Raw genomic sequence first — 57,671 nt, 5'->3', positions numbered from 1 at the left:
CTTTTTACGGCCCATAGTTCGAGATTCCGATTTTATTACAACCATAAAACCGCTCCAGAATAATGCAAACAAGTCAGAATCTCAACATATTTTTTCATTCAGCCATTCTTGTAAAAAATCAGGAGCGCCGGTTTAAAGACGCTCCTGACGATATAACTTATTCTTTCAAACCATAACTATCTTCAATCTATTCGCATCGACCATTGGTAATGTCAGTACATTTGAGCCAATTTTCCGCGATCATTGCGAAATCTTCAAAATCGATATAACAATCGTTATTCAAATCGCCCGTGAGGTACTCGGCACAAATCGTCGTTCCGCCATCAGCAACATACTGCTCGATAATTTTATCCTGCGGCAAACCAATGTTGTGTATTCTAACCTGATCGATAACGCCGGAGAAAAACCTGTTGTCGGTACCCTCGGCGTTGTTGCCGATGTAAACATCAGCATTATTAAAGGCTATCTGTCCCGAAGACGCATAAGAATTTTGCAGCAGTCCATCAACGTACAGAGCGATTCTTGCACCATCGTAAGTACCGGCGATAAAGTGCCACTGATTGTCCGCGACATCTGTAACACCAATCACTTCACGGCCGTAATCCTGCAGGCCATTGCAATAGAAATAAACTGTGTTCGAGTTATCGTTGCGCGTCAATCGCCAAGATGAATCGCCCTTTGTAACAATGGCAGTCCACGGAGTATTACCGCCCGGCCAACCTGCTGTCGGTAATTTAATCCACGCCGAAACTGTAATCTCGTCTCTTAAATCCGCCCATGATGGAGAGTTGTGGTCTTCGACTGCTCCACCACAATTAACATCTTGAGCTAAACTGCTGGTCAACTGCAGAGCACCGCCGACTTTTCCGCCTGTGGGCAGCCATGTTGGAGAATTAACAAGCGTACCATTGTGGCCGCCAATACTATCGGTTGCTGTTGAGCCGGAAGTTTCATTTAACATATAATGCGCTATCAAGCCTGTTTGGCCTGCGGCGAATACTCTGACTTTCACAGTATCTTCATTGCTAACAACTGAATCGCTTGCGGTTAGTTTCAAAACATAATCTCCGGCAGTTGTAAATGTCGCCGTTGGATTTAATGTTGTCGCGTTTGGAGTAAACGTAACCGAGGCCGGGCCGCTGTTGACTGTCCAGAGATAAGTTACCGTGGCAGGCGGATTCGGCAGGCCGTCATCTGTTACGACGGCAGCCATAGAAGCTGTTGCCGAGCCTGATTCGAGCCAGATATTCTGTTTTGTTCCTGCGTCAACAACCGGAGCGGTGTTTGTAAAGAACTGCCACTGACGGCCGGTAGTTGTAATGCTTTCATCAATGCAATCGACACGCCAATAAAATGTCGATGCCGATAATGTTGATAACGCCGGTGAAATCGTCCACGAATTCACGGCCTGATTGCTGACGACTTTCGTCATCGCCGCGATGCTTGTTCCAAACCATACGTCAACGGTAACTGTTCCGGATGAACGCGGAGCAGGTCTTGTCCATTGCAGTTGTGCGGTCGCCGGCGGAACAGATGCGTTAATATCAGGCACCGGGTCATTGGCTGCATAACGCAGTTTTACTGATACGTCATCGGCCAGAATTGTTCCCTGCGCGTCGCCCTCAATTTGAAAAGTACCCCACATTGCACCTGCCGGCGCGGCTGTAGTCGTATAAGTGTACTGCGTCCATGTCGCAACCTGACTTCCGCTTATCAATGTCCCAAACTCATCACTTCCAACCTGATCATCCGCAGAATCAAACCATTTTATGAGAAAATATCCTGTCGGCGTACCCCAGTTTTCGGTCATCGCCCAAGTACTAAATACAAACACCTCATCCGGATTCACTCGTACAATCTGGCCAACATTTTGATATTCGCCAGAAGTCCAAGCTCCGACGGCGTAAAATTTGTCGCCGGTGTGAGGTGTATACGCAATTGATTCTCTTGAAGCACTCTTCCAGCTTGCCCAGCCGCCAACGCCCCACTTGAACCAGTTCGACGGCATCCAGCCTTCCTGCCAAGCACCAGTCTCAGGCGCACCAAGTTCAAAACCGGGATTGACGAGCAATTCAGATTTGGCCGGCAAAGCACAAAGACCAATTACAGCAATAAATACAGATAACAATATTTTTTTCATAAGACACCCTCCTTATTTGAAAATTTATATGTTAGACACCTGATTAGTTTATGTTCAAGAATGAATTCTAATTAGACCACATTCCGGTCGCATCTTTCCAATAACGCATAGGCTGTGTTGGATTGGTGTTTATGAACACCTTATCCTTCTTCATATAATTGCAATGGCCATCATAAAAACCAATAGGTGAACCTTCACTATGTCTGAAAAGCACAGGGCCGACAACGCTCACATTTCCGAGACCATTGTAGTTGGTAGTCGCGTAAGCCTCTCGCTGCTGCTGGCCGAGTTTGTCCCAAGCGGTTTTATAATTCGCCCCCATCCATATTATCCACCAGTCAACCGAATCGGCAAACATCAGTTTATTCGATGCGCTTTTAATTTGCGATTGCTTATGGCCATACGTTGTGCCTTTAGGAATCGAAGTCGGAAAAGAATTCGCGGGAGTCGCGTTCAAGCCCCACCAGTCCTCGGCATTGTAGCCGTAACTTACCAATACATTTTTATCAGATTTCTTATGCAGTTTGGCCATTTCGTCGCTGGGACAATAAAATTTATCGGGTAATTCAATAGCAACGTTATAATTCATATTCATTGTTTCAGAATCTTTTACGCCGGTGATTTTCCTGAATGCAAGATTCGTCAGCCAGATGTACGGATTAATCTGATCCAGCGAGGCAGGCCCTTTTGCGGCTGCGGTGCTGACAAGCGGAACGTACCAGCCATTATTCGAGCCGGCATAAACATCCACTGAAAGCAGTAATGATTTGATATGATTGAGACAAACGACCCGCCTACCCTGCTCTCTGGCTTTGTTCAGAGCGGGCATAAGAACCGCAAGCAATAGAGCGATGATTGAAATAACCACCAAAAGCTCAACGAGTGTAAACGCCGAACTGAATGCCTTCTTTTTCAACATAAGAAACCTTAATGTTAAAAGAAAAATTATTTTACGCCCTGCCGCCGGCTGTTCACAGCGGCAGAGCATACACTATAAAGTTCTATTTTTTACGGAGCAGTAAACCGCCAAGAGCAAGAAGAACCATCGAAATTGGTTCCGGAATCAAAACGGCGTTGTCAAACCAGACAGTACCCTGTCCGTTTGCATTAGCAAATTCGACTTTTACAGACACTGTGCCAACAGGAGCAACTGCTGAAAGTGTAACATTGTGCCAGGGCACAAGAACATCGTATCCTGCTGGGTCGGCAGTAACGGCAATCACACTTGATATTTCGGCAGATGAAGCATCAAGGAAAAACATTTTCATTTCGCCATAAGGTTTCCACCAAGCCTGTGCGCCACTGTCAACCGTCAGCGTGTATTCAACGCCGGCAGTACCCTTGACAACCTGATAAAGTCCTGCACCGGCATTGCTTGAACCGCCGACAGCCATATACCATGTGCCGTCATAACTTGAGGAATCATTCTGATGATTTGCCCAACCGCCGCCCCAAGTCCAAATACTCCAGTCAGCCGGAGCAGCATCGGAATCTGGGGAGTTGAAGTTTCCATTGGTGAGCAGATTTGCATTCGCCAAACCAACCATCGAACACACAGCAAGCAACATTACTATAATTCTCTTTTTCATTTTTTCACTTCCTCCAATTATCCAATTAATTATTTAACCTTCACAAGCCTTTTGGCGTTCCGCAAAAAGGCTTTAACATTTTCTAATGCCGCATTCAAGCACAAACAACCGGTTGCTAAAATATATATTACCTTTCTACCCAAATTTAGTCAAGACTTTTTAACAAAAAATTAAGCGATTAATTACAAACATAAAAGGCTTTTATATTTACTTCTATAACTCGTTATTTTAAAAATAGTTACATTTTTAATTTGCATTATTCCATGAGAACCATTAATCTTAGACCTATAATTTTTTTTGGTTTTCAGGACGAAATTAATATAAAACTTGACACATACAACAGCTTGATTTAACTTTAGCAACCGGTTGTTTGGATATATTTGTAAAAAACGCGAATTTTGGCGTAAAATTGAATGTTTTAAGGCATTTAATGCAACATTTGCTTACTATCCTTATTATAGTCTCGATTGCAGCCTTTGGCGGTTGCTCCAAAACACCCGCCGAACACAAAGGCAGAGTTGTCGTTGATTATTGGGAGATGTGGAGCGGCCAGGAACTGCAAGCGGCTAAACATCTGGTCGATAAATTCAATAATTCACAGGATGAAATTTTTGTCAATCTGCTTAGCGTCAGCGAACTGGAACGCAAACTGCTGATCGCCATCGCAGGCAACGACCCGCCTGATTTGGCAAATCTTCAGGATTCGGCGATTCCCAAACTCGGAGATAAAAACGCAATCGAAGTCATCGATGAGCTTCTGCCGGAAATCGGCGCAAGTCAGCAGGATTACATCGACATCTACTGGAAACTGTGCAGTTATGAAAACAAATTGTACGGTCTGCCAATCGCAGCAACAACACTTGCTCTGCATACGAATGCTGACCTGTTGAAAAATGCCGGCTTCGAGGACGTGCCTCAAACGCTGGAACAATTAGACGAGTACGCAACGAAACTGACAATTAAAAATGGTAACAATTTCGAATCGCTCGGTTTTGTGCCGACGCAGCCGGGCTGGTGGAATTTCGCGTGGGTGTGGTGGTTCGGCGGCGACTGGTATGACGGCAAAAATATAACCGCCAATCGTCCGGAAAATGTCGAAGCGTTCAAGTGGATTCAATCTTATGCGCAAACTTATGGAGCAAGAGCGCTGCAAAATTTCACGAGCGGATTCGGAGCGTTCTCGTGGTCGGACGACCGATTTATGACGGGCAAGCTCGCGATGGTTCTGCAGGGGCCTTGGATGAGCAAATTCATAGACCAGATGTCGCCGGGATTGAACTGGACGGCCGAAGCATTTCCATCGGCAGGCGGAAGACTCAAAGATGTTACGCTGGCTGAATGCAATGTTCTGGTAATCCCAAGAGGCGCCAAACATAAAAAAGAAGCCGCGAAATTTATTGCGTTTATGCAGAAACCTGAAAATCTTCAGTATCTGGCCTTTAAGCAAAATAAATTTGTTCCGTTAAAAATCGCAAACGAAATGGATTATTCCAATCATCCAAATAAAAACATAAAATTATTTGTAAGATTAAGCCAGTCGCCCAACGCTTATGCGACGCCGAGGATTCCGATTTGGCAGGAATACGCGCACGAAATCGACAACGCGTTTCAGTCTGTCTGGCTCGGTAAAAAAACGCCGCAGCAGGCGCTTGATGATGTGCAGAAAAGAGTCGAAGTCAAATGGCAAGAATATCTTGATATGAAAAATAAATTAAATAAAACCAGGTAATTAACTTTGAAGAAAAATACTGAAAACCTGCTCAAGGGACTGCTTTTTATCTCGCCGTGGATAGTCGGATTTTCTGTTTTCCAGATTTATCCAATATACAAGAGCATCTACTACAGCTTCTGTCAGTATGATGTGCTGAACCCGCCGATTTTTGTCGGGCTGAAAAATTACAGCAATCTTTTCCACGACGAAGTGTTTCTAAAATCAATCGTCAGCACAGGCCTCTATACTATTATGGCGATTCCGCTGTCGATGATTGTTTCGCTGTTTTTCGCGATACTTCTGAATCAGAAAATTTTGGGACGCGGCATTTTCAGAACAATTTATTTTCTGCCATCACTGGTACCGATGGTTGCGCTGGCGATACTATGGAAATGGATGTTCAACGGCGAAAACGGTATTCTAAATTATTTCCTCGGTCTATTCGGTATTCCGGGGCCTAACTGGCTCGGCTCGACAATGTGGGCAACGCCTTCGATAGTACTTACGGGAATATGGGGCGTGGGCGGTTCAATCGTTATTTATCTCGCTGCACTGCAGGATGTGCCGAGAAGTCTTTACGAAGCGGCGGAGATTGACGGAGCGGGATGGTTTTCAAAAGTTCGACATATAACGCTGCCAATGATTTCGCCGGTGATTTATTTCAATCTTATCCTCGGCATCATCGGCTGTTTGCAGGTTTTCGCTGTGCCCTATATTATGACATCGGGCGGGCCGGCACGAAGCACCTATTATTACACAATGTATCTGTTTGACAACGCGTTCAGTTTTTTGAAAATGGGATACGCCGGCGCAATGGCGGTTCTACTGTTTATAATAATTCTGGCAGTTACCTTTATCGTAACCAAAATGACGGCGAGCAAAGTTTACTATGCTGAAAAATAATTCCATAAAACCTGTATCACACAAGAAACAAAAAATTGTTTCTTCGATATCGACACATACGATATTGATAATCGGCGCAATAGCGTTTATGTTCCCGCTTGTCTGGATGCTTTCGACTGCGCTCAAGCCGCTGGCGGAGACAACAAAAATTCCGCCGACAATCATGCCTTCCAAATTTATGTGGAGCAATTACAAAGAGGCGACAACAGCGATTCCGTTTTGGAAATACGCGAAAAACACTCTGATTGTCTGCGTTCTTACTGTTATCGGCACTCTCGTTTCGTCAACGCTGGTGGCTTACGGATTCGCGAGGATTCAGTGGAAAGGCAGAGATGTGCTGTTTTACTGCGTGCTGGCGACAATGATGATTCCGTTTCCGGTTATAATGGCGCCGCTGTTTGTGGTATTCGGCAAGCTCGGCTGGATTGGAAGTTTGAAACCATTGTGGATTCCATCGTTCGGCGCAGCGGCATTTAACATCTTTCTGATGAGACAATTTTTCCGCACAATTCCGACTGAATTAACCGAGGCCGCGAAAATCGACGGATGCAGCGAGCTTGGAATTTTAATTCGCGTAATTTTGCCTTTGTCAAAACCTATCCTGCTGGTAGTCGCGCTGTTTCAGTTTATCGCATCGTGGAATGATTTTCTTGGGCCGCTGGTTTATTTGACTCGTGAAGATACATATACACTTGCACTGGGGCTGCAATTTTTCCAGAGTCAGCACGGCGGGACATACTGGAATTATCTTATGGCGGCGTCAAGTCTGATTGTGCTGCCGATAATCATTATTTATTTCTTCGCGCAAAAAGCGTTCATCGAGGGCATTTCACTTACAGGCTTAAAAGGATAAACAGCGTTAATTGTGGAATTGAACCGGCGTTTGTTCTGCGAGAAGTTTTGTTTCGTCGCCTGTGGTCATCCATACCTGAACAGATGCGTTTGACTGATTCGGCCAAATAAATGTCGCAACAGATTTGGCGGGCAGCGTGTAAATTAAATATTGGCCGTTCCAGACAATTTTCAAATTGTGCGCCGATGTGTCCGTATTGACCGCCATACATACTCGCGTGCCATCGGGATTAGTGAACGCAACATTTTTAATTCCTGAACCAACCGAAGCAGTTGAAGATATTCTGTACGCGCCGGGCCGAACAAATTTGCTTACCTGTCCGAGACTATAATACTGCGGACGCGGCATAACTTCGCCGGTCGATGTATTCACAGTAACAACGCCGTAACAGGTATCGCAGCCGCCGGAGATTTTCGGGCCGTTATTCTGGTCGAGCGCAAGATTCCATTTTATAAAAGTTTTCGACCAGTTGCGCAGAACATTGACAATTGTTTCGGAATTATTAATCAGACTATCGGCAAAACCACTATCGTTCCATTCGCCGTCCGACCATTCGGTATAGTAAATATCCTTGCCGGTGTAAACGTAATGTACTGTGCTTTGCGCCGTAACATCTCCGCTGTAACCGTGGAACGCTGTGCCGGCGAGATAGCTTCTTGCAGTAGAATCCGCCAATACCGCAAGCGGATAAGTGGTGTTGTCCCAGTTGTGGTCGTAGCAGAAAATTTTCGTTGTTATCCCGGCGGCGGCAAACTTCGGGCCGACTAATTTAATAAGCCTTATCTGCTCGGCAGCACTCATAGACATTCCGGGATAATCGCCCGGTTCATATAACGGTTCATTTTGCAGAGTAACCGCGTAAATATCGATGCCGAGATTTGCGTACGCCTGGACATATTTCACGAAATAATTCGCGTATGTATTGTAAACATCGTCGCTATCGGTCAGCGAACCGCCGATAAGCGAATTGCTCGTCTTCATCCATCTGGGCGGACTCCATGGACTGCCCATAACCTTGATGTCTGGATTTATCGCCAACACTTCGAGCAGAACAGGAGTTATATAAGTCGTGTCGGCGGCGATTGAGAACTGCTGAAGATTGTAATCGCTCGACGCTGACGCGGGAATCTCATCATAAGTATAATCCGCGCGTCTGCGAAAATCAGATGTTCCCATCGGCTGACGCAGATAACTCAACCCGATACCTGTATTGGAATCAAATAAATCCGTCAGAACTTCCGCACGCTTCTGCGCTGTGAGAGAATAATAAAGCAAATACGCAGATGAATCCGTAAGCGACGCTCCAAAACCGTCGATTTGCTGATATGTTGTCGAATCGGTTATTGTCAGCGTCAGCCCCTCATCGGCAGGTTCATAAAAATTAAGCCATTCATCGGCGAATATTTTCAAATCCTCAACGCTGACAAAATTATCGCCGGTCAAATCAACATTACTATCTGTTGTTTCCCATTTTTTCGCGAATGTATTAAAATCACACATATTGACCCAACAGTTATTATCGAAATCGCAATCCTGCGCAACGGCGGCCTGGTCATACATAATCGTTCCGCACGAAGAGCCTTCGAGCATAAACGCGGCGGTAACGGCACCGGCGGGCGATTGAGCGGTAAAACTGTAACGTGACCACGATGTATTTATTGTGCCGTTGAAAAGTTCAAGTCTTTGAATACTGCCGATTTGGGTACCTGATGAATTTTTCCATTGAATAAGCAATGCACCGTTTGGTTTACAATCCGAAGTGCCCCAGTCTTCTGTTCTGGCATCGACACTCAATGTGTAAAAACTGCCGGTACTTATATTGACATTCTGGTACCAGCGAACATATTCGCCGGAATACCAGGCACCGGTATTGACGAAATTGTTTCCGGTTGCGCCGACACTCGCGGCGGTGTTCTTCCACGCTGACCATCCGCCATTCGTAGTTTTATACCAGTAAGTCGGCAGCGTCTGCTCATTCCACGGACTGTTAGTGCCCTGTTCAAAACCGGAGTTCAATAACAGATTGGCATACGAAGCATCTATAAAATAAAAATTGAGTAAGACAGATACCATTATATAAGGTTGGAATGGCTTCAAAAATTTCCCCCAATTTTCTGTAAATCGCTTCATATACCTTTATCTTACAAAAAACCGCCGGCAAAGTCAATTTTTACTTGACTGTAAAACGCATTATTCTATAATAGCAACCGGTTTTTAATAAAGCAACACAAAAATAATAAAATGATGGTTTATTGAGGTAATTGCGTTGATAATAACCAAAAAAGAAAACCGGATGAATAATATAGGGCAAAATTTCATAAAAATAATCCTTACCGCCAAAAACTCGGAATGTCTTTTGTCGGACAACGGCACAGCACAGCTAACCGAAAAAAATATCGGCGAATCGGCTGCCGATTGCATCGAACTTAATACCTCAAAAACATTTCAATTAATCGAAGGTTTCGGCGGCGCATTTACTGAAGCGGGCGCTTATGCGCTTTCGCAAATAAATTGCGAACTGCGGGAAAAAGTTATCAAAGCCTACTTCGACGACAAGGAAGGAATCGGTTACAGTCTTTGCAGAACACATATCAACAGCTGCGATTTCAGCCTCGGCAATTATTCTTTCGACGACACGCCTGACGATTATCAGCTTGAGAATTTCAGTATCGAGCACGACAAAAAACTATTGATACCATTCATAAAAGGCGCGATGCAGGTTTCCAAAAACGGTTTCAAATTATTCGCCTCGCCGTGGAGTCCGCCTGCGTGGATGAAGACAAACGGAAAAATGAACGACGGCGGAAAACTCAAACCGGAATGCAGAAACGCATGGGCACTGTACTTCGCGAGATATATCAAAGCATATATGGAAGCGGGAATTCCAATCTGGGCGGTAACAGTACAGAACGAGCCGGATGCGCATCAGCGATGGGATTCGTGTTTGTATTCCAACAGCGAAGAACGAGATTTTCTGAAATTTTATCTTGGGCCTGCGCTCACAGAGCAGGGATTGCCGCATATTAAGATTATCGTCTGGGATCATAATAAGGATATACTCGTTGACAGGATTTCGACAATTCTGTCCGACCCGCAGGCGGCTAAATTCGTTTGGGGCGTCGGATTTCACTGGTACGCGGGCACATTTTTTGAAAATCTGGCGAAAGTACATCAGTTCTTTCCGGACAAGCATCTTCTTGCTACCGAAGGCTGCCGTGAAGGCGGCATCAAGCCCGGCGAATGGAAAAGCGGAGAAGTTTACGGCCATTCTATTATCGGCGATTTAAATAACTGGTCTGTCGGCTGGGTCGACTGGAATATGGTGCTCGACGAAACGGGTGGGCCTAACCATGCAAACAATTTATGCGATGCGCCTGTTATCGCCGACAAAACCACAAACCAAATACGCTTTAACAGTTCGTATTACTATCTCGGCCATTTCAGCAAATTTATTCGGCCGGGCGCTGTGAGGATTCAATGCGATACAAAGAGCGGCAAACTCGAAGCGACGGCCATTCAAAATCAAAACGGAATTATCGCGGCAGTAGTTATGAACAGGTCGGAAGGAAAAATAGATTTCTGTCTGAAAATTAAAAATCTGTCCGCAAAATTGGTCAGTCCGCCACATTCAATTCAAACGCTTTTGATTAATCAATAGCAAAATCAGGAGGAACAATGAAAAGTAAAATCAAGTACATAACTATCGTACTATTTTTTGCTTCGTTATCATTCGCAGGTCTGCCCGCTCTCAAAGCAAAGGGCACATCAATCACCGACGGCAATAACACCGTAATTCTCAAAGGCACAAATCTTGGCAACTGGCTGATGATGGAAACGTGGATGATGCACCTCTACGACGATAAAATTCACGACCAGTATATGTTCGAGCTGACCTTGCAGCAGCGATTCGGCGAACAGGAGAAAAATCGCCTGATGGATTTGTTCAGAGCGAACTGGATTAACACTCGTGATTTCGAAACAATCAAGTCTTTCAATATGAATTGCGCTCGACTGCCGTTTTATTATCAGCTCCTGGAAGACGATAATAATCCAATGCAGCTAAAAACCGACGCGTTCAAATGGCTCGATTACGCCATCGACTCAGCACAAAAGCATGGAATTTATACAATACTCTGTCTGCACGGAGCGGCAGGATGTCAAAGCAATATGGGACACTGCGGCAGAGATAATTATAACAAATTCTGGTCTGACCCAAATTATTTAAAAAGAACCTGTTGGCTTTGGCAACAGATTGCGCAAAGATATAAAAATCGCGGCTGCGTTGCGGGCTACGATTTGCTGAACGAACCATGGGGAGCGCCGATGCAGAAACAAATCGAGGCGTTCGAAGCGATTTACAAAGCGATACGAAGCATTGACAGCGAACATATAATTTTCATACAGGGACACGAATCCTTAAAAGAGCTCGGAAGTCCGCGGGAACACGGCTGGGAAAATGTCGCGTATTCGCTGCATCGGTATCCGGGAATATTTGACGGCGGACCGCCGACACGCGACAATCAGACGAGATTTCTAAAATCATCTCTTGCGGAAATAAACAATGAAGCAAAAGATTTGAATGTTCCGTTTTTTATGGGCGAGTTTAATGTTGTTTACACCGGAGCGGGCGGAGCGGAAATGATGCGCAGGCATTATGACACATACGCACAATACAACTGGGCCGCGACGATGTGGGCATATAAAATAATCACAGTTCCCGACGAAAAACGCAGAGGCTATTGGGAAATGGTAACAAATAAACTACCGCAGCCATGGATAGACTTCAGAACGGCAGACATAAACGAAATCGAAAAATATTTTGAATTTTTCTCTTCTGATTATGCCTACTATGAGGATTTAGAAAAATATCTCACGCAAAAAGAACCCCTGCCGCCTTTGGCAGACCCGCCTCCGCCTGCAAAACCAATCACATCGGCGTCATTTGCTGATAAACTCATCGGCTGGGACGCAATCGATATTAAAACTTCAATCGCAGGCGGACAGAAAGTTTATTCAGATAAAAAAATCGACCTCTACGGCTGCGGAGCGGATATTTATCTGGCCAACGACCAATGTCGATTCGTGTACAAAAAAATGACTGGCGATTGCGAATTTTCCGCGACTATTGACGAACTTACATTCACGCACATGTTCGCAAAGGCCGGCATTATGATTCGCGACGACTTAACTGACGATTCTGTCTTCTCATTGCTCGCGGCAAGGCCTGCCGGCGAGCTGGAATTTATCAGCAGATTCAACAAAGGCGAATATGTCAAAACACACGGCCATCTGGGACATGATTTTCCGGGCATCAACTTAAAACTCGTGCGCAAAGGAAATGTCATAGAGTCCTATCACTGCAAAGGCAATGAACCGTGGGAAAAATTTATGACTGTTGAATTGCCGCAACTTGGGCAAACTGTTTATGTGGGAATATTCTGTTTGAGCCATGATAATTCACAATTAGCAAAAGCTGCGTTCGACAATATTAAATAAAAAACCCCGCCTTAAAGACGGGGTTTAAATAACAAATTGGATCCCCGCATTCGCGAGGATGACATTTTTAAGCGGCTTTTAGGCCGAGGAAAATTGAAATTCTTGTGATAATGTCCTGACGAGTTTGCGGCAGTTCTCTTGTAAGCCATTTGCCGTTGCCCATCGTAATTATCGACCACGGCGTAATCCACCATAACGCGACGAGCCAAAACAGACCGTAAGCATACGCCCAAAGGGCATCTGAATTTCTGTGGCGAATCGAATAGAAAATAACCGGAACCGTCGAAGCTAAAACCGTGCCCAGCGCGACCTGCGAAATGTAAATCTGCGGGTTCATAAACATCGCACACATAACAGCGCCGATAATCGCCTGCGGAATTATCATAACCAGTATTGACATTATAAAATTAATGATTGCACCATAACGCGAACCTTTGCGGAACTTTTTGAAAATAAATTCACCCATAACAAAAGTTTCACGAACATTACTGCGAGCCCAGCGAAGGAACATTTTGCATAGCTGCTTGTAATCTGTCGGAGCAATCGTGTAAACCATCGAATTGGACTGGTATCTTACATCGTAACCATTCTTCAACACCAAGTTGGTAATCGCGCGGTCTTCGCCAATCGTCGCTGGTTTGCCTAAGAATGTCTGATCACGCCAGGTGTTCAAATCTTTTATAATCGCCTTCTTGCGATATGCGCTCAAAGCGCCGGGCGTACAGAAAACAGAATTTACCATACTCTGGCTTGCGCGGATGAAATCAAAACTGTACGCAAATGAAACTTCGAGCATTTTCGGAATAATGCCGTCTCTGCGGTTTAAAACGCGGACATTGCCGGCAACCGCGCCAACCTGCGGGTCGGCAAACGGACTGACCAGACGACGAAGAGTCTGATGCTCAATAATCGAATCGCTGTCGATTGTTATAATAACCGAACCCTTGCCTGCGCGAACGCCTTCATAAATAGCGTGGCGCTTGCCGCGGTTCTGCGGGAAATTTATCAGTTCAATTCTGCCGTCCGACGTATCGACAGCTATCTGCATCCACTGGAGCGTGTCGTCTTTGCTGCCGTCGTTAACCGCAATAATCTGCATCTTGTCGGCTGGATAATCGCTTTTCAAAACGCTGCGGAGAGTTTTTAAAACACATTTGCCTTCATTGTACGCCGGAACAATTACCGTAATTTTCGGCAGCTTGGCATCGCTAAGTGTCGGAGCGGGTCTGTAACGAAGTACAAGAACCAAACGCCAGATAAAAACAGAAACGCTGACGTACATCAACATTCGTATCGCATTCAGATACATCGCGCCTGAATGTGTGTTTCGCATATCATCGACAAAAGATTTGAATTCCTCCATAGTGAGTATGCCGCTGTAAACAATCGCGGCAACAATCAGCAGAATACAAAACTTCGAGCCTGAATCAACTGACAAAGGCATTCGATAGTCCGCATACGCGCCGCCAAAACGCGGGGAATATACCGCAGCAGAAGATGGAGCTGTAATGTAACTATACAATCTTTTCCCAAAGTTAAACATAATGAAATTCTTTCTCGGCTTGGTTTAACATCCCTGCCGTGATGAACCGTTAGGGCTAACGGTTTGCAAAAGGAAATGTATACTCTTACTTATAAAGTATAACAAAGAGTTCATTATATCAAAGCCAGCCCAATCGAGTCAAAATAAATCCGGAAAGAAAGTCCGATATATAGAAAGATTAAAACATTAAAAGGCCTGTATTTACTTAATATTTCCACAAATAACTCTTTTTAATGTTGCAACAGGCGTTATTTTAGGACGTATTAGTATTGTCGAGAAAGCCTAAATAGACCGTGCAAAATGAAATTGTTTTGATAAAATATAACAGAACAATAGAGATTTTTACTATCAGCTAAGAATATGAGATTTATAAAATTTGTAAAAGAGTTTATAAAACACCCTAAACAGGTAGGGGCAGTTGCTGAAAGCTCGGGCTTTCTGGCACGCACAATGGCAGAACAAATCGGCAGCGCTACCAACGTTGTCGAATTCGGGCCGGGGACAGGGTCTGTGACTAAAGAAATACTGCGGCAGCTTCCAAAACATGGCAAGCTGACCTGTCTTGAAATCAATCCGAAATTCTGCGAAGATTTAAAAAAAATAAACGACCACAGACTGCAAATCGTCAATGATGATGTGCGGAATTACAGCAGAACTATGGAAAATTACGATTGCGTACTGTCGAGTCTGCCGCTGGGAATTTTTGACAAAACACAAAGAGATAAAATCATCGCGATATCAGGCAGAGCGAAAAAATATGTTCAGTTTCAGTATACACCTTTTCTGAAACCAAAACTGAAAAAATATTTTCATGATGTTGAAATAAAATTCGTGCCGTTCAATTTGCCGCCGGCGTTTGTGTATGTTTCAAAAAATCCAAAAGACAAAACACAAAATAAAAAGATGACAAAAAAGACCAACCGGCCGTTTGCTGTAAAAGTCGCAATGCAAATAGGTGTGGTTCTTGCCAACCTCTGGACGTCAAGTTTGAAATAAACAACAGAGATTGCTTCGTCTCCGTGTCGGAGACGGCTAAACAAACAACTAAAAGCGTTTTTCAAAAGCAACACCGGCTACGGGACTATCGTGAAGGTGTGTAGTCATCGGCTGGATTTTAAAATCGCCAATCGCCAATTCCTTGTTCTTGCCTGCAACGGCGTGCCCAACAACATACCCCAAAACACCACCGAATAAAACATCGCTTGCCCAGTGGTCGCCGGATTCCATCATTCTGTAACCGACAAAGCCAGCGCCCATATACGCGGGAATACCGATTTTAGGGCCGTAAAACTCATCCAACACCGCAGCTACCGTAAACGAACTTGACGTGTGGCCGCTGGGCCATGCCCACGATTTGTCGTTTGGAGTGTGGTCGCGAACCGAGGCCTTGAGCGCAAGAGTCGTTGCACCGGTAACACTTAATGCACGCAGCATTATCCAGCTTCGCTGGAGATTCACATCATCCTTTTTATTAGCCGCCATCAAATACCATATACCCGTCGCGGCAAAGTGAGTACCCGGACTGCCGGCAATGTCCGTAAAATTATCCAAAGTTTTGGACATCCTGCCGTTTTCTTCAAAATGGTCTGCGGCGCGGTCGTCTATTCCCGTTTCACGAAACGCGATACTTCCGCCGCCGGCAAGGAGCAACAGCATAAGATTATTTTTATCAAGGAAAGTTTTCTTCGCATCGTCCCAACAAACGCCGACATACGCCTTGGCATCCTGCTTGATAAGGCCGGTGGCAAGAGGCGTTTTGTTGACGTCGTTGACGTCAATCGAAAAGACAGGTAAAGCAAAAACACAAATTAAAAACAAAAATCCAAAAGCTGAAATTCTGCATTTGAAATCCATTTTTTTATTCCCATTCAATTGTGGCCGGAGGTTTAGAACTTATGTCATACACGACACGGTTTATACCTCGCACTTCATTTATAATTCTGCTCGAAATAAGGCCGAGTACATCATATGGTATTCTCGAAAAATCAGCGGTCATAAAGTCTGTTGTATCGACCGAACGAATAGCAATAACATTATCGTAACTCCGCTCATCGCCCATAACGCCAACAGTTGCAACAGGAACCAGAACGGCAAGAGTCTGTGAAACCTTTCTATATAAATCCGCGGCTTTGATTTCGTCAATCAAAATCTCATCGGCGTCACGCAGAACACGAAGTCTGTCTTCTGTGATTTCGCCGATAATTCTCACGGCAAGGCCGGGGCCGGGGAACGGATGCCGCCAAACGATATGTTCCGGCAATCCCAAATATTCACCGACAAGTCTGACTTCATCCTTGAACAAATCACGCAGCGGCTCGACCAATTCAAAGCCAAGCTCTTTCGGCAGGCCGCCGACGTTATGGTGCAATTTTATATTCGCGGCAAGATTGCCATCCTTGCTTCCTGATTCAATCACGTCGGGATAGAGCGTGCCCTGTGCGAGAAATTTCGCATCAGAAATTTTGTTCGCTTCCGATTTGAACGCCTCAATAAATTCGTGGCCGATGATTATGCGTTTTTTCTGCGGGTCTGTTACGCCTTTGAGTTTTGTAAGAAATTGTTTGCTCCAGTCAACGACGTGCAAATCGATATGAAAATGATTTTTAAAAGTATCTTCAACCTGCTGACGTTCGTTTTTGCGAAGCAGACCATTATCCACAAATATACATTTGAGCCTGTCGCCGATTGCCTTGTGAACAATCGCAGCGGTAACAGCAGAATCAACGCCGCCGGAAAGGCCGCAGATTACTGTGCCGGTTTTGGCCTGCTGACGAATTTTCTCAACCATCTGCTCGGTGAAATCCTTCATCTGCCAATCGCCGGTGCATTTGCAAACTCCGTAGAGGAAGTTTTTCATTATCGTATTGCCCTGCGGCGTGTGGCTTACTTCGGGATGGAACTGCAGGCCGTAGAACTTTTTGCCTTTGTTCCTTACCGCGGCATACGGACAGGTATTTGTTTTCGCAAGTATTTCAAAATCCCCGCTCAAACTTTCAGCCTGGTCGCCGTGACTCATCCAAACAGTAGTGCTTTCGCTTATGCCGGAGAACAAATCATTATTGTCTGTTATAGCGATTTGTGCCCTGCCGTATTCTCTGCGGTCGGCTTTGTGAATTTTCGAGCCGAGGGTTTTACAGCCCCACTGCATTCCATAACATATCCCTAAAATCGGGACGCCAAGCTCGAAAATTTTCGCGTCGGTTGTTGGCGCATTCGGTGCATAAACACTTGCCGGGCCGCCAGAGAGAATTATGCCTTTAAGGTTCTCGATTTTCTTAAGCTCGTCAATTTTTACAGACGGCTGTTTGATTACAGAATATACATTATGTTCGCGAACTCGACGTGCAATGAGCTGACCATATTGGCTGCCGAAGTCAATTATAACTATAGTTTCATTTGACATAGATAATTAGAACCACGAATTAACACGAATATACACTAATTTTACCTAATATTTTTTGAACCGCTTCGCGGGACTTTTTTAGTTTTCAATCATATCACGCATAGAATAGTTAGGCGCTTCTTTTGTAATCAGAATGTCGTGCGGATGCGATTCGCTCATGGCCGATGCGCTGACTCTGACAAACTTCGCGTTCTTCCGCAACTGCTCAATCGTCGGAGCTCCGCAATAACCCATTCCCGCTCTCAAACCGCCAACCAACTGATAAACAAAATCACTCAACATTCCGCGATAAGGCACCCTGCCCTCAACGCCTTCCGGCACAAGTTTTTCCTTTTGCGTAACGCCCTTTTGGCCGTATCTGTCGGCAGAACCCTTGACCATCGCACCAAGCGAACCCATTCCGCGATACTCCTTGAACTGTCTGCCTTTGTAAATGACAAGCGTACCCGGACTTTCAGCAAGGCCTGCCAAAAGCGAACCAAGCATAACACTCGAAGCACCGGCGGCAATCGCCTTTGAAATATCGCCGGAAAATCTTATGCCGCCATCGGCTATAATCGGGATTCCGTGCTTGTCGCCGACTTCGGCACAATTCATAATCGCTGAAATCTGCGGCACACCAACGCCGCTGACGATTCGCGTAGTGCAAATCGCACCGGGACCAATGCCGACCTTGATAGCATTAACGCCTGCATCTATTAATTCTCTTGCGGCATCAGCGGTGGCAATGTTGCCTGCGATAACATCTATATTATGGTTTTTCTTAATTTCTTTTACGGTATCGATAACATTTTGCGAATGGCCGTGAGCGGTATCGACGACAATTACGTCAACTTCCGCGCTAATGAGCGCTTCGATTCTTTCAAAATCCTTAACGCCGACTGCGGCACCAACTCTTAATCTGCCTCGGCTGTCTCTGACGGCATTAGGATATTTCTGATAACGGTCGATATCACGCATTGTAATCAGGCCGGCAAGTTCGCCCCTGTCATTGACAAGCAACAGCTTTTCAACCTTATGCTTTTGCAGAATATCTTTTGCCTGTTCGAGTGTTGTATCGGCGGGAGCCTTAACAACATCTTTTGTCATTACATCGTTAATCGTAACACTGTCGTCACGCAGGAATTTCAAATCACGGTGCGTCAGAATGCCGACGAGTTTTTTGCCGTCAATAATCGGAATACCAGAGACATTCTGCTCGGTCATAACCTCGCGAGCCTGTCGGACGGTCTGCTCCGAACTTAAAATAACAGGGTCGAGCACAACGCCGTTTTCGCTTCTCTTGACTTTTATCACTTCCCTGCACTGGGCTTCGACGTTCAGATTCTTGTGGATAATTCCGATTCCGCCCTCCTGTGCCAGCGCGATTGCCAGCGCAGATTCAGTAACGGTGTCCATCGCGGCGGAAACTATCGGGATGTTAATGTTTATATTGTTTGTAAGTCTTGTGGACGTATCGGCTTGTGAAGGCACGAAATCGCTCTTGGCTGGGATGAGCAAACAGTCATCAAAAGTTATACCTTCTGAAACAAATTTATCTTTGTGCATTTCGAGCGCTCCATTTGAAAGAACTGAATAACTTGTAACACTTTAGCCGATTGCGGAAAAATGGGGACTGGCTCAATTAGACGCGGTTTTTAGCGGCTAATTGTGCCTGTCCCTTTTTTTCTGCATACCAACACAACAAAAAGATCACTCGGCTAAAGTGTTACAATAGCTTTAAGTCTGTTAATATAATGACTTTAGGCGGACAGGTCAAAGGTTTTTTAGAGGCCTTTTCGCATTAGCCCTGCCATCATTACAATCCCCTTGCGGGACTATGGCAGGGTTCGTCTCGTCCAAACCGTCCTACCTGTCCTCGGAGTGAAGCGTTGGAACGAAGTGGAAACCCTCGAATCCTTAGGATTTTTGCACATCGAAAGCAAAAATCAGAGAGGGCAGATCCCCAAGCGAAGCGGGGTTAGCGCCGGGTTAATAGTAGTTGTCAGCGATTGGTATTCGTCATGGTTTCTCAAATTTTAAATCTCAAACTTGTCCTCACGAAGGTGGGGATCTGAAATTCGTTCTTTTGCCCAATCGTTAGGGGCGTTTTTTATCCAGTCCAGACCTGACGCCCGGAACGCTTTCATAATCTATATGCACTAAATTTTCGTTTTTTAGTGCATATTTTGTAAATATGCACTGAAACAGGGCATATTACTTTTCACTTTTAACTATTTTTATCTCGTCGTCCGTCAAGCCGTACAATTTATAGACCATCTCATCAATTTGCTTCTCAAGCCCACTCGTATTCGCTTTAGGGTCTTTATTTTTCATCGCCAATATCTCATCTACCAATGCTATAAACGGCTCCTGTTCGTTTCCTGAAATTTTCATTAAAGGTATCTGGGTCAATGGTTCAGCATCCACCTGGAAATTATTTCCTTGTTTCTTGCCTTTATGGTCTAACCAGAATTTTATCAATTTGCTATTCAATAGTGCTGTTAAATATTTCATGTTCACTTTATCTGTTTTAATAGAATAAAATGCTGCCGATACATAACAGGGAAAATCCGTATAAGTAAAAACGGGTTCATGGGGGCTTTTTCGCACGGCTATTATTTTTTCACCATTGAAAAACTCTTCATCCCTTGCGCGATGCAGACCATAAGGTTTATTGTCAGAAGTTATCACACTCATAAATTTGTCTAAATGGTTCTGTATGTTGGGATAAGGCTTTATGTTCTTAATATTTTTGAACTCTGAAGTGGTATATATTATCCATTCCTCGTTTTCTCGATTCGCCCAATACTTATGCAGTTGTTTGCTGGTATAGTAAGGGCGAATCAAATCTTCTTGTTCTTTTTTTATAAGTCCTAAAGATTTTAACTCTTCAATTTTTAGTGCAAAGATTCCCTGTCCAATTTTAGTACCTTTGCCTAAATTATTCAGCATTTTTTTGGTTACTTTATCATGATGCGAATGTATCCCATTTATGAGTTCTTTTTTGCTTAATATATAATTGGAATTGGCTTTTATTTTTTTTAATATGTTGTCATCTTTCTTTTCAGAAAAAGTAAAAGTTTGTTCTATCATGTCATCCCGATTGAACAATGGCGAGACTAACATAATATTTGGATTATTTTTGTTTTTGTTTAAAATATCCGTTGGTTTAAAGTTATCGCTTGTTTCAATGATTTTTCTATAATCAAAATTGTACTTGTCTGCGGTTTTATCTTTTTTAAGCAGCAATATCATCGTCTGAATGGAAGCCTCGTCAAATACCATAAAATCGTTAAAATCTATTAACTGTATAATTTTGCTGTCTCGAACAATTTTATTTCTTAATTTTTTAGCGCCATAGTTGGTAGTCCAATTGTTTGTTGCTATGAAACAAATATAGGCATTATCTTTTAGCAAGTCCAGACCAAGTCCGCAGAACAAATACCAAATATCCATTTTGCCCTTATAAACTTCTAAATCTCTTAGTCCGTCAAAAATAGTCTTGTCATCATTTTCCTTTATGTATGGCGGATTTCCTATGATAATATCAAAACCTGTAAAATTTGAGGTCTTTTCGTCTAAAAGTTCGGGAAATTCATATCTCCATTCTAAAGCGTTTTCATTTTCTTTTTCGATTATGTTTTTTTCTATTTCCCCCTTTAACTTGTCAATCTGTACTTTTTTTAAAGCCAGCTTCTTGGCCTTTTCTTTTTTTTCATCTTCCGTTTCACTGAAAAATTGAGGAGCGACTAATATGCTATATTCTTTTTCTAATTTTTTAAGCATTTTCGTGTTAGCGCTTGCATAAAGGGCGCGTGCACGAAATTTCTCTTTAGTATTGTTGATAAACGCCCGCATTTTATCTCTTGTGCTTTTATCTTCCGCATGTTTATAAAGTACCACGCTGTCTTTATACCGTTGTAAATTTACATCCCCGTCAAAAATTGTTCTTATATCACTATTGATTGGCAGAAAACTTACTAAAGAGTTTCCGCATTTGATATTTATGTCAATATTGGGAAGAGTTTCAAGTTCACCGTCCTCTTTATAATATGCGTTTTTCAATAGCTCAATCCATAAACGCAGCCGGCAGATTTTCACTGAATTAGGATTGATATCTACACCAAAAAGGCAATTTTCAATGATAGTCTGTTTTTCCTGAAAAAGAGTTTTCTGAATCGTTTGAGTTTCCCTGTTTTCAGGGTCATATTTGAAAAATTCATTATGACGATCAAGTATTAACAATTCATCGTTTTCAACGTCAACCAGATAATCCCGAATTGGTTTGCCATTTTTGTCGCAAAGGATTCCTAAATCTGATTTCACTGCGATAATCTCATTAAGAGCAGAAACAAGAAAATGCCCGCTGCCGACCGCAGGGTCGCAAATTTTCAACGAATTGATAATCCCATTATATTTGTCGATGTCCGTTTGCTTATAGGCACGACTTGTATAATTTATTAAATCGCCAAACTCATCGCTCTTAAAATCGGTCTGTTCCTTAAATTTCTGCACAACAGCTCTGCGTATCACTTCCCTGCACATATACATTGTGATAAAGCCCGGCGTAAAAAACGAACCGTCCTTGTAACCGTTTATTTTTTCGAATATCAAACCCAGTACAGAAGCGGTAATAAGAGCCTTATTTTCCTCTACTACCTCTTCCCGTCCTTCGGATGAAAAATCGTATGCGTCTAAAAACTTAAAAAGGTACTCCAGAGTTGTAAGTTTTTGGACGCCGCCGTTTACAACGGATTTTTTATACAAAGTAATATTTGTATTATCCGGAAGATTGCTGATTACAACTGTCTGAAGTTCTAACTCTGTTGGCTCAAACAGCGAACTGTTCAAATATGGTACTTTCGGGAATTTCTCGTGAATTACTTTTCGCCTGTTTTTAACTTCAACAGCTAACACCTGAAAAAACAAATCATTCAAATCATCATAACCTTTTACTTTTTCTTTATTAAGAAAAAGATACTCTTTGTTATTTTGATGATAGCTGACAATTTGCGATTCCAACAGTTTCAGGAATAGTATTCGGTTTATCCATGTAATTGCAAGTTCTAAAGCTATGTTAAAAAGCCTGTCTTCTGTATTTTTCCCATACTGTTCGGGATTTTTAATTTGTGTAAGTTTATCTAAAGAAGAAATTTGCGTAATAGCTGCTTCGATGAGTGAGTCTTCATCGCGATTTCTTTCTGATTGTCGTTTAATTAATTTTTTGCCGCCTTCCGGATATTCCTCCAGACCGATTATATGCAGCAGTTCACTATAAAATTTCTCATTTAGAGTATTGCTGTCATTTATAAATCGTTCTGTGAGTAAATGTGTTGATGATAAAATCTTTTGGAGTTCGATTAATTTTTTATCTCCGCTTTCTGTTTGCTCTTTAATATGTTTTTTGTACTCTCGAATATCAAATGCAACAAATTCGATTTTGCCATTCATTTCTTTTAATACAGGGCTGATAATTTCCTTGTAGAACGATTCCGTTTTAACAAAAGTCAAGCGGCCTTCATCAAAATCCTTAAAGTGTTTTTTAAGCTTCGTATCGTCTGCTAATTTGTCAATTTTTTTTGCATCGAATATAAACCATTCATACAGGTTGGTAATGATGAGATGTTTGATGTCGTGATTTTTATGTGTAATTCGTTCCCTTAAAAAATAAAACAACAACTCCTGTGTGGCTTTTGCATTGAGATTATCTGTTGTTGGCATTTCATTTTTATTGCTGGGAGCTTTTACCTCTATGATAATTCCGACATCTGACGTTGGTTCTTTGCCGTTATGTATGACAAGATCAATTCTTTCTTTTGTGTTGATAGAACAATTTGAAAAAGCTGTATCTTTCAGGAAATCTTTAAGTAGGTTCTTGTGATATTCTTCTGATTCTTTTGGAGTTACTCCGTTAAGAAGCTTTGTGAGATTGGATTTTAGCGTATCAATTTCTGCTCTGGTTGGTCTTAATTTTCTAAAAGCCTTGTTAAGAGCTTGTTTAATATTTATTTGTCCTGTCTCTGAAGTTTTTGCCATTTAAAATTATTCCTCACTTGAAAGAATTAAAAAACTGATTTTATCACCATTTCTCAACAATTCAACTCCATAAAAATTCTTCGCCGCAGAGCCTGCCCAGAGCGAAGCCGAATGGGCGATTCTACTTTCACCTCTCAATTTTCGACTTTCTATTTTTATCTTTTTCCTTGAAAAAAAGATAAAAATATGATATAATACCCCACATAAATTGGTGGTAGAGACGCATTTCAATCCTCGCAGAGGACGGCTGTGCGTCTGTTAGTTCACGAGATACGAAATACGCTTCACTAAATACGAGTTTAAACATCCTTAATTTTTCTGACGATTTCAAACGATTTTACTACCATTCCAAATGATTTTACTTGAATTCAGTGCGATTTAGTTACGTTTTAGTGTCAAAAAATGTCGAAAAGTGTCGTTTTCGGGGGTAAATGAACTGAAAAATTGAGGTTTTTGATTGAAAAGTTAATACTTTGAAGCACTTTTGAGGTGTTTTTTACAGTTTTTGATGCTTTTTGAGCATTTTGATAGCGTTTTTTGAGCTGAAAAACGTGTCCACAATTCACAACAATAAACGGTGCCAGGAGTCATTTTTTATATAAAGGTCAATTAAGTTTTTTACACAACTCAATGGCCTGTGGCAGGTCGATTGTGTTCTCGTAAAGCGCCCTGCCGACAATCGCGGCTGCGATAACTTTTGTTTCCGCAAGTTTTTGAATATCTTCAATCGTCGTAATGCCGCCGGCGGCAATAATCGGCAGCTTTATCGTCTCTGCCAGATGTTTCGTTCTCTCAATATTCGGGCCGGACAACATCCCATCCTTATTAATGTCCGTGAAAATTATGGCATCAAGCGGCAGCAAAGCAGCCTTTTGTGCAATATCAATAAGCTCATACGAAGTATCCGTCTTCCAGCCGTCAGTCGCGATTTTTGTGCCGCGAGCGTCAAGACTCAAAACGATTTTGCCGGGATGCTCATTGACCACCGTACTAAACCAGTCAAAATCGTGAACCGCTTTTGTGCCGAGGATTACACGTGTTATGCCCATTTCGAGCAAATCAATAACGCTTTGTCTTTCACGAATACCGCCGCCAACCTGAATTTTTAAATCTTTCATATTTGCGGCTATGTCGCGTATGGCGTCAATATTTACACATCTGCCGACTTTTGCGCCATCTAAATCTATAATATGAAGCCATTCAGCACCGGCGTTTTTAAACTCAACGGCTTTTTTTGTGGGGTCGTCCTCGTAGTTAATATATCTGTTATATTCGCCCTGAACGAGTCTAACGCATTTACCGCCAAGAATGTCGATTGCTGGTATTATTTCCATTTTAAATCCCTTTATTGTGTATTCCACTAATTTTTCTGGATTTTAGACCAACATCCCCCCTCTTGCAAGAATTTATTTAAGACCGATAACTATTTTATAACCAATCCAAACCCTTGTTATTATACAACAAAACGCCAATAAGAATTCATTATTAACACCTTCAAAGCACAAGTCGATAACCTAAGTGATGTTATTCTATGGTGAAGTTGTAAAAGCTATGAAAAAAATAAACCTTAATCTGACCCAGAAAATTATAATTGATCTGACGATAGTATCAATTCCATTATTCCTGCTTATTGGACTTGTAATACAACGGATTTTTGAGCATCAGGTCATTAGAAATGCTGAAAGTTATGTGCAGGAAATAGCTGCTGAAGAAACTCAACAGATAAACAACTATATGGCGACAAGGAAACTAATAGGTAAAAAATCGGCCGAATTCATCGAAAAAAAACTGACCTATGAGCCGACAGAGAATGACCTGAATAACTTCGATAAACGATACCAGTATATAAATGGTGCCTTGCGAACCAATTTGAAAGCGTTCGATAATAATGACATATCCGCTATATTCCTCTCGAATCTTACGCCTTTGGATAATGAGATAGAAAAAATAATTATCGCCACCGAAGGCTGTTTTGATGATTATGCCAAAGGTGTCAAGGGTACGGTATTCAATATGTATTTGATTACCAAACAGCAATTGATTCGCATTTATGAAAAAAACTGGTCTCTTGAAATTGAGCCGAATCATGATTTCCGAAAGGATGAATTTTATTATATAGGCGATCCCCAACACAACCCAGAAAGACAATCTCGCTGGACACAGGTTTATTATGATTCAATCTGGAAACACTGGATGACCAGCCTTATAACCCCGGTATATCTCAAAGATGAATTTCTGGGCATTATAGGTCACGATATGATTTTAGATAATTTATACGCAGATGTAGTCAGCAAAAAACACTTTGATACCGGATACAGTTTTATATTCGATTCCAATAAAAATATAATTGTCCATCCATGTTATATGGATAAACTTTTTTCACAAACGAAAATGAACACTCTGCTTCACTGTGATATTACAGACAAAAAAACTGCCGAGGCAGTATCGGTAGCATTACAACAAAGTACGTCGCAGGGACAAACAAAATTAATCTGCCTGAAAGCAGATGGTCACACGAATTATTTTTTGGCCAGAAAACTGGATTTTCTTAACTGGTATTATGGTATAATGTTGCCAAAAGATGAGATGTTTAAGCTGCTTCCTGAATTTCGTAAAAGATTTATCTATACGGCGATACTGTTCAGTGCTGCAATTTATTTAACTATGGTTATTCTTATATGGCGATATGTGTTGCAGCCTGTGATAAAAATATCGAAGGCTACTGAGAAAATCGGACAGGGAAATATAACATATAAAATTCCTTGTAAATCCGGCGATGAATTGGGACGGCTTGCGGCAGCTTTCAACAAAATGACAACTGATTTACAGCAAAGAACAACTTCCATCGAGAATCTGAACAGTGAGATTGCAGAGCGTAAAAATGCAGAAGAAGCTCTTGGACAAAGCGAGGAAAAATACAGACTTCAGTTTGAAGAAGCGTTGGATGCTATTTTTCTGGCTGATGCCGAGACAGGCATATTAATTGACTGTAATAATGCCGCAGCAAAACTGGTGGGCAGAGAAAAATCAGAACTTGTTGGCCAGGACCAGCAAATTCTGCATCCTTCCTCGAAAATCAGGGACGATTCAGATAATACCTTTGAACAACATTTACGTGATAAGATCGGACAAGTTCTGGAAACTAAGGTTATCACCAAAAGTGGAGTAATAAAAAATGTCGCCATAAAAGCAAACCTGCTTCAGATTGGAGACAAAAAAATACTGCAGGGTATATTTCGGGATATAACCGAAAGCAAAAAGGCCGAAGAGGCGCTGCGCCGCTCGGAAACAAAGTTCCACACGCTCTACGATACAACCAGCGATGCGGTGATGATGATGGCTGATGGGAAATTTTTTGATTGTAACAAGGCGACCCTGGAGATTTACGGCTGTGCTGACATGAAGGAGTTCTGCTCGAAACATCCGGCTGATTTGTCACCACCTAAGCAACCTTGTGGCGAAGATTCCCTGACACTGGCCAACAAGCAGATTGCCATAGCAATGGAAAAGGGCACTAACCGTTTCGAGTGGGTGCACAAACGAGCCGATACCGGCAAAGAATTTATCGCCGATGTGCTGATTAATGCAATGGAATTGGACGGCAAAATAGTTGTTCATACGGTTGTTCGCGACATCACAGAACGCAAACGGGCGGAAGAAGAGATAAGCTTAATCAAAACAAAACTAGAATTATCGCTGCAGTCATCCCAAATGGGGATGTGGCAATATAATATCGTAGAAAACAAACGCAGCTTTGACAATCAGGCATGTTCTCTTCTGGGGATCAATCCAGCGATATTTGGCGGGGCAGCAGAGGAGTTCTTTGCTACGGTTCATCCCGAAGACCGCGAAAAAATCAAAGCGGCTTTGAAACAAACAATTGAACTGAACACTCTCTACGAGCCTGAATACCGCGTTGTTTGGCCAGACGGCAGTATTCATCATATCTCTGCTCGAGGCAAGTTGCTATGTGATAATAATGGTAATCCTCAAGCGATAAATGGTATCATCTGTGACATCACCGCCCGCAAACGAATGGAAGATGAAATGAAGAAAATGCTGCAATGGCAGCAGGGTATCAACATTCTCCAGCAGTCGCTTCTTGCGCAGGTATTGCTTGATGATAAGCTCAAAACTATAACAGACAGCATTGTAAAAATTTTCGATGCCGATTTCTGTCGAATCTGGCTGATACGTCCCGGAGATAAGTGTCAGGACTGTGTCCATGGCGAAGCAAACGAAGGGACGCATGTCTGCCGCTATCGAGATAAATGTCTGCATTTGCTGGCCAGTTCCGGCCGATACACGCATATAGACGGCAAAGTTCACCGCCGCGTTCCGTTCGGCTGTTATAAAATCGGGCTTGTCGCATCGGGCGAAGAACACAAATTTCTTACAAACGACGTGCAGAACGACCCGCGAGTTCATAACAACCAATGGGCACGCGAATTGGGACTTAAGTCGTTTGCCGGATACCAGCTAAAAGTTCCCGGCGGAGAAACATTAGGAGTTTTAGCGCTGTTTGCCAAACACACTATCCTTCCTGCCGAAGACGCAATATTAGATGGACTTAGTAATGCCGCAGCTTTTGTCGTTCAGCAATCGGTTGCCGATGAGGCAATACGACAGTCGAAAGCCGAGTTGGAGCAGACCGGCGAACAATTGATACAGACCGTAGATAAACTTAGCGAAACCAACCAGGAACTGAAGAATTTTGTTTATATCGCCTCGCACGATTTGCGTGAACCTTTGAGAAAAATCGTTGCTTTTGGAGGGATGCTGCAAAAGTCTCTTGCGGGAAAACTCACCGATGACGATACTGAAAATTTGCTATATATGGTGGACGGCGCCACGCGAATGAACAAAATGATTGAAGGATTGCTTATTTATTCGAGGGTAAGTTCACAGACTCAGCCCACTCAAACCGTTGACCTGAATGAAATAGTAAAACAGCTTCAGCAGTTCGAACTTTCAGTTGTTCTGGAAGAAAAACATGTTGTTTTAGATATACCGCAGCCGCTGCCGTCGGTTGAAGTTGACCCCGTTCAAATATGCCAACTTATACAAAATCTTATCGCCAACGGTATAAAGTATCAATCCAAAGGCAGTACCCCTTATATTACCCTAACCAGCAAACCGGCAGCCGATGGTATGGTAAGGGTAGAAGTAACAGATAACGGAATAGGTATTAAGGCTGAGTATATAGGTTCTATATTCGTAATGTTCAAGCGTTTACATACAAAAAGCGAATATGAAGGTACTGGTATTGGTCTTTCTGTATGCAAGAAGATAGTGGAACGGCACGGAGGCAAAATCGGAGTCGAATCGCAGCCGGGCAAAGGCTCAATATTCTGGTTCACACTGCCGGCGGCAAATTCGACAGCAACTATAAATCAAAACATACAAACGACGGAAAAACTATGAAAATCGGACGAAAACTAATCGCCGTGGTTCTGACAGTAATGATTGTTTTCACTTCAGTCGTTTTACTTCAGAGATATCTGGAAGTAAAAAGAATGTGTACGATTTTCAACGAAAGAAAACAAACAACTATCGCGAACTTTGCACAAATTGTCGAAATGGTAAACAAGAAACTGGAAACCTACGCCATCGAAAGCACATACTGGGATGAAATGGTAAAGGCAGTTGAAAACAAAGATACTGACTGGTTTAAATCGAGCGTTGAACAAATTGTTTTGACGGCTAATAACTATAATGGCGTATGGATTTTTAACAAAGACAAAACACCTGTTTTTTCGACGGGCACAGAAGAGAAAGGCTTCATTCCGGAATTTCCTATACCCGCAGAGACGTTTGACCTTCTGCTGGACGGGAAGGTGGTATGCCACTTCTTTATAAAAACATCCAAAGGATTTATGGAAATAAACGGGGCGAAAATATACCCCGGCAGCGACCCTGCCCGACAGACAACGCCACGCGGTTACTTCTTCGCGGGTAAATTGTGGGACACGTCATACATAACAAACATAGCTAAGATGACATCGTTAAATATCTATATTTATCCTTACGATGAAAAATTGCTGGAAGACGAAAGCAACTTTCAGGAAGGTAAAATATTTTTCACTCATACTTTTTGCGGCTGGGACAAAAAACCTCTGGCAATTGTGAAAGCCTGGTCAGAATTTACACAGTTAAAGGCTATAAACAAGGCATTTACACAGGATATGTATTTATTCCTTGGCTTCGCGTCAACATTGCTGGCAATTATTTTGTATGTAATAGTCAAATGGATTAACCGCCCGTTAAAACTGATTTCCGAAACGCTGGCCAAAGACGACACTGCGTTTATCAAAAAATTGCAGGAAGAAAAATCAGAATTTGGAGATGTCGCCGGCCTGATAAGTAAATTTTTCCAGCAGCGTGATATTCTGAACGAAAACGAGCAAAAATACAAAATGATTTTCGACACCGCTAACGATTCTATACTGCTGATGCAAAAAGATAAATACATTGACTGTAATGAAAAAACGCTCGAACTCTTCGGCTGCACACGAGAACAGATTTTAAACAGCCAGCCTTACATATTCTCACCGCCAAGACAGCCGGACGGCAGAGATTCAACTGAAAAGGCACTCGAATATATAAAGGCCGCGATAGCGGGTCAGCCGCAACGATTCGAATGGCTGCACTGGCGATATGACAAATCAACCTTCGACGCGGAAGTCAGCTTAAATACGTTTACAATGGGAAGCCAGAATTATATTCAGACCATTGTAAGAGATATATCGAAACACAAAAAAGCCGAAGCCGAAATGAAACGCTTGAATTATAATCTTGAAGAGGCCAATCAGGAACTTCGAAATTTTGTATATGTCGCATCGCACGACCTTCGCGAACCATTGCGAAAAATTACAGCGTTCGGTGGTATGCTGCAAAAAAGTCTGAAAAACAAACTTTTGGAAGAAGACACTGAAAATCTTGGCTTTATGATCGAAGGCGCTCACCGTATGAATAAAATGATTGAAGGTCTGCTGGCCTATTCCAAAGTGAGTACAAAAGCACATCTGCCGCAGGACATCGACCTTAATGAAATCGTCAGCCAGCTTCGGGAATTTGAACTGTCAGTAATGATAGAAGAAATGCAGGCGGTTATTTGCGTGCCGAACCCTCTGCCGCACATTCATGTTGATGTCACACAGATACGTCAGCTTATGCAAAACCTGCTCGCCAACGGATTAAAATTTCACAAGCCCGACGCGGTGCCTCAAGTCTTCATAACAAGCAAACCAGCCGCCAACGGTATGGTAAGAATCGAAATAACAGATAACGGCATAGGTATAAAACCAGAATATCTTCAATCGATATTCACAATGTTCAAGAAACTGCACACGCCCAAAGACTATGAAGGCACCGGAATAGGTCTTACTATCTGCAAAAAAATAGTCGAACGCTTCTGCGGTAAAATCGGCGTCGAATCCATCCCCGGAATTGGTTCAACTTTCTGGTTTACTGTGCCATCGGCAGTAACTTCCGTCGCGAGTGAACACACCGCAGGCAAGGCCGATAATATCTGATGTAAATTTTAAAAAATTGCCTAAATACAGGCTTTCCCTTACTTAAGCATCGGTTAATTTTACCCGATAAACGTATATACTATATTTATATGTAAACTATTAACTATGGATATATACATGGAAAGTTTTTTTACTGAACAACTTGATTATATTTACTTCTTCTACGGCCTGGCCTTTCTGGCACAGTCTATTATCCTTTTTTACGCACACTTTCAGGCCAAATCAAAACTGCCGCTGATATGGCTCGGTTTGTTCTCTTTGGTTATTAGTATGGTTCAGTGGGCTAATCTGGCGGCAACAATATCCGACAATCCGTTCCTTCTTTTTTTATTCAGAGCAACGGGGCTGTCAATAGCCCTGACATTTCTCTTTGAATTCGGCAGAACCGGACTTGGCCGATACAACATAAAAACGCCGGGCAGATGGATATATCTTATTCCCGGCACTATTCTTTGCACAGGAGCATTCTTCGGCGGTTCGGCAGGTTTTCAAACAGCCGCAAATTACTCACTCGGAATAACAGGAGCATTGGCAACCGCAGCAGTATTCGCAATCGCATACAAATACGAAAAACAACAAAGACCATATTATCTTATCTTTTCCGGATTTTTTATCCTCGGCGCTTTCATTTTCGCTCTGGGCGTACCGCGAACACCATTTCTGCCTTCATCAATGCTGAACTATCAGTTATTTTCAAATTTTTCACACATCCCGCTTGAGGCGGTCTGTGCCGTAATCGGCGCGCTTTTGGCAATCATACTGTCAATTTTTGTTTATGAAGTGTTCGACTACGGCAAAAATTTCCGCCTCGGCATAAAAATGACCCTATTGTATCTGCCAATCTGCCTCATTCTAACCATCGTAATAAGCGGATGGGCACTTACAAATTATACGAGCAACAACTTCGACCGGTCGAGAAAACATAATTTTCTGCACCTTGCGATAGTATCTTCAACCACATTCAATACTTCACAAATAATTTCACTGACAGGCACAGAGACCAACATTTCAAATGAAAATTATAAACAAGTTAAAAAACAACTGATGAATTTGCGCAGAAATCTGAACCTCGACGGTTATAAGGAAAATTGCCGATTCATCTACCTGCTTGGTATGCGGGATGGTAAAGTTTTTTTCATAGCAGATTCAGAACCAGAAAGTTCACCGGACATATCCCTGCCGGGAGATATATTTGAAGAAGCATCCGATGGACTTGTAAAATGTTTTTCTGACGGCCTCCCTATTGTCGAAGGACCAATCACAGACAAATGGGGTAAATGGATTTCAGGTACGGCGGCAATTCGCGACAGAAGCGGAAAAGTAATCGCACTGCTTGGCATCGACACCGACGCAAAAAAATGGCAGAGAAGTTACGCCTTAATCAGGCTGTCGGTTATTACAACAATAGGAATGTTAAGCCTCCTTATTATGTCAGCGGTCATAGTACTGCATCTGCTGGTATCTGCGGCGACCAAAAGACTAAACGCTGTTGAATCGCTGGAAAAAAGCGAAGCAAAATACAAAACGCTGGTCGAAAATCTGAATGTCGGCATTTTCAACAATACAATCGAAAACGGCCGATGCTTCACAGACGCGAATATTGCGATGGCAAGACTGTTCGGCTGCGATAGCGTCGAAGAATTCAAACAACACTCTGTTCTGGATTTTTACAGAAATTCAATAGACAGATATAACTACATCCAAAAATTAAAAGAATTCGGATTTGTTAAACATTATGAGCTTGCCCTGAAAAAGAAAGACGGCACGCCAATCACAACATCATTAAACGCACAGGCAGAGTTCGGCCAGGATGGGAAAATCAAATCCATCTTCGGCGTTGTGGAAGATATCACAGAACGCAATAAAATCGACGAAGAACTTAGACGGTCCCGTGAGACTCTGCGAAAAATCATAGATTTAATGCCGTTCGGCATAGTAATAATCGATAAAAATAAAGCTATCCGGCTTGTAAACAATAAAGCGGCTGAAATGACCGGCTGTTCGCATCATTCAGAACTGCTCGGAAAAAGATGCCACAGATTTATCTGCCCGTCTCTTGAAGGTAACTGTCCGGTAATCGACCTGCATCAGAATATTGATATGTCTGAAAGAGTTATAAAGACCAAAGGTGGAAAGACAATACCAGTTCTTAAAAGCGTAACTCCAATCATATTCGAGAATCAGGAAGTTCTGCTGGAGTCTTTCGTCGATATAACGGAACGCAAAGAAGCCGAAGAAAAAATGAATGAACTCAACAGGAACCTCGAAGCGGCAAACGAGGAAATGAAGCACTTCGCTTATATCGCATCTCACGATTTGCGAGAACCGTTGAGAAAAATAATGTCTTTCGGTTCAATGCTCGAAAAAACAATTAAACATAAAATAGAACCGGAAGAAAATGAAAATCTTACCTTTGTAGTAGATGCCGCAAAACGTATGAGCACAATGATTGACGGACTGTTGAGCTATTCGCGCGTCAGCACAAAAGGACACGAGTTTGAAGATATCCAGCTTGACGAAATTATCGAAGGACTCAAACTATACGAACTGGGAATGCTTATTGAAGAAACACATACAACAATAAACATACCACAGCCGCTGCCGACAGTTTGCGCCGATATGCTGCAAATGCGTCAATTACTGCAAAATCTTATCGCCAACGGCATCAAATACCAGAAGAAAGGCAATGTGCCTGAAATTACTATCACAACCAAACCGGCGGCTAACGATATGATACGCGTGGAGATCACCGACAACGGTATCGGAATCGCTCCGGAATATCACAATTCAATATTCTCAATGTTCAAACGTCTGCATACAAATAAGGAGTATGAAGGCACAGGCATTGGGCTTGCGGTCTGCAAAAGAATCGTGCAACGCCATAACGGCCAACTCGGCATCGAATCGCAGGCAGGCAAAGGCTCAACGTTCTGGTTCACTGTGCAGGCGGCAAAAGTGTTATCTTGCGCAGCGGTATCATGATTTCAAAAATCCGGAATTTGCCAAAATGGCAGTTTCAACTGCAAAAAATGCCGCTAACTGTAAACTACTTATCAGTTAGCTGCTTTTTTTATTTTGCGCCAGAAACTTTTGTAACAGGAACAACTATATCTGACTGTGCAATATTTTCACAACTTTGATTTTGGCCGCCCGATTCGAAAACTTCAAACGCATTATCTATCGGCCTGTAACCATTTTGGGCAATCCACGCAAAAAGATAGGCATAAACAGAACCATAATCTTTGCAGCCGGCAGGTTTCTTTATAACTACAGTATCCATTGCGATTAAAGTTTTAATATCTGTCATTGTGCCGAGCGTACCGGCCATTTTAAGAGAGTCCTGCGAGACAGGGATTTGAATTTCAACAAGGCAGTGCTGCGAATTTAAAGAGAAAAGATGCGGATTATTCAAATAAACAAACCGCAAATTGCCCTGTGGAGATATTCTGTTCTTTCCGGCAATCGCGTAAAGTTCACCAATTGCCTGACCGACTTTTTCATAGGGGCCGCGGTAAACAGTGTAAAGAACTGTCTGCGATTCAAGTTTGCCGAATGAAATAGAAAAATTATTTGGCTCCTGCGCAGCAACGGCAATTGAATTTAAAACAATCACAACACACGCCAACATCCAAAAATGTTTTTTCATAAATTTCCTTTCATTTAAGTTTTATCGTCTTCAATAATTTGTTTTAAGGCATTTATATGTTCATTAAAAGCATCGTGACCTTTTCCGGTAACGCAAACAAAAGTGCGAGGCTTGCGGGCAACGAAAGTTTTTTCAATCGCGATAAAACCGACATCTTCAAGTTTTGTCAAATGCGCACCGAGATTACCATCGGTAAGGTTCAGCATTTTCTTGAGATAAACAAAATCCATTTGTCCGCCCCGCTCGAGTGCGCAAAGGGCAGCCATTATCCGCAAACGCACAGGCTGATGAATTATGTTATTCAGTTCAGCCATTTTATTTCCACCGTAATTTAGTATATAAACCTATGATAAAAATTACGCCGCCTGCCATAAACGCCATCCAAAGACAGTAAAAATGCGGAAGAAAGAAAAAACCTATCAGCGTCATCGCGGTAACAAACAATCCCGTCCAAATCAGGTACATTTCTTTAAACCACAGCCCCATCATTATGTAAGCGAACATCGTCGCCGTTACAATAAAAGCATTCATCTGCATACCATTAAATGGAGCAAGCAGACTTAGCCAAATCGAAACATATAAAAACAACAGCCACCACATTGCGCCAACACGCCAATTCATTTTTTCTTCGGCCGGTTCTTTAAATGGCATTTTCCGCAAAAGCCAAAACCAAAGAAAGTAACTTCCAACTCCGCCAACCGCAGCCATTGTCCAGAATATTATGTGAGCGTATCTCAAGTAAAAATACGAGGCAGCATAAGCAATTGCCAAAAGCCCACCCCACAACATCATTAGCGGACTGCCGTAAGTGCCGGAAACTGCTTTACGCGTTCTGGTGATTGTATTTTGAATCGCAGCCAGCGATTCGACAGGATTTTCATTAATTAACTCGTCCATCTTTTATCCTTTCATTATTAATACAGAGTACTCTATGGCATAGAGTCTAATTTGTCAAGGAATATTTTAAAAAACGTGAAATTAGTAAAAAGAGCGGTTTTTAGGTCAAAAAACCGGCTTTTCCGCCAATTCGTATGAAATATCAATCGGTATTTTGCGGGGATTTCCGCTCAATGATACTCTTACCCTTGCCGGTGTCCTTTGCCTCATTTTCTTCATCTTTGGTAAGCTTTACAGTCGTATCGATTTCCTCTTTATTTTTAGGATGAACAATCGCTCCCATTTCGTTCAGAATTTTTATGGCTTTATTAACTGAAGGCGAAACACCTGAAAATTTAACTCGCAATATATCAGGTTCTATTAATATCACAGGATAGTAATCATACTTCGAGGAATCCTTTTTAGGCGTAAACTTTTTTTCGAGTTCCAGAGCAGTTTTTATTTCCTGCGAAACAGGCTGCTTGAGGCAGATGTCAAGATATGTCAGTCTCGAAACTGTTTTTTGTTTAAGGTTCATCGATGCCAATTTAATTTGAGTTCTGCGCACCCATTTTAGTTCACTATCTTTTAATTCTATTACAAGTTTTTCGTCGGGCGAAACTTTTGTGTTTAAGTATGAACGGATTTTAATATAAACATGCTGAAACTCCGTCTGCATTAACCAGTTGGACGGTGAAAAAGATTTTATGACAGGTCTAATACTCAAAAACGCAACGGCTGACGCCAAGCCTTGTAATCCCCCATCAAGCCAGCCTGGGAAATCTTTTTGCTTAACCAAATAATAACACAAAAAGCCTAATGGCACTAAAATGCAAAAGAACGGAATCAAACTATGCAGAACAGAATTTCTAAAAACAACATACGGATGCCTCGGCGATACCTCGTTAATTCTTTTCAGCTCCACAAATATCTCCTGTTGTAAATATTTAAACAATTCTCCTTAATATCGAATAAGCCGGCAATTTTTGCTCCAGCACCATCTTTTGCGGATTATTCACAAACTCTAATTGTTCGCCATTAACTGTTTTTAATGGATTCGGCAATGTTATTTCAAAAATTTCGCCGGCAGGAGTTATTACCTCCAATTTTTCGCCTGCGAACATTTTGTTTCTCGCGTGGCAGATGCAGCCGGTTTGAGTTTCCTCATCGACGATATCGCCGACAAATACAGCTTCAGAACGTGATTGGCTTTTCTCATTGCTGTAATCGTCCGGCGTGATTGAGCCTTTCATAAAACCTTCGCTGTAACCACGATTTTTCACCCTGCTCAATAATTTAAAGCATTCTTCTGTGCTTATTTTTTTGCCATCAATCAACTGCCTGTAAAGCGAAACTACCGACGCGATGTAATGAACCGATTTCATTCTGCCTTCAATTTTGAAAGCATCCACACCAATATCTTTGAGTTTATCGGCATATTCGAACAGCGCAAGGTCTTTGTTGTTAAAAAGGTATTGCCCCCTTTGGTCTTCAAATACTGGAATGTATTGGCCGGGTCTTGATTCTTCAACAAGAGAATATCCCCATCTGCATGGATGCGTACATTCGCCGTGGTTGGCTTTTCGGCCGGTAAGATAATCGCTGATTGCGCATCGGCCGGAGTATGAAAAACAGACCGCGCCGTGAACGAAAACCTCAAGCTGCATACCGCTTGAGCGGGTATCTTCACGAATTTTTTTTATCTGCTCAAAAGACAACTCTCTCGCTAAATTTACTCTTGCCGCTCCTAATTGATGATACGCCAGAACGCTCTGACTGCTGACGGTGTTGGCCTGTGTACTAATATGGATTGGCGTTTTGATTCCTGCCTTTTTTAGTTCAAAAACAAGACCAATATCTGCAACAATTAATCCATCGGCCTTCATTTCGCTCACTTTTCCGGCTATTTTTATCAACTTTTCATATTCATCGCTAAAAGGGTAAATGTTTAGGGTAATTAACGCTCTTTTGCCGTTTTTATGCAAGAAATCGATACCTTTTTGGGCATCATCGAGCGAAAAATTGCCCGCGTAAGCCCGCAAAGAGCCGAATTCAGTGCCAAAATAGACCGCATCAGCGCCATATTTGGCCGCCCAGATGAGTTTTTCCAAAGTGCCCGCAGGCGCAACAAGTTCAGCTTTAAAGTTCATCAGTTCCATTTCAAATCTTAAAATTATTAGTATATTGGAGTAATTGCGGGAAAAAAACAAAATTTTTTGTTGAATATTATCCGCAGAAGTTGATAATGTCGGGTTCATAATTATTTAACTTTTCTGTGACAATTGCATAGAATAAGGAGCGTTCATGGGAACAGTGCTCAATGCTCTGGTAAAACTTCAAAGTGTAGAAAATAGTTTAAGAGCCGCCAAGGCCAAGCTTAACAGAAGCCGTCGTAACGTCATCTTAAAGGAAAATCAACTCCGTACATTGCAAAACAACCTGGCTTCTAAGCTGGACGAGATACAGCTTACAAAAATCCAGGCCGACCGTATGGAACTCGAGCTCAAGAGTGTCGATGAAACCCTCGCCAAATACCGCGCAGCGCTGAACATCGCGAAAAGCAACAAGGAATACGCGGCAATTCTGACAGAACTCAACACTACAAAAGCCGACAGCAGTAAAGTCGAAAGCCAGACTTTGGAACTGATGAAAAATATCGATGCCGACCAGACGCAATGCGAAGTCATCAAACAGCAAATCGAAGTCGCCAAGAACGAACTGGCAGAAATCCGCAAACAAACCGAAGAACAAGCGAAAAAATTCGAAGCGGAAATCGTCCAAATCGAACAGCAATGGCAGCAGGCGGCAAAAGATGTACCCGCCGAAGCGCTCGAGACTTTCAAAAGAGTCGCGGAAACTTATGACGGCGAAGCGATCGCAGAAGTCGAAATTCAGGATCACAGAAGCGGCGTTTATACCTGCGGCGGATGCTTTATGAACCTTACGACCGAAACCGCTAATACCCTGATGAGCAAAGACGAAATCCTTCGCTGCCCGAACTGCACGCGTATTTTGTTCCTCAAGGAGACGGAGAACTAAGGGTTTGGTTGATACCGTAACCATCTTTACCGACGGCGGAAGCAGAGGCAATCCCGGCCCTGCAGCCGGTGCGTTCGTTTTATTCGACGAAAACCATCATCAGCTCTGCGCAAAAGCAATGTTCATTTCACACGCAACTAATAATATCGCTGAATATACCGGCCTGCTGAACGGACTCGAAGAGGCATTTTCGCTCGGCGCTAAAGCCGTAAAAGTTTTCAGCGACAGCGAACTGATGGTCAAACAAATCAACGGCGAATATAAAGTCAAAAACGAGGGACTGCGGGAATTGTACACGGAATGTTTCGATTGGCTGACAAAATTCAAAAGCTGGCAGATTAATCACGTCCGCAGAGAAAAAAACACACATGCCGACAAACTTGTCAACAAAGCTCTCGACAACAAAAAAGATTACGAAGAAAAATCAAAAACACAAATAGATACAACATCGAAACATCTTCGACTCGGTATACTGATAAGCGGAAGCGGAAGAACGCTGATCAATTTTAACGAACTGATAAAGCAAAGGCAGTTAAACGCTGAAATCGCAGCGGTAATATCGTCCCGATCGGACACCGTCGGCGTTGAAAAGGCAAAAAAAGCCGGGCTGCCGCTGGAAATCATCCGCAAAAAAGATTATCCCGACATCGACGGATTCAGCAAACAAATCGGAAAAGTTCTAATCGAAGCAAAGGTCAATCTTGTTATACAGGCCGGCTGGCTGTGCCTGTGGAAGATTCCGCCGGAACTCGAAAATATGGTTATGAATATTCACCCTGCACTTTTGCCCGCGTTTGGCGGACAGGGCATGTGGGGGCATCACGTACACGAAGCGGTAATCATCGCCGGCTGCAAAGTCAGCGGCTGTACGGTACATTTCTGCACAAACGAATACGACAAAGGCCCGATTATTGTCCAGCGAACCTGCCCTGTAAAAGATGACGACACACCAGACACTTTGGCGGCCAGGGTTTTTGAACAGGAATGCATCGCTTATCCCGAAGCTGTGCAACTTTTCGCAACAGGCAGACTGTTCGTCGCCGGCAACAGAGTATTGACAAAATAGCTATTTTGCTTTATTGTATGTCTTCGTGAACACTCAACAGAAAAAACTCGTCGCCAACATCATAACCGTTTCGTTTTTCACGATAGTTATGATTGTGGGTTTTGCGAACATCAAAAACAGTATAAATCGCGCTGAATCCATACGAGCGATGAATGTGCTAAGCAAGGAAATATTCTCATACCGCCAGAAATATGGCTCCCTGCCCAATCAAATATATGTAGATGATTTTATCGATAGAGCTGGACTTGTCAGAGTCGGTCCGCTTCAATACAGAGCGATGTGGATAGAATACGGTTCTGATCCCAACAGCACAATACTCGCGTATTCTGAAAAGATTTACGGCGGATTCGTAAAATCAGGCTATATTGTTCTCTGGTACAACGGCAAAGTTAAATGGTACGAAAAGAAATATTTCGAAAAACTTCTCGCCGAGCAGCAGAAAAAAGACGAAGTTCAGTGGATGCTACAACATTTACAAAAAAAAGACTTCTGACAATACAAAAATATTATTATCAGTAATTAATCCAAATACAAGTTTTGCCCTGCGGTAATCTTCAAATTTTGTTTCTTCGCGACAACATCCTCTGCGTTTAACGCATAAGACGACGCAAGCTCGATAACGCAATCTATTGAGCCATCCGCTTTTTTCGGAATCTTCACGCCGGCGGCTTCGAGCCATTTCGCGCCGCGTTCGGTTATCATCTGTTTTGTAACAGCGGGACTATCGGCACCCTCGGCATTTTTCACCGGAGCAAATTCTTCGCTGCGGATTGTTTCAAGAATGATAGACTCTTGGGCAAGCGGAAGAGCATCGAAAACGAACGTTTCAAGTTTTATGCCGTTTGGTTTGGCCGGCTCAACTTTTTTGCCGGTTTGAACATCAATATAAGGAATCTTTTTCACTGCCCTGTGATAAGGCAATGCGAAACCTTTCGCGTTAAGCCTTTCGATAAATGTTCGGCTGATAATATGAATCGCGATACTGCCAAGTGAGAAAACAAGCGAACCATCAGGATTTTTCTTATACGCAAGCTCGTCCGGCAAATCGCTATATTCGATTACAGTTACTTTACCATCAGCAAGACAGAAATTGCCGACCTTTTCGAGCGGCCCGCATTTAGTCAGATATTTTGATGACATTTCCGCCTCGTCCATCGCGTGCAAACCGACGAACAGCGGGTCAAAAATATTTATCAGCGGGTTATCAACCTGGAAATAGCTGATGTATTCAATGCCGTTCTTTTTCATATCGGCAGCGGCTCTGCTTTTATAAATCGCTTTTAAGCTGCCGCCGTGACCGTCTGGAGATTCTGCGATAACGCCTTTGTCAGCAAGCAGAATTTGGCCGTCCATAGAATAATTTACTTCAGTACCCTGCTGGAAAAAGTAAACGCCCTGTTCGCCAAGGCCGAAGAAATTGTTATCTTTGAAAATTTTTCGTGTCGGCTCGTGATTGAGCGGGCTTGTCATTATGTACCACTTCGGCAAAAAATTATATTTTTTCCCTGCTGCTTTTATCGATTCTGCAAAAATCTGGAATAATGATTTATTTTTAATCGGGCTGACTCTGAAATCGCCTTTGGGGCCGTCAAAGCCAAGTCGTGTACCCTGCCCACCGGCGACAACGAACGCGGCGACTTTGCCTTTTGACATAAGTTCGGCGCCAAGTTTCTTCGCTTTGGCAAATTTTTCTTTTTCCGCGGGCGTTTTGGGTTGGGCGGTATAAACCGGAGCGGGTTCGATTTTCGCCGGCAGTTTTGTCGGCGCAGAATTCTTTACATACTCATCTATTTTCGAATCGAGCGATTCAAAATCTATCTGTTCAATCTGGCTAAGCAATTTTTCTTTGCCGCCATCGTCGAGTTCGTTCCAGAACTTTAACAGATGCTGTTGATTATGTTTAGTTAATACGTCTAATGCTTTTTTATATTTTTCAGTAATCATTTTTGCATTTTAGAAATCAATTTCTAATTTGCAAGAACAATTTCAAATACCTACAAAACAAAGACTTATCTTTCTGCTACGCCGTTGGTTTTCTGTTTTTCTGACAGAACTCACCCATCAGCATCATCGCGGTATTAAGTTTTTCGCTCGAGCCGTCAAGGTCTGCGTAAGCCTCGACAAGTTTAACCAAATCCGGGTCCGCCGGAACATTCCCAAGATGGTGCGAAGCATTGACGATACCGGCGTCAAGGCCATAACGCATCGCGACTTCGACATACGCGCGGGTTACGCCGATTTTTCTGGCGGGTAAATCGCGAACGCTATTTGTTACCCCCAGCGAGAAATGACAATTCTTCAACTGCGGGTCAGTTTTGATTTTCTTAATTGTGTTGAAAGTTCTGTAAGTATAACCCGGCACGCCCGGCTGCATCGGCATATCGATTGCCAGCGGGAACACCGTCGAATCGAAAAATATTTCGTCCGCCTTGAAGCCGTGCTTCATCGCAGCATCGTAAATTGTTTTAGCCAGATTAAACAAATCGTCAACATTATCTGTTGTCGCTTTTGCTTCGCTGATGAGCAGGCCGATGAACTTGTAATCGAAATGCTTTTTCGGCGGCATCATATTATCAATCGTATAAATCTTTATTGAGTTAATCAGCGGAGGCAGAACTTTTTCATCCGTATCGTACCATTCTTTCAGGCCTGCGATAAGAACATCGTCATCGCTGCTGTCAACGCAAACCGGCACGCCTCTGCCGAATTTGCGAACGAGTTTGACATATTCCTTCATCAGCTTAACCGCAAGAGTTGGGTCTGTTTCGCCGAACTGGTCGATATTGACCGCGATGTAATCCGCACCATCGGCAGTCTGCGATTCAATCAACGCCTTAACATATTCAAATTCAGGACTTGGTTTGCTGAAACAGTCATCGCCAAGAGCCAGAAGCTGCTTCATTATCTGCCCTGTTTTCGGAATCGAAGCGTGAACTGATTCGCCGATGTTTATAATCGCGTTTTTCATTGTATGGTCCCTGCCAAAAAGATAGTTCGGTATCGACGCGGAATGTTCAAGAGCGGGGATTCTCGGCCTGTTAATGGTCTTTCTTAATTTTTCATAGCCGCCCTTTTCCGCGCCTGCCGCTTTGTAGATTCTATCGCCAATACAAATACGTTCAAGATTATTTCCGCATTTGCCTTCGACAGTCGAATCGCCGCAGGGTGCGTTGTCCATACCTTTTTCACAACAACCGATTGTGCAAAGCCCGAAATTCTCCGGCAGATAACAATCGCCGCACTCTTCGCAGTCGAACAGACAGTACTTCATCGGCTTTTCAACCATAAAGAAGCTCTTATATACAAACCCTTTGCCTTTGTCGGCTCCGAAAAATTTCATTATCTTTTTAAATACGTGAAAACCTTTATGTTTCGGGTCGAGTATCGCCCAATGCATAAAATCGAAGAAACGATGGCCGAATGTTTTCGGATACTCCGACAATGCAGCCCTGTTGCCCGTTTCGTCGTAGAGATAAAAAGCTTTTATCGGCGGCCAGCAGAGATTTGTCTTAAATTGTTCCCAGTTACCGCCTATCTCGGCTGCACGTTTAAGAATCTTTATGAACATTTCATAATCGTGCACACCGCCGAGGTCAACACCGGCTGCGCCGATTGCCTTATACATCGCAATCTGCTGGGCGGCGCGTTCGATATGTTCATCGACGGATTCAGAATAAACTTTCGCCAGCAGTTCATCGCTGACAAAGCAGCCCGGCAGTTTTATATCGTGCATAAGCCGCGGTGCGGGCGTAATTGTGCTCAACAGATAAACATTGCCGAGCACCGGCACATCTATATTGTTCTCTTTCAGATAGCGCACAAGTTCGACAGACTTTTTCCAGTCCCAGCCGACCTGCGTAATCAGAAATTTCGCTCCGCAGGCGACTTTTTTCTCCATCTTGAAATACTGCTGCATTTGGGACGCTTCGGTATATTTGAAAGGCGATACAGCCGCACCGGCGAAAAATTGCTTCGTCGCGGCAAGACTTTCCACTTTCGCCGATAAATACGCTTCATTATTTATGCGTGTGATTTTCGCAAGCATACTCGTCGATTCAAGTTCGAATACACCGCGTGAGCTGACGGGTTTATCGCCTGTGAGCGCAAGCACGCTTTCGACGCCAGCCGCCTTGTGAGCGGCAAGCAGACTTGTGATGGCGTCAGCGTTGGAATCTTTGCTGCTGATATGCGGAATGAAATCAAGTTCGCCGAGCAGATTTTTGCTCTCGAGATAACGATGTACATCAGCGGGTTCGATATTGGCGACACCGCCGGGACTCTGCGGACTGGTAATACCGACAAAGTTGAATCCCTGCGGAATATCTTTGCCGCCGCTGCTTTTGAATGCTGTGAGGAAATTCTCGATTGGAGCGTAATTGAAGTTCGGCCCGCCGACAAGTTCGGCCACAATGACAAATCCATTCTTTTTCAGCAATGCTTGACTTAATCGTTTTTTACCAGTTTCCTGCATATCGATTCCTTTACTAACAATAACATATTATATGATAGTAAAATCGTCTCCGACAGCTATACGATTTACAATGCTTTTTTGACACAATCCTGCTGTTCTTGCAGCCGCGATTGCCACTAATTTTGTATTTTTCCTTGTGGATAAGTTGTTGATAACGTATTGTAAATGTTAAAATAAACGCATTGGTTAATCAGGGTAATTACCGGTGTTGAATTATATATATTAAAATTACATTTTTGCCAGACAAACGCCAAACATCTAACACATGCAACTCTCTCATTGTAAAGGACTTAAAACCAGAGTTTTTGTGGATTCAATAAAACACCTGCAACACTATATTATCTATCTTATCGTTCCTATTCAAATCTTATGCCAAAAAATATTTTTTCGGGATTTACTGGTTCAAGTGGATAACTCACAATTTTAAAAACGATTATAGCTTATTAAAAATCAAGAACTTATATTCGGACCTCCATTTTTAGAAAAATATCAAATATTTCTGTCAAGCTTTTCTTTGAATTTTTTGCAAATATTTGCAGGATTTTCCGCCAGACAAACGCACGATGAAACTGCGATTCGTTTTGCTCCTGCCTGTATAACTTTATCAACATTTTCCAGAGTGATTCCGCCGATTGCGACAGCTTCGATTGATTTGGTTTTTAGAAAATCTGTCGCCTGCTTCACATAATCTAACCCGCAAATTTCAACTTGTTGTTTAGTATTCGTTGTAAAAACAGAACCAACGCCGACATAATGCGGCCGTTGTTCGACAGCGGAGGCAAGTTCGCTCATTGAATGAGTACTTACGCCAATAATCAACGGCTTTAACTGCAATTTACGTATCTCATTGGTCGGCAAATCATTTTGACCAAGATGCACACCGTCAGCATCCGCGGCGATTGCTATATCTGCCCTATCGTTAATAATGCTGACAACATTATTGTCTTTACCGATTTTAACAAATTCACGTGCAAGCGGCAAAAGTTCGCAATCAGATATATCTTTCGCTCTTAACTGCAAACAATCCGCACCGCCCGCCGCACATTGTTTTGCGATTTTTAATACATCAATACCTGCCTGCATAGTAATAATACAATAGAGTCTTGTATTTTTGAATTTTACGGCCGGGAATCCGAAAAGAGAGATGTCTTTTTCGATTGTGTAACATTCGTAACGAATTTTTTCAAATTCCTGTGCCAGTTTACTGTCAATTATAGCGACAGATTCCGTGATTGCCCTTATCGCCTCGACAGTTCTGGCAAGGCCGGCCGTTACACAATCTTCAAGGCTTTGGCGTTTCATCGGCTCGGCGATTTTTACATCGCAGCCGACGTCATTTTCCGTATCACGAGACGAAATAAGTCTTTGTGCATCAATTTTCGAGATTGAGGCACTTAATTTATGTCGGATTTCCTTGCAGCGTGATGAAAGCTGCTGATTATCGAGCGCAAACCGGCAGAATTCCTCCGCAACGCGCAGCCCTTCGCGTGCACGGTTGTAATTCGCATCGATAATTCTGTAAATCGCTCGATTCATGACACCAATCTATATGCCAATCCATTTTGTTACAAGTGAAAATTGATAATTGACTTAAAGGCGTTATGACTATAAAGTTATGGTTTAATTATATTTAAATATTAAGGACTATTAAAAGTGAAGATTTTAGTTATTAACGCCGGCAGCAGTTCGATTAAGTATCAATTGTTCGAAATGCCTGCCGAGAAAGTAGTTGCGAAAGGCCTTTTGGAAAAAATTGGCGAAGAAACATCAAAATTAACCCACACCACCGACTCAAAAGAGCACAAAATCGACACAAAAGCCGCCGACCATTCAGAGGGTATGAAACTTATTCTCAAAACTCTCGTTGCGCCGGAAACTGGCGTTATGAAAGATATTTCTGAAATTAACGCCGTCGGTCATCGCGTTGTCCACGGCGGCGAAGAGTTTACCGCTTCGTGCGTTATCAACGAACACGTGATTGACTCGATTGAAAGATTCGCAGACCTTGCTCCTCTGCACAATCCGCCGAATTTGACTGGCATCAAGGCCGCTCAAATTGCCCTGCCGAACGTTCCGCAGGTCTCCTGCTTCGACACTGCGTTTCATACAACACTTCCGCAGACGGCATTTATTTACGCGCTGCCTTACGAAATTTACGAAAAATTCCGCGTCAGAAAATACGGCTTCCATGGCACAAGCCATAAATATATCACTCAACGCGCCGCCGTTATGCTCGGCAAAGATATTAACGATATCAATATCATTACCTGCCACCTTGGCAACGGTTGCTCGATGGCCGCGGTAAAGAACGGCAAAAGCATCGACACATCGATGGGACTTACGCCGCTGGAAGGTCTGGTTATGGGAACTCGCACAGGCGATTTCGACCCTGCGATTCTTTTCTATCTGTCCGACAAAGGTTACAGCGTTGACGATTTGAATACGATGTGCAACAAGAAAAGCGGATTGCTCGGCATCTCCGGCGTTTCGAATGATATGCGAAATCTCCGCGAACAGGCCGAAAAAGGCAACAAACGCGCACAGCTTGCTTTCGATATTTTCTGCTACAGGATAAAAAAATATATCGGCACATACACAGCAGTAGTTGGCAGACTTGACGCGATTGTTTTCACCGGCGGCATCGGCGAAAACTCGCCGGATGTTAGAGCAAAATCCTGCGGCGAACTTGAGCAAATTGGCGTTGAAATAGATTCTGCCGCAAATACTGCGAAAAATCGCAACGAACGCACAATCAGTTCTGCAAATTCAAAAGTGAAAGTTTTTGTAATTCCGACAAATGAAGAACTCGCAATCGCGCAGGATACTTTTAGTTTGACAAAATAAAATCAGAGCCCTGACCGTGAGGGAGGGGTAATAAAAACAATATTTCGAAGGAACGGAAAAATGAAAAAGGTATTGCTGATTTCAATTGCGTTACTGTTTGTATCAGGCTGTAACAGTCTATATTACGGCACAATGGAAAAATTCGGCAAGCAGAAACGGGACATTCTCGTTGACCGTGTTGAAGAGGCTCGCGACGCACAGCAGCAAACCAAAGAACAATTCGCATCAGCGCTGGACAAATTCAAAAGCGTTGTAAACGTTCCTTCAACTGAATTGCAGGAAAAATACGATACACTCAAAGACGAGCTTGCAGACAGCGAAGAAAAGGCCGCCGCTGTAACAAAACGCATCGCCGCTGTTGAGGATGTCGCCAAAGATTTGTTCGCTGAATGGACAAAAGAGCTTGACCAGTACACAAACGCCGACCTGAAAGCCGACAGCAAAAAAAAACTCCAGCAGACCCAGCAGAAATATAATCAGTTGATTACAGCGATGAAAAAAGCGGAGAGTAAAATCGAGCCGGTACTTTCCGCGTTTCGCGACCAGGTTTTATATTTGAAGCATAACTTAAATGCACAGGCAATCGCTTCGCTGCAAACAGAAGTTACAACAATGGAAACGGACATTGCAAAATTGATTGCCGAGATGGAAAAATCCATCGCCGAGGCCGACAGCTTTATCAAAACTATGCAGGAATAAGACTTTAGACGCATTTATATCATCATTTAATACTAATTGATTTTTTGAAAAATCGTGGTATATAATTCGGCTATATAGTCTGATTATATAATCGGTATTAAGGGGATTTTTAAGGAGGTTTAAGATGAAAAGAAGAATCATAGCAATTCTTGTATTGTTAGCTTCAAACTGTTTTGTCTTCGCTGAAGATTACACTTGGAATAATTCTGCCGGCGGAACATTCGGAGATGCCAACAACTGGACTCCGCAGGGTGTTCCCGGTCTTGACGGCGGCGACATTGTACGCTTCACTCTGCCCGCAGCTTACACCGTTACATTCGACAATTATTTTTCCAATGATGCTCTGTATGTCGATGGCTCCAACGTTACAATGGATTTAGGCGGATACAATTATTCGCTGGATTATTTATCTGAATACGACCGTTCCGTAAACATCGGTCAATATGACCGGGCAGGTCTAACCATAAATAATGGTAATGTTTACAGCAGAGAAGTTTCCATCGGACAATACTCCGATTCTGCAGGAAGCCTTACTCTATCCGGCACAAACGTTTCTTGGACAACAATGTATGACGAGAACTGGCACGGCATTTGGCTCGGTGAAGACGGCGACGCAAACCTCGCCATTTTAGACAACGCCAAATTCTATCACGGCCACGGCTTGAGCGCATTTGGTTCTGAAAGCAATGTGCAAATCGACGTCAACGGCATTAACTCGTATTGGTATGTTGACGGCCAATTTGATATGTCCGTTTCAGGAGGCACCACGGTCAATATCACCAACGGCGGATTTATGGAAATCGGAAAACTCACTATGGCGTTATATCCGAATTCTTCAGCAGAAATAAATATCACCGGCCAAAGTCATCAAACTGAATTACAAGTGCGAAACTCATGGGAAAATTTTAGCCTCGGACAAAGCGGCAAAGCTGAAATTAGCGTGTACAGCTCAAAAATTTTAAATTATGGCACGATGACCATCGCTGAAAATACAGGAAGCACAGGATTACTCGACATTCACGAAGGCTCATGGGTCGATTGCGCTAACTCTGTCGCTGTAGGCGGCACTCTCGAAAAAGCCGGCGGAACCGGACAAATAAATATTATCGATGATAACCCTGAAGATTCAACCGGCGTTAATTTTACACCGACGTGGCTGCAAGGCCAATACGTTAAAGTCTGGCCGAATGGAACTATCGCAATGGACGCAGGCGTAATTGAAGCCGAATACAATGAAGGAGTTGCAAATTCAATTATCCTTCAGGGCGGAACGCTCAAGGGTAATGGTGTGATTTGGGCGCACGTTGAAAACAATGGCGGCGTTGTTGAGCCGTTAGATAATGGAACCAACAAGGTATTGGAGCTTGAATACAATTATTCACAGGATGCGATGGCAACTTTAAAAATTGCTATTGGCGGTATCGAACCGGTTAGCCAGTATTCTCATCTGCGAGTTACTCATCCCGCTTACGGCCAGGTTTCGCTTGATGGCATTCTCGATGTTGAACTCGTTGATGGTTATGTGCCGAATTATTATGATGTATTTTACATTATTGCCGCTCAACATGTAACAGGCACATTTAGTAACGCGGTTTCAAAATATGTTTTTAAAGACGGCAGCTTCGATATATTTTACGATAACAATTCTATCAATTCCGTTATTTTAACGCATTACAGTACAGAGCTTTCCTGTCCGAAGTTTCCGCGTGCCGATTTTAATAAGGATTGCAAAGTAAATATGATTGACTTTGCGGTGTTCGCTGAAGAATGGCTGACGTGCAATCTTTCGCCTAATTGCAATTAACCTTTGCCGCCGCCCAGTTTCGCCAATAAAGCATAATGTCTATCATTACCATTGCGCCGTTTAGGATGTAGAGGTATATAACGCCGTCGAAATTGTAGAGTACCTTGTGCATTATGCCAGCGATATAACCGACGAAAACGATAACGAGAAACGGCAGACTTTTTCCGCCGTTGACGCACGATGTATAAGATTTATAAATTGAAAACGGCCAACCCGCCGCAAAACACAACAACATTATTATTTCAAAGATGCTCATACTGTTCCAAAACTTTTATAAATTAGACTCTTTGACTGCAACAACGGAAATTTCTACTTGTCCATCTTTCGGTAATTGTTTGACCACAACGCATACACGAGCCGGATACGGCTGCGTAAAATATGTACTGTAGATTTCATTCATCTTTGCGAAATCGCTCATATCTGTTAGATAGACTTCAGCCTTTACAACGCTTGTGAGGTTCAACTCCGCCGCGAACAGAACGGCCTTGATATTTTCCAGCACCTGCCTCGTTTGTTCTGCGACTCCACCGTCGACGAGCTTTCCGGTTTTCGGGTCGATGCCAAGCTGGCCGGACATATAAACCGTGTTGCCTGCTCGAATCGCCTGTGAGTAGGGTCCGATTGCCGCCGGTGCGTTGCCGGATTCTATTTTCTTTGTCGGAATCATTTTAATCCTTTCATCATTTGTTTTTCATGTTCGAGCATTCGGTTTTTTGTTTTGCTTCCGCCAAAACTAAAATTGCCGATTGAGCCATCGCTTTTTACGATTCTATGACAGCCGATTATTAAAGGCCAATTATTTTTTGCCATTACGCTGCCGACCGCCCTTGCCGCACCCGGACAACCTGCCATTGTCGCTAATTGGCCATAGGTTGCCACTTCCCCGATTTTTATTTTCCGACAAACCTTTAAAACCCGCTTGGAAAAATCTGTGAGTTTGTCCTGGTTTAATGTAATTTCCAAAGCCTGAAAATCCACATAATTACCGTTATAATAATCAATTATAGCTTTTTCTAAATTGTGATATAAGTTTTCGACTTTGTTCGCCTGATATGATGTGCCGGCCAGCAGATGCTTTTTAACCGCCTCGGAGTTTTCCATCGGTAAACAGGTTTTTAGCAGCCCTTTTTCATCGGCAAGCAGCCCGAAAAAGCCCCATTTGGTCTTAAAAATTGTATATTTCAGGTCATCTGCCATAGTTATATATATATATGGTTACACTCCCCCCTATTGCAAATACAATATTTTGCTCAAATGTCATAATACCAATTGGTATTATTGCTCGCGCGTTATAAGGGTTGCAACTTATTAGCCCGCTTCGCTTTAACCGCGGAGTAACGCACGAATAATTTATAGAATCCATATAACTGATTATGCCGGCTAATCTTCCTGCCCTTCGAGGACTTTGCGAAGGTATTTATTTTCCCGTCTGGTCGCTTCCACGTCAAAAATCAGGTATTTGACAATCAGTTGAAGCTGTGCGAGCGAATCCTCCAGCGTTTCGGGCGTCTTAATACCCTTTTTAGGCTGCGACCTGACGGAAAGCAGTATGTTTTTGCTTGACCGTGCTGCCGGCAGATTTGAAACTTCATCGAGCAGGTGTTTCAGTTTTGTCTCAAAAGCAGAAATATCCATTTGAATACCCTCCTTTTTTTATCGGATAACCGAAAACTTCTTCTGTTAGCTTCCTGCGTTTAAACTACGTCCCTGTCTGATATGCGTGCAATATATGTACCATCCGTGTCAGGGTGTATTTTACACCCGCGGGATTCCAAAAAAAAGCCTTTTCCCGAAAAAAAGCAAAAAACTTTTATAAGAACCCTGAACCGCTTGCATTAAAACAAACTTTGTAGTACTATATATATGTCTAATTTGGCGGAGTTGAAAACTATGAGAGTAAAACTGCCCAAGACGCTTTGGCTCGTGCAATGGCATCTAATCTTTGTCGCCTTGATGGTCCTGACCGTTATTTTGTGGATGTTCAGCGGCACAACAGAATCTTCCCTTGCCGAAAACCTTTATCTTGTTCCCCTAATGGTCGCAGCAGGCGTTGGCATTTTTGCGATTATATTGCTGTTATACCAAATCGCCGAAATTCTCACAAATCAGCAGCAGTCGCTCGATCGCATCAGCGACGGCCTGGCCGCGAGCAGAAATATGTTCGAGCAAATCAGTCAGGGCGTGAAATTAAGCGAAGCGGCGAAAACAATCGCCTACCGTGATATGGACAATCAGTATCTCCGCGCATCGGTTATGGAAAAACTTCATCAGCAGGATTACAAGGCGACTTATGCGATGATTGACGCAATCGCACAGCGAAGCGAATACAAGGCTCTCGCTGAAGAATTAAAAATGGCCGCCGACAATTATCGCGACTCGACAGAGCAGGGAAAAATCAATCAAATCATCGGTTACATCGACAAGCTGCTCGAACAGTTCCAGTGGGCGACGGCGAGCATACAGATTGAACGGCTGATAAAGAATTATCCTGAATCTGAAAAGGCGCAAGCTCTGCATCAGAAACTGGCCGACAAAAAAGAACAGCGTAAGCGTCAGCTTCTTGCCGCCTGGGACGAGGCGGTCAAGCGAGACGATACCGACAGAAGTCTGGTGATTCTCAAGGACCTTGATACTTATTTAACGCCCAGCGAAGCGCTTGCGCTTCAGGAAGCCGCCACGGAAGTATTCAAAAACAAGCTGCACAATCTTGGCGTACGTTTTTCACTGGCCGTCAGCGACAAACAATGGGCTGAAGCGCTCCAAACCGGCCATGAGATTATCAAGAGCTTTCCGAACAGCAGAATGGCCGACGAAATTCGTCAAAAGCTCATGACCCTGCGAAATTTGGCCAAAAATAAGCCTGAAACGGCAAAAACTGATTAAAACATTTCCTCTTGCATAATTTTGGCTTTTATAGTAAATTATCCCATCTTATTTCAGTTCGTCAGACGAATACGGTTGCGAATCTGGTGTCATTTGAGTCGGGTTTGGACTATGAGTGATACAAGTTACGCAACCGCTTGACTTTATGCGAACATGAGGGTGTAGCTCAGCTGGTAGAGCAACGCACTTTTAATGCGTAGGTCTTGGGTTCGAATCCCAACACCCTCATTTGTCGTTAGTTCGCCGCAGGCGATTCCTCAAATCTTGAATTTTAAATATTAAATTTTAAATGTATGAATGAATCCGCTGAAATAATCAACAATCCCACAAGAAAAGTCCCCGCCTGGCACATTCACAAACGCCTGTATGATTGGGTTTTGCATTTCGCGCATACAAAGCACAGTATGGTTGCACTTTTCTGCTTAAGTTTTGCCGAGTCGAGTTTCTTTCCTGTTCCGCCGGATGTTTTGCTGGCTCCGCTGGCTCTTGGCGCTCCGAAAAAATGGATACGTTTTGCAACTATATGTTCAATCGCTTCTGTTCTTGGCGGAATCGCGGGCTATCTAATTGGAATGGGATTATGGGAAGTGATTGACCAGTGGGTTTTTGCGAATCTCGGTTCGCTCGGCTTCACGCAGAAGAATTTCGAGACTTTCAAAAATCTGTACGACAAGTATGATTTCTGGATTGTCTTCACCGCAGGTTTCACGCCGCTGCCTTATAAGGTCTGCACAATTTCGGCGGGTGTTGCGAGAATATTTTTCCCCGGCTTTATCATCGCTTCAGTTATTAGCAGAGCCGCGAGATTTTTTATGGTCGCAGGACTGTTCCGCTGGAAAGGCGAAGCTATCAGGCCTTTCATCGACAAATATTTTAACCTGCTGACGCTGGTCTTTATGATTCTTCTTGTCGGCGGTTTCCTCGCAATTAAATTATTCAAATAATGAACGAAGAACAAAAAAAACAATTGCTGACAGTCGCAAGGGAAACTGTCAAAGCTGCTGTATCACGGAAAAAACCTGCGGCGGTATCTTCCGATGATCCCGTTTTGAATGCACACTGCGGATGTTTTGTAACGCTGAAAAATCGAGGCGAACTTCGCGGCTGTATCGGCCAGTTCACTTCAGACAGACCGCTTATCGAGTTAGTTCACGATATGGCAATCGCTTCATCAACGCAGGATTCGAGATTTTTCGGTGAGCCAATCACCCCCAAAGAAGTTGACGAGCTTGATATCGAAATTTCAGTTCTTTCACCGCTTCAAAAAACCGATAACCCGCTGAATCTTCGGTTGGGAATTGACGGCATATATATCCGTCGCGGTTACGCAAGCGGCTGTTTTCTGCCGCAGGTAGCGACTGAAACCGGCTGGAGCAAAGAAGAATTTTTATCGTATTGCTGTTCGCACAAGGCCGGCCTGCCTGACGACATATGGAAAGACAAAAAAACCGAAGTCTATTTATTCACCGCTGAAATTATTGAAGAAGAAAATGAAAATAAAAAATAAAATTAATCTCTGTGTCCTCTGTGTCCTCTGTGGCTTAACTTTTTCTGGTTGTCAGGAAAGCAATACTGTCCCGCAAAAAAATGTTCCGGCTAAATTATCAACCGCTGAAGGTCTGATTAAGTACATCAAACCTTTGCCTGCAGTCGAATCCGTTCGCGAATGGCAAAGCCCCTACGGCTCCGGTCTGGTGATTGAGACAAGTCATTATGAAATCTATACAACAATGTTTGAACCGCTGATGCTCAAACAGATTCCGGCGTTTGTAGAAGCAGTCTGGCAGCAGTATCAGGAACAGATTCCCGAACCGGTTACGGTTCTCGGCAAATCGAAGCTTTATCTGTTCAACACTCGCGAACAATGGGAACAGTTCTCAAAAACTTTCACAGGCGCACAATGGCCGATGTATCAGAAAATCAAAAAAGGCGCATATTTTTTAAATGACACCTGTGTCGCATACAACATCGGCAGAACGCGAACTTTCAGCGTTATCGGGCATGAAGGCTGGCATCAATTCTGCAATAAATATTTCAAATATCGCCTGCCGAGCTGGCTCGACGAAGGCGTCGCGCAGCTTTTTGAAAACAGCACAATGCAGGGCGGAAGATTTATTTTCCTGCCGGCCAAAAATTATCAGCGTGTTGGTTCGCTGAAGCTCACAATGCAGAACGGAAAGATGATTCCACTGCAAACACTGATTGCATTGAACCCCGGCCAAACAGTTCTGCACAATAACCAGTCTGATGCCGCGACAATGGCATTTTACGCAGAGTCTTATGCGTTCGTAAGATTTTTGCGTGAAGAAAATTACGGCAAAAGGCTTGGCAATTATTATCAGATGATGCTCGGCGCTTTCAAAGGCACCTGGCCAATCAGCCCAACGGAAGCACAAATCGCATCGGACAGAAATATCGCACTGACTGCGCAATGGAACAGTTACATCGCGCAAAAATTATTTAAGATTTATGTCGGCGAGGATATTAAAAAAATCGAACCGGAATTTATTGCGTACTGCGGAAAAATTACTTATTCGATTTCCGTATCAAGCTATTAATACCAATTGGTATTATTGCTCGCGCGTTGTGATATTTGTAACTTATTGGCCCGCTTCGCTTTACCCGCAGACTAACGCATGAATAATTTTAAATATCCGTATAATGCCACCCGGCATAATTAATATCGCGTCTAAAGGTTTTGTAAATTATTACGCCAGCTTCGCTAAACCGCGATGTACAAACACCGTTTTTTATTACGATTGGTATAATGTTAAAGACTGAAAAATTCATTCTCGCATCTGCTTCTCCAAGAAGAAAAGAACTTCTCACAAAAGCAGGATACAATTTTGAGATTGTCGTATCGAATGTCGATGAGTCTAAAATCTCTGCCGATGGGTTGACGTCAATGGAATACACGTGCAAACTCGCAATGGCAAAGGCACAGGACGTCGGGGATAGATTTCCGAACAAAATAGTCGTCGGCTCCGATACCATCGCGGATTTCAACGGCGAAATTATCGGCAAAGCCGAGTCAGCCTGGCACGCCGAGGAGATTACAAGAAAATTATTCAGCCGGCCGCACAAGATTATTACCGCGATAGCGATGATAAAGAAAAATGCTGATTTTAAAACTGTGGAGTACGACGTTACGACAGTATATCCGAGAAAAATGACTGACAAAGAGATTGCCGAGCATATAGCATCAGGGACATGGGAGGATAAGGCCGGTGCATACGCAATTCAGGAAGGCGGAGATAAATTTATCGAAAGAATTGACGGTAGTCTGACAAATGTGATGGGCTTTGGTATGGAACTTTTTGAGAAGATGTTCAAACAGGCTGCGATTTGACCGCCGACTAACACTCGACCATAAGATAAACAAATGCACCCGACAGGACTCGAACCTGTAACCTTCGGATTCGAAGTCCATTGGTGCGTCTATAATACCAGTATTGACAAAAGGTTGCAAGCCTGTTTTTAAGTCAAAAACTCACTTGCAAGTGGTTTACAACTCCATATACAAGTTACTTACAACTCCGTATATACTGCACACTGACGAACTTTTTGACGAACTCTTTACAATTAAATTCCACATTCACAATATGCTGCCGATTGTTGCCGAACAGAACAAAAGAAAACTTTTTCAACAGCCCCGCTGCGCCTAATCGATCAATATGAAAATTAGTAAGGCATCAATTTATCGAAATATTTTAGTCAATTAAAAACTGTACCGGACACCTTTATTTGCCCCCATAAAAAAAGTGCCACTGTCGAGTAAATACCCAACAATGGCACTTTGGTCAATTATGGTTTATACTTTTCACGACAGTACCTGATGAATCCGTCATTTGCCTTGTCGTACCTAAACCATCATAATGGTAATAACTATTCGCACCCGATCTATTCATCGATATTAAATCGTTACCATAAGTATAAGCAGCCTGAACAATTCCCGCATTATCAGTTTCCACAACACTTGTTTAATCTGATTTTTTGTTTCTGATTCTGCCTGCTCGCCATCGTGCAATCAAAACTGCAAAGGCACAAATAAATATGACTAACGCCAAATAAAGATAAATATGTGAATCAGGGTATTTTTCTCCGAATGCAACTCCGAAGCCAAAGACCAAAGTCAAGCGAAGTATCCATGTGGCCAAATGACCCATCAAATATAACCATTTATCAAACCAACATTGCATTTTTACATCCTACAGGAGAATTAGGGACAGCCACCTATTTTTTCTTTTTATTCCCATCGTTTTCTTTCTTTGGTCTGCCAACCGGCAACGGACGTAATCTGCGGCCTGCCAGCTTTTCAAGCTTACTTATAAAACTATCACTGCCCAATGGCCGACCTCGCAATGTACCGCTACGAAGCACCTTAATTTCTTTGTCCGGCAATCTCCGCATCAACAATTGCTTCCACTGACCGGCTTGCATCATTTCATACCATCTGCGTAAATCCAGCAGCTCCGATTTACTGTTTGCGTCAATATGCGCGGCCGCACTCGACCATTCATAATTCCACGGCTTACGGCTTATGCCGGCACGCAATGGATTATGCTCTATATACCGCATCGCTGAAAAGAAATGATGCTCGTCAAGGCCGCAGGAATAAAATCTGCTCTGCCAGAGATGGCCGCTGCGTTTGTGAAAACGATTGATGTATTGCGTGTAAATGAAATGCGTTCGGCCAACCGCCATTGCAAGAGACTCTGCCTTTGCAGGTATCGCTATCAGATGAACATGATTCGTCATCAGACAATAACCCATCAGCGTTAAGGCATATTTCTCCGCCTGTTGCTTTAGAATTTCCAGATATACTTTTTTGTCGTCATCGACAAAGAATACATCCTGTTTATTATTACCTCGTTGGGTAATATGATACGGCAATCCTTCTAAAACTATCCTTGCTATTCTCGGCATAGCATAAAAATATCAACCCTTTTACATTTGTCAACACAAAAATAGGTGGCTGTCCCTAATTATAATTAATTATAATTAAGCAAAGTGTTTGCCGTCAGGAGAAATGGCACAGTATAGCTGCTTAAGTTAAGAGAGGGTTAAAGTCTCTTCCCTAATAGGGAAGAATTTAAATCGACTTTTCGGCTCCTATAATATAATATTATTTTTATTACAGGAGTTGCAAAAT

Annotated in this window: 44 protein-coding genes and 1 tRNA gene (1 of these 45 running past the window's edge); 21 read left to right on the top strand and 24 right to left on the bottom strand. The window is 42.9% G+C overall.

Annotated elements, in window-relative coordinates:
- The 4 genes from LLF92_02430 to LLF92_02415 form a co-directional block, all read right to left on the bottom strand.
- Positions 1 to 45, bottom strand: the start of a protein-coding gene (locus tag LLF92_02430; GenBank protein MCE5339974.1) for a LacI family transcriptional regulator. The gene continues 1,044 nt to the left of window position 1, outside the view; 45 of the gene's 1,089 nt are visible here — the first part of the coding sequence; the start codon lies at positions 43 to 45; the stop codon falls past the left edge of the window.
- A gap of 142 nt (positions 46 to 187) precedes the next feature.
- Positions 188 to 2,140 (bottom strand): PKD domain-containing protein, encoded by a 1,953-nt coding sequence (locus tag LLF92_02425; protein MCE5339973.1) that lies wholly within the window; start codon positions 2,138 to 2,140, stop codon positions 188 to 190.
- Between the two features lie 67 nt (positions 2,141 to 2,207).
- Positions 2,208 to 3,059 (bottom strand): type II secretion system GspH family protein, encoded by an 852-nt coding sequence (locus LLF92_02420; GenBank protein ID MCE5339972.1) that lies wholly within the window; start codon positions 3,057 to 3,059, stop codon positions 2,208 to 2,210.
- An 82-nt stretch (positions 3,060 to 3,141) separates the two neighbouring features.
- Positions 3,142 to 3,729, bottom strand: a complete 588-nt coding sequence (locus LLF92_02415; protein ID MCE5339971.1) for a hypothetical protein — start codon at positions 3,727 to 3,729, stop codon at positions 3,142 to 3,144.
- Between the two features lie 430 nt (positions 3,730 to 4,159).
- Here LLF92_02415 and LLF92_02410 point away from each other — a divergent pair, with 430 nt between their 5' ends.
- Genes LLF92_02410 through LLF92_02400 form a run of 3 tightly spaced genes read left to right on the top strand, consistent with a single transcriptional unit; the run spans position 4,160 to position 7,196 of the window.
- Entirely contained in the window at positions 4,160 to 5,458 is a 1,299-nt protein-coding gene (locus LLF92_02410) for an ABC transporter substrate-binding protein (protein MCE5339970.1), read from the top strand.
- Between the two features lie 6 nt (positions 5,459 to 5,464).
- Positions 5,465 to 6,343 carry a sugar ABC transporter permease gene (locus LLF92_02405; GenBank protein MCE5339969.1) on the top strand — a complete coding sequence of 293 codons (879 nt, stop codon included), beginning with the start codon at positions 5,465 to 5,467 and terminating at the stop codon, positions 6,341 to 6,343.
- Entirely contained in the window at positions 6,330 to 7,196 is an 867-nt protein-coding gene (locus LLF92_02400; protein ID MCE5339968.1) for a carbohydrate ABC transporter permease, read from the top strand. The genes LLF92_02405 and LLF92_02400 overlap by 14 nt, the downstream gene beginning before the upstream one ends.
- 6 nt (positions 7,197 to 7,202) lie before the next feature.
- Here the strand turns inward: LLF92_02400 and LLF92_02395 are convergent, their stop codons facing one another.
- Positions 7,203 to 9,293 carry a hypothetical protein gene (locus tag LLF92_02395; protein ID MCE5339967.1) on the bottom strand — a complete coding sequence of 697 codons (2,091 nt, stop codon included), beginning with the start codon at positions 9,291 to 9,293 and terminating at the stop codon, positions 7,203 to 7,205.
- A gap of 196 nt (positions 9,294 to 9,489) precedes the next feature.
- Here LLF92_02395 and LLF92_02390 point away from each other — a divergent pair, with 196 nt between their 5' ends.
- Together LLF92_02390 and LLF92_02385 are read left to right on the top strand one after the other, a co-directional pair.
- Positions 9,490 to 10,854: a hypothetical protein gene (locus LLF92_02390; protein ID MCE5339966.1), complete on the top strand. Its 1,365-nt coding sequence runs from the start codon at positions 9,490 to 9,492 to the stop codon at positions 10,852 to 10,854.
- A 17-nt stretch (positions 10,855 to 10,871) separates the two neighbouring features.
- Complete coding sequence (locus LLF92_02385) at positions 10,872 to 12,692, top strand: glycoside hydrolase family 5 protein (protein MCE5339965.1); 1,821 nt, start codon at positions 10,872 to 10,874, stop codon at positions 12,690 to 12,692.
- A 67-nt stretch (positions 12,693 to 12,759) separates the two neighbouring features.
- Here the strand turns inward: LLF92_02385 and LLF92_02380 are convergent, their stop codons facing one another.
- Positions 12,760 to 14,235: a glycosyltransferase gene (locus tag LLF92_02380; GenBank protein ID MCE5339964.1), complete on the bottom strand. Its 1,476-nt coding sequence runs from the start codon at positions 14,233 to 14,235 to the stop codon at positions 12,760 to 12,762.
- Positions 14,236 to 14,595: 360 nt separating this feature from the next.
- Between LLF92_02380 and LLF92_02375 the strand changes: the two genes are divergently transcribed.
- Positions 14,596 to 15,231, top strand: coding sequence for a methyltransferase domain-containing protein (locus tag LLF92_02375; GenBank protein ID MCE5339963.1), 636 nt, complete (start codon positions 14,596 to 14,598; stop codon positions 15,229 to 15,231).
- Positions 15,232 to 15,279: 48 nt separating this feature from the next.
- Here the strand turns inward: LLF92_02375 and LLF92_02370 are convergent, their stop codons facing one another.
- The 5 genes from LLF92_02370 to hisA form a co-directional block, all read right to left on the bottom strand.
- Entirely contained in the window at positions 15,280 to 16,089 is an 810-nt protein-coding gene (locus LLF92_02370; GenBank protein ID MCE5339962.1) for a phosphatase PAP2 family protein, read from the bottom strand.
- Between the two features lie 4 nt (positions 16,090 to 16,093).
- Positions 16,094 to 17,638, bottom strand: a complete 1,545-nt coding sequence (gene guaA, locus LLF92_02365; protein ID MCE5339961.1) for a glutamine-hydrolyzing GMP synthase — start codon at positions 17,636 to 17,638, stop codon at positions 16,094 to 16,096.
- 78 nt (positions 17,639 to 17,716) lie between these two features.
- The gene (gene guaB / locus LLF92_02360; GenBank protein MCE5339960.1) at positions 17,717 to 19,186 is read right to left on the bottom strand and encodes an IMP dehydrogenase; all 1,470 of its coding nucleotides are present in this window, start codon (positions 19,184 to 19,186) and stop codon (positions 17,717 to 17,719) included.
- A 648-nt stretch (positions 19,187 to 19,834) separates the two neighbouring features.
- Positions 19,835 to 23,656 carry an Eco57I restriction-modification methylase domain-containing protein gene (locus LLF92_02355; protein ID MCE5339959.1) on the bottom strand — a complete coding sequence of 1,274 codons (3,822 nt, stop codon included), beginning with the start codon at positions 23,654 to 23,656 and terminating at the stop codon, positions 19,835 to 19,837.
- 605 nt (positions 23,657 to 24,261) lie between these two features.
- Complete coding sequence (gene hisA, locus LLF92_02350; GenBank protein ID MCE5339958.1) at positions 24,262 to 24,990, bottom strand: 1-(5-phosphoribosyl)-5-[(5-phosphoribosylamino)methylideneamino]imidazole-4-carboxamide isomerase; 729 nt, start codon at positions 24,988 to 24,990, stop codon at positions 24,262 to 24,264.
- Positions 24,991 to 25,207: 217 nt separating this feature from the next.
- Here hisA and LLF92_02345 point away from each other — a divergent pair, with 217 nt between their 5' ends.
- The 3 genes from LLF92_02345 to LLF92_02335 all read left to right on the top strand — a co-directional run bounded on the left by LLF92_02345 (position 25,208) and on the right by LLF92_02335 (position 34,173).
- Positions 25,208 to 29,080, top strand: coding sequence for a PAS domain S-box protein (locus LLF92_02345; GenBank protein MCE5339957.1), 3,873 nt, complete (start codon positions 25,208 to 25,210; stop codon positions 29,078 to 29,080).
- Positions 29,077 to 31,191: a PAS domain S-box protein gene (locus tag LLF92_02340; GenBank protein ID MCE5339956.1), complete on the top strand. Its 2,115-nt coding sequence runs from the start codon at positions 29,077 to 29,079 to the stop codon at positions 31,189 to 31,191. Before LLF92_02345 ends, LLF92_02340 begins: the two co-directional genes overlap by 4 nt.
- A gap of 117 nt (positions 31,192 to 31,308) precedes the next feature.
- Positions 31,309 to 34,173 (top strand): PAS domain S-box protein, encoded by a 2,865-nt coding sequence (locus LLF92_02335; protein ID MCE5339955.1) that lies wholly within the window; start codon positions 31,309 to 31,311, stop codon positions 34,171 to 34,173.
- 88 nt (positions 34,174 to 34,261) lie between these two features.
- On the opposite strand, the gene LLF92_02330 is transcribed toward LLF92_02335, so the two are convergent.
- The 5 genes from LLF92_02330 to LLF92_02310 form a co-directional block, all read right to left on the bottom strand.
- On the bottom strand, positions 34,262 to 34,837 hold the full coding sequence (locus LLF92_02330) for a GyrI-like domain-containing protein (GenBank protein ID MCE5339954.1): 576 nt from the start codon (positions 34,835 to 34,837) through the stop codon (positions 34,262 to 34,264).
- Positions 34,838 to 34,851: 14 nt separating this feature from the next.
- A complete protein-coding gene (locus LLF92_02325; GenBank protein MCE5339953.1) occupies positions 34,852 to 35,151 on the bottom strand; it encodes a transcriptional regulator in 300 nt (99 codons plus the stop codon).
- A gap of 1 nt (position 35,152) precedes the next feature.
- A complete protein-coding gene (locus LLF92_02320) occupies positions 35,153 to 35,734 on the bottom strand; it encodes a hypothetical protein (protein MCE5339952.1) in 582 nt (193 codons plus the stop codon).
- A 142-nt stretch (positions 35,735 to 35,876) separates the two neighbouring features.
- The gene (locus tag LLF92_02315; GenBank protein ID MCE5339951.1) at positions 35,877 to 36,638 is read right to left on the bottom strand and encodes a hypothetical protein; all 762 of its coding nucleotides are present in this window, start codon (positions 36,636 to 36,638) and stop codon (positions 35,877 to 35,879) included.
- Between the two features lie 22 nt (positions 36,639 to 36,660).
- Positions 36,661 to 37,863, bottom strand: a complete 1,203-nt coding sequence (locus tag LLF92_02310; protein ID MCE5339950.1) for a U32 family peptidase — start codon at positions 37,861 to 37,863, stop codon at positions 36,661 to 36,663.
- Between the two features lie 154 nt (positions 37,864 to 38,017).
- Here LLF92_02310 and LLF92_02305 point away from each other — a divergent pair, with 154 nt between their 5' ends.
- The 3 genes from LLF92_02305 to LLF92_02295 are packed head-to-tail and all read left to right on the top strand — an operon-like array spanning position 38,018 to position 40,311.
- Complete coding sequence (locus tag LLF92_02305) at positions 38,018 to 38,752, top strand: C4-type zinc ribbon domain-containing protein (GenBank protein ID MCE5339949.1); 735 nt, start codon at positions 38,018 to 38,020, stop codon at positions 38,750 to 38,752.
- A 4-nt stretch (positions 38,753 to 38,756) separates the two neighbouring features.
- Entirely contained in the window at positions 38,757 to 39,818 is a 1,062-nt protein-coding gene (gene purN / locus LLF92_02300; GenBank protein MCE5339948.1) for a phosphoribosylglycinamide formyltransferase, read from the top strand.
- 25 nt (positions 39,819 to 39,843) lie between these two features.
- Positions 39,844 to 40,311, top strand: coding sequence for a hypothetical protein (locus tag LLF92_02295; protein MCE5339947.1), 468 nt, complete (start codon positions 39,844 to 39,846; stop codon positions 40,309 to 40,311).
- A 26-nt stretch (positions 40,312 to 40,337) separates the two neighbouring features.
- Here the strand turns inward: LLF92_02295 and LLF92_02290 are convergent, their stop codons facing one another.
- From LLF92_02290 to thiE, 3 genes are all read right to left on the bottom strand, one after another.
- Entirely contained in the window at positions 40,338 to 41,762 is a 1,425-nt protein-coding gene (locus LLF92_02290) for a UDPGP type 1 family protein (protein ID MCE5339946.1), read from the bottom strand.
- Positions 41,763 to 41,838: 76 nt separating this feature from the next.
- Positions 41,839 to 44,289 (bottom strand): methylenetetrahydrofolate reductase C-terminal domain-containing protein, encoded by a 2,451-nt coding sequence (locus LLF92_02285; GenBank protein ID MCE5339945.1) that lies wholly within the window; start codon positions 44,287 to 44,289, stop codon positions 41,839 to 41,841.
- A 489-nt stretch (positions 44,290 to 44,778) separates the two neighbouring features.
- Positions 44,779 to 45,825 (bottom strand): thiamine phosphate synthase, encoded by a 1,047-nt coding sequence (thiE, locus tag LLF92_02280; protein ID MCE5339944.1) that lies wholly within the window; start codon positions 45,823 to 45,825, stop codon positions 44,779 to 44,781.
- Between the two features lie 117 nt (positions 45,826 to 45,942).
- Here thiE and LLF92_02275 point away from each other — a divergent pair, with 117 nt between their 5' ends.
- The 3 genes from LLF92_02275 to LLF92_02265 all read left to right on the top strand — a co-directional run bounded on the left by LLF92_02275 (position 45,943) and on the right by LLF92_02265 (position 49,636).
- The gene (locus LLF92_02275) at positions 45,943 to 47,133 is read left to right on the top strand and encodes an acetate kinase (protein ID MCE5339943.1); all 1,191 of its coding nucleotides are present in this window, start codon (positions 45,943 to 45,945) and stop codon (positions 47,131 to 47,133) included.
- A 60-nt stretch (positions 47,134 to 47,193) separates the two neighbouring features.
- On the top strand, positions 47,194 to 47,832 hold the full coding sequence (locus LLF92_02270; GenBank protein MCE5339942.1) for a DUF2959 domain-containing protein: 639 nt from the start codon (positions 47,194 to 47,196) through the stop codon (positions 47,830 to 47,832).
- A gap of 124 nt (positions 47,833 to 47,956) precedes the next feature.
- Positions 47,957 to 49,636 (top strand): hypothetical protein, encoded by a 1,680-nt coding sequence (locus LLF92_02265; GenBank protein MCE5339941.1) that lies wholly within the window; start codon positions 47,957 to 47,959, stop codon positions 49,634 to 49,636.
- Here LLF92_02265 and LLF92_02260 read toward each other — a convergent pair.
- The 4 genes from LLF92_02260 to LLF92_02245 form a co-directional block, all read right to left on the bottom strand.
- A complete protein-coding gene (locus LLF92_02260) occupies positions 49,623 to 49,892 on the bottom strand; it encodes a hypothetical protein (GenBank protein MCE5339940.1) in 270 nt (89 codons plus the stop codon). The two genes, LLF92_02265 and LLF92_02260, sit on opposite strands and share 14 nt — an antisense overlap.
- Before the next feature lie 15 nt (positions 49,893 to 49,907).
- Positions 49,908 to 50,303: a RidA family protein gene (locus LLF92_02255; GenBank protein MCE5339939.1), complete on the bottom strand. Its 396-nt coding sequence runs from the start codon at positions 50,301 to 50,303 to the stop codon at positions 49,908 to 49,910.
- Positions 50,300 to 50,833 carry a methylated-DNA--[protein]-cysteine S-methyltransferase gene (locus LLF92_02250; protein MCE5339938.1) on the bottom strand — a complete coding sequence of 178 codons (534 nt, stop codon included), beginning with the start codon at positions 50,831 to 50,833 and terminating at the stop codon, positions 50,300 to 50,302. The genes LLF92_02255 and LLF92_02250 overlap by 4 nt, the downstream gene beginning before the upstream one ends.
- Positions 50,834 to 51,016: 183 nt before the next feature.
- Positions 51,017 to 51,271, bottom strand: coding sequence for a hypothetical protein (locus tag LLF92_02245; GenBank protein MCE5339937.1), 255 nt, complete (start codon positions 51,269 to 51,271; stop codon positions 51,017 to 51,019).
- Positions 51,272 to 51,526: 255 nt separating this feature from the next.
- On the opposite strand from LLF92_02245, the gene LLF92_02240 reads away from it, so the two are divergent.
- From LLF92_02240 to LLF92_02215, 6 genes are all read left to right on the top strand, one after another.
- Positions 51,527 to 52,519, top strand: coding sequence for a hypothetical protein (locus tag LLF92_02240; protein ID MCE5339936.1), 993 nt, complete (start codon positions 51,527 to 51,529; stop codon positions 52,517 to 52,519).
- A 155-nt stretch (positions 52,520 to 52,674) separates the two neighbouring features.
- Positions 52,675 to 52,747, top strand: a tRNA-Lys gene (locus tag LLF92_02235).
- A 65-nt stretch (positions 52,748 to 52,812) separates the two neighbouring features.
- Positions 52,813 to 53,463: a DedA family protein gene (locus LLF92_02230; protein ID MCE5339935.1), complete on the top strand. Its 651-nt coding sequence runs from the start codon at positions 52,813 to 52,815 to the stop codon at positions 53,461 to 53,463.
- On the top strand, positions 53,463 to 54,026 hold the full coding sequence (gene amrA / locus LLF92_02225) for an AmmeMemoRadiSam system protein A (protein MCE5339934.1): 564 nt from the start codon (positions 53,463 to 53,465) through the stop codon (positions 54,024 to 54,026). The genes LLF92_02230 and amrA overlap by 1 nt, the downstream gene beginning before the upstream one ends.
- A complete protein-coding gene (locus LLF92_02220) occupies positions 54,010 to 55,077 on the top strand; it encodes a DUF1570 domain-containing protein (protein MCE5339933.1) in 1,068 nt (355 codons plus the stop codon). Before amrA ends, LLF92_02220 begins: the two co-directional genes overlap by 17 nt.
- A 209-nt stretch (positions 55,078 to 55,286) precedes the next feature.
- The gene (locus tag LLF92_02215) at positions 55,287 to 55,868 is read left to right on the top strand and encodes a Maf family protein (protein ID MCE5339932.1); all 582 of its coding nucleotides are present in this window, start codon (positions 55,287 to 55,289) and stop codon (positions 55,866 to 55,868) included.
- An 884-nt stretch (positions 55,869 to 56,752) separates the two neighbouring features.
- On the opposite strand, the gene LLF92_02210 is transcribed toward LLF92_02215, so the two are convergent.
- Positions 56,753 to 57,445 (bottom strand): transposase, encoded by a 693-nt coding sequence (locus tag LLF92_02210; GenBank protein ID MCE5339931.1) that lies wholly within the window; start codon positions 57,443 to 57,445, stop codon positions 56,753 to 56,755.
- Positions 57,446 to 57,671 lie beyond the last annotated feature (226 nt).

The sequence above is a fragment of the Planctomycetaceae bacterium genome (assembly GCA_021371795.1).
In the GTDB taxonomy this organism is placed as follows: domain Bacteria; phylum Planctomycetota; class Phycisphaerae; order Sedimentisphaerales; family UBA12454; genus UBA12454.
This window is presented reverse-complemented; position numbering and strand designations above follow the sequence as displayed.

Excerpts from the sequence above, each read along its gene's own strand:
- LLF92_02305 (MCE5339949.1), top strand. The coding sequence starts at position 38,018 with ATGGGAACAGTGCTCAATGCTCTGGTAAAACTTCAAAGTGTAGAAAAT.
- LLF92_02210 (MCE5339931.1), bottom strand. The coding sequence starts at position 57,445 with ATGCCGAGAATAGCAAGGATAGTTTTAGAAGGATTGCCGTATCATATT.
- LLF92_02325 (MCE5339953.1), bottom strand. The coding sequence starts at position 35,151 with ATGGCTGAACTGAATAACATAATTCATCAGCCTGTGCGTTTGCGGATA.
- LLF92_02340 (MCE5339956.1), top strand. The coding sequence starts at position 29,077 with ATGAAAATCGGACGAAAACTAATCGCCGTGGTTCTGACAGTAATGATT.
- LLF92_02260 (MCE5339940.1), bottom strand. The coding sequence starts at position 49,892 with ATGAGCATCTTTGAAATAATAATGTTGTTGTGTTTTGCGGCGGGTTGG.
- LLF92_02410 (MCE5339970.1), top strand. The coding sequence starts at position 4,160 with ATGCAACATTTGCTTACTATCCTTATTATAGTCTCGATTGCAGCCTTT.
- LLF92_02400 (MCE5339968.1), top strand. The coding sequence starts at position 6,330 with ATGCTGAAAAATAATTCCATAAAACCTGTATCACACAAGAAACAAAAA.
- LLF92_02390 (MCE5339966.1), top strand. The coding sequence starts at position 9,490 with ATGAATAATATAGGGCAAAATTTCATAAAAATAATCCTTACCGCCAAA.
- LLF92_02240 (MCE5339936.1), top strand. The coding sequence starts at position 51,527 with ATGAGAGTAAAACTGCCCAAGACGCTTTGGCTCGTGCAATGGCATCTA.
- LLF92_02250 (MCE5339938.1), bottom strand. The coding sequence starts at position 50,833 with ATGGCAGATGACCTGAAATATACAATTTTTAAGACCAAATGGGGCTTT.
- LLF92_02265 (MCE5339941.1), top strand. The coding sequence starts at position 47,957 with ATGAAAAGAAGAATCATAGCAATTCTTGTATTGTTAGCTTCAAACTGT.
- LLF92_02330 (MCE5339954.1), bottom strand. The coding sequence starts at position 34,837 with ATGAAAAAACATTTTTGGATGTTGGCGTGTGTTGTGATTGTTTTAAAT.
- LLF92_02215 (MCE5339932.1), top strand. The coding sequence starts at position 55,287 with ATGTTAAAGACTGAAAAATTCATTCTCGCATCTGCTTCTCCAAGAAGA.
- LLF92_02320 (MCE5339952.1), bottom strand. The coding sequence starts at position 35,734 with ATGGACGAGTTAATTAATGAAAATCCTGTCGAATCGCTGGCTGCGATT.
- LLF92_02420 (MCE5339972.1), bottom strand. The coding sequence starts at position 3,059 with ATGTTGAAAAAGAAGGCATTCAGTTCGGCGTTTACACTCGTTGAGCTT.
- LLF92_02375 (MCE5339963.1), top strand. The coding sequence starts at position 14,596 with ATGAGATTTATAAAATTTGTAAAAGAGTTTATAAAACACCCTAAACAG.
- LLF92_02415 (MCE5339971.1), bottom strand. The coding sequence starts at position 3,729 with ATGAAAAAGAGAATTATAGTAATGTTGCTTGCTGTGTGTTCGATGGTT.
- LLF92_02230 (MCE5339935.1), top strand. The coding sequence starts at position 52,813 with ATGAATGAATCCGCTGAAATAATCAACAATCCCACAAGAAAAGTCCCC.
- LLF92_02290 (MCE5339946.1), bottom strand. The coding sequence starts at position 41,762 with ATGATTACTGAAAAATATAAAAAAGCATTAGACGTATTAACTAAACAT.
- LLF92_02255 (MCE5339939.1), bottom strand. The coding sequence starts at position 50,303 with ATGATTCCGACAAAGAAAATAGAATCCGGCAACGCACCGGCGGCAATC.
- guaB (MCE5339960.1), bottom strand. The coding sequence starts at position 19,186 with ATGCACAAAGATAAATTTGTTTCAGAAGGTATAACTTTTGATGACTGT.
- LLF92_02335 (MCE5339955.1), top strand. The coding sequence starts at position 31,309 with ATGGAAAGTTTTTTTACTGAACAACTTGATTATATTTACTTCTTCTAC.
- amrA (MCE5339934.1), top strand. The coding sequence starts at position 53,463 with ATGAACGAAGAACAAAAAAAACAATTGCTGACAGTCGCAAGGGAAACT.
- LLF92_02380 (MCE5339964.1), bottom strand. The coding sequence starts at position 14,235 with ATGTTTAACTTTGGGAAAAGATTGTATAGTTACATTACAGCTCCATCT.
- LLF92_02385 (MCE5339965.1), top strand. The coding sequence starts at position 10,872 with ATGAAAAGTAAAATCAAGTACATAACTATCGTACTATTTTTTGCTTCG.
- LLF92_02310 (MCE5339950.1), bottom strand. The coding sequence starts at position 37,863 with ATGAACTTTAAAGCTGAACTTGTTGCGCCTGCGGGCACTTTGGAAAAA.
- LLF92_02425 (MCE5339973.1), bottom strand. The coding sequence starts at position 2,140 with ATGAAAAAAATATTGTTATCTGTATTTATTGCTGTAATTGGTCTTTGT.
- LLF92_02285 (MCE5339945.1), bottom strand. The coding sequence starts at position 44,289 with ATGCAGGAAACTGGTAAAAAACGATTAAGTCAAGCATTGCTGAAAAAG.
- LLF92_02270 (MCE5339942.1), top strand. The coding sequence starts at position 47,194 with ATGAAAAAGGTATTGCTGATTTCAATTGCGTTACTGTTTGTATCAGGC.
- LLF92_02345 (MCE5339957.1), top strand. The coding sequence starts at position 25,208 with ATGAAAAAAATAAACCTTAATCTGACCCAGAAAATTATAATTGATCTG.
- hisA (MCE5339958.1), bottom strand. The coding sequence starts at position 24,990 with ATGGAAATAATACCAGCAATCGACATTCTTGGCGGTAAATGCGTTAGA.
- LLF92_02355 (MCE5339959.1), bottom strand. The coding sequence starts at position 23,656 with ATGGCAAAAACTTCAGAGACAGGACAAATAAATATTAAACAAGCTCTT.
- LLF92_02245 (MCE5339937.1), bottom strand. The coding sequence starts at position 51,271 with ATGGATATTTCTGCTTTTGAGACAAAACTGAAACACCTGCTCGATGAA.
- guaA (MCE5339961.1), bottom strand. The coding sequence starts at position 17,638 with ATGTCAAATGAAACTATAGTTATAATTGACTTCGGCAGCCAATATGGT.
- thiE (MCE5339944.1), bottom strand. The coding sequence starts at position 45,825 with ATGAATCGAGCGATTTACAGAATTATCGATGCGAATTACAACCGTGCA.
- LLF92_02370 (MCE5339962.1), bottom strand. The coding sequence starts at position 16,089 with ATGGATTTCAAATGCAGAATTTCAGCTTTTGGATTTTTGTTTTTAATT.
- LLF92_02220 (MCE5339933.1), top strand. The coding sequence starts at position 54,010 with ATGAAAATAAAAAATAAAATTAATCTCTGTGTCCTCTGTGTCCTCTGT.